This is a genomic window from Metabacillus idriensis, assembly GCF_050483325.1.
In the GTDB taxonomy this organism is placed as follows: domain Bacteria; phylum Bacillota; class Bacilli; order Bacillales; family Bacillaceae; genus Bacillus_P; species Bacillus_P idriensis_A.
Genome location: NZ_JBCMYF010000029.1, coordinates 1 through 57,671 on the forward strand (window position 1 = coordinate 1; position 57,671 = coordinate 57,671).

53 protein-coding genes and 4 pseudogenes (1 of these 57 running past the window's edge) are annotated in these 57,671 nt (G+C 37.7%); 41 read left to right on the forward strand and 16 right to left on the reverse strand.

Translation table 11 applies throughout. The features are described from left to right. Positions 1 to 523 precede the first annotated feature (523 nt). A complete protein-coding gene (locus ABEQ24_RS16035) occupies positions 524 to 715 on the forward strand; it encodes a hypothetical protein (protein WP_430007723.1) in 192 nt (63 codons plus the stop codon). A gap of 77 nt (positions 716 to 792) precedes the next feature. On the opposite strand, the gene ABEQ24_RS16040 is transcribed toward ABEQ24_RS16035, so the two are convergent. After that, positions 793 to 1,188, reverse strand: coding sequence for an SET domain-containing protein (locus ABEQ24_RS16040; protein WP_430007724.1), 396 nt, complete (start codon positions 1,186 to 1,188; stop codon positions 793 to 795). 196 nt (positions 1,189 to 1,384) lie between these two features. On the opposite strand from ABEQ24_RS16040, the gene ABEQ24_RS16045 reads away from it, so the two are divergent. Then, on the forward strand, positions 1,385 to 1,963 hold the full coding sequence (locus tag ABEQ24_RS16045) for a hypothetical protein (RefSeq protein WP_430007725.1): 579 nt from the start codon (positions 1,385 to 1,387) through the stop codon (positions 1,961 to 1,963). Between the two features lie 19 nt (positions 1,964 to 1,982). Here the strand turns inward: ABEQ24_RS16045 and ppc are convergent, their stop codons facing one another. Next, positions 1,983 to 4,748, reverse strand: a complete 2,766-nt coding sequence (gene ppc / locus ABEQ24_RS16050) for a phosphoenolpyruvate carboxylase (RefSeq protein ID WP_430007726.1) — start codon at positions 4,746 to 4,748, stop codon at positions 1,983 to 1,985. Between the two features lie 210 nt (positions 4,749 to 4,958). Between ppc and ABEQ24_RS16055 the strand changes: the two genes are divergently transcribed. The 7 genes from ABEQ24_RS16055 (at position 4,959) to ABEQ24_RS16085 (ending at position 11,354) form a co-directional block, all read left to right on the forward strand. Then, complete coding sequence (locus ABEQ24_RS16055; RefSeq protein ID WP_430007727.1) at positions 4,959 to 5,390, forward strand: NUDIX hydrolase; 432 nt, start codon at positions 4,959 to 4,961, stop codon at positions 5,388 to 5,390. Between the two features lie 138 nt (positions 5,391 to 5,528). Continuing rightward, complete coding sequence (locus tag ABEQ24_RS16060; protein WP_430007728.1) at positions 5,529 to 6,095, forward strand: sigma-70 family RNA polymerase sigma factor; 567 nt, start codon at positions 5,529 to 5,531, stop codon at positions 6,093 to 6,095. Further along, positions 6,092 to 7,177, forward strand: a complete 1,086-nt coding sequence (locus tag ABEQ24_RS16065) for a DUF4179 domain-containing protein (RefSeq protein WP_430007729.1) — start codon at positions 6,092 to 6,094, stop codon at positions 7,175 to 7,177. The genes ABEQ24_RS16060 and ABEQ24_RS16065 overlap by 4 nt, the downstream gene beginning before the upstream one ends. A 150-nt stretch (positions 7,178 to 7,327) precedes the next feature. After that, positions 7,328 to 7,996 (forward strand): hypothetical protein, encoded by a 669-nt coding sequence (locus tag ABEQ24_RS16070; protein ID WP_430007730.1) that lies wholly within the window; start codon positions 7,328 to 7,330, stop codon positions 7,994 to 7,996. 8 nt (positions 7,997 to 8,004) lie between these two features. After that, entirely contained in the window at positions 8,005 to 9,261 is a 1,257-nt protein-coding gene (locus tag ABEQ24_RS16075; RefSeq protein WP_430007731.1) for an efflux RND transporter periplasmic adaptor subunit, read from the forward strand. A 162-nt stretch (positions 9,262 to 9,423) separates the two neighbouring features. Further along, on the forward strand, positions 9,424 to 10,500 hold the full coding sequence (locus ABEQ24_RS16080) for a glycerophosphodiester phosphodiesterase (RefSeq protein WP_430007732.1): 1,077 nt from the start codon (positions 9,424 to 9,426) through the stop codon (positions 10,498 to 10,500). 311 nt (positions 10,501 to 10,811) lie between these two features. Further along, positions 10,812 to 11,354 carry a GNAT family N-acetyltransferase gene (locus ABEQ24_RS16085; RefSeq protein ID WP_430007733.1) on the forward strand — a complete coding sequence of 181 codons (543 nt, stop codon included), beginning with the start codon at positions 10,812 to 10,814 and terminating at the stop codon, positions 11,352 to 11,354. Between the two features lie 70 nt (positions 11,355 to 11,424). On the opposite strand, the gene ABEQ24_RS16090 is transcribed toward ABEQ24_RS16085, so the two are convergent. Then, positions 11,425 to 13,167 (reverse strand): ABC transporter ATP-binding protein, encoded by a 1,743-nt coding sequence (locus ABEQ24_RS16090; protein ID WP_430007734.1) that lies wholly within the window; start codon positions 13,165 to 13,167, stop codon positions 11,425 to 11,427. Between the two features lie 875 nt (positions 13,168 to 14,042). On the opposite strand from ABEQ24_RS16090, the gene ABEQ24_RS16095 reads away from it, so the two are divergent. From ABEQ24_RS16095 to ABEQ24_RS16135, 9 genes are all read left to right on the forward strand, one after another. After that, a complete protein-coding gene (locus ABEQ24_RS16095; RefSeq protein ID WP_430007735.1) occupies positions 14,043 to 14,588 on the forward strand; it encodes a DinB family protein in 546 nt (181 codons plus the stop codon). Positions 14,589 to 14,711: 123 nt separating this feature from the next. Further along, a complete protein-coding gene (locus ABEQ24_RS16100; RefSeq protein WP_430007736.1) occupies positions 14,712 to 15,065 on the forward strand; it encodes a VOC family protein in 354 nt (117 codons plus the stop codon). A gap of 272 nt (positions 15,066 to 15,337) precedes the next feature. Further along, positions 15,338 to 15,712, forward strand: a complete 375-nt coding sequence (locus ABEQ24_RS16105; RefSeq protein WP_430007737.1) for a DUF2089 domain-containing protein — start codon at positions 15,338 to 15,340, stop codon at positions 15,710 to 15,712. Beyond that, on the forward strand, positions 15,709 to 16,098 hold the full coding sequence (locus ABEQ24_RS16110; RefSeq protein WP_430007738.1) for a hypothetical protein: 390 nt from the start codon (positions 15,709 to 15,711) through the stop codon (positions 16,096 to 16,098). The genes ABEQ24_RS16105 and ABEQ24_RS16110 overlap by 4 nt, the downstream gene beginning before the upstream one ends. 4 nt (positions 16,099 to 16,102) lie before the next feature. Continuing rightward, positions 16,103 to 16,372 carry a hypothetical protein gene (locus ABEQ24_RS16115; RefSeq protein WP_430007739.1) on the forward strand — a complete coding sequence of 90 codons (270 nt, stop codon included), beginning with the start codon at positions 16,103 to 16,105 and terminating at the stop codon, positions 16,370 to 16,372. Between the two features lie 1,403 nt (positions 16,373 to 17,775). Further along, positions 17,776 to 19,398 carry a spore germination protein gene (locus tag ABEQ24_RS16120; protein WP_430007740.1) on the forward strand — a complete coding sequence of 541 codons (1,623 nt, stop codon included), beginning with the start codon at positions 17,776 to 17,778 and terminating at the stop codon, positions 19,396 to 19,398. Continuing rightward, positions 19,395 to 20,606: a Ger(x)C family spore germination protein gene (locus ABEQ24_RS16125; RefSeq protein WP_430007741.1), complete on the forward strand. Its 1,212-nt coding sequence runs from the start codon at positions 19,395 to 19,397 to the stop codon at positions 20,604 to 20,606. The genes ABEQ24_RS16120 and ABEQ24_RS16125 overlap by 4 nt, the downstream gene beginning before the upstream one ends. A gap of 22 nt (positions 20,607 to 20,628) precedes the next feature. Continuing rightward, the gene (locus tag ABEQ24_RS16130; RefSeq protein WP_430007742.1) at positions 20,629 to 21,729 is read left to right on the forward strand and encodes a GerAB/ArcD/ProY family transporter; all 1,101 of its coding nucleotides are present in this window, start codon (positions 20,629 to 20,631) and stop codon (positions 21,727 to 21,729) included. Between the two features lie 88 nt (positions 21,730 to 21,817). Continuing rightward, a complete protein-coding gene (locus ABEQ24_RS16135; protein ID WP_430007743.1) occupies positions 21,818 to 22,138 on the forward strand; it encodes a hypothetical protein in 321 nt (106 codons plus the stop codon). A 189-nt stretch (positions 22,139 to 22,327) separates the two neighbouring features. Here ABEQ24_RS16135 and ABEQ24_RS16140 read toward each other — a convergent pair whose 3' ends face one another. After that, positions 22,328 to 22,876 carry a GNAT family N-acetyltransferase gene (locus ABEQ24_RS16140; protein WP_430007744.1) on the reverse strand — a complete coding sequence of 183 codons (549 nt, stop codon included), beginning with the start codon at positions 22,874 to 22,876 and terminating at the stop codon, positions 22,328 to 22,330. 277 nt (positions 22,877 to 23,153) lie between these two features. Here ABEQ24_RS16140 and ABEQ24_RS16145 point away from each other — a divergent pair, with 277 nt between their 5' ends. Further along, positions 23,154 to 24,626 (forward strand): protein adenylyltransferase SelO, encoded by a 1,473-nt coding sequence (locus ABEQ24_RS16145; protein WP_430007745.1) that lies wholly within the window; start codon positions 23,154 to 23,156, stop codon positions 24,624 to 24,626. A 127-nt stretch (positions 24,627 to 24,753) separates the two neighbouring features. Here ABEQ24_RS16145 and ABEQ24_RS16150 read toward each other — a convergent pair whose 3' ends face one another. After that, the gene (locus ABEQ24_RS16150) at positions 24,754 to 25,110 is read right to left on the reverse strand and encodes a hypothetical protein (protein ID WP_430007746.1); all 357 of its coding nucleotides are present in this window, start codon (positions 25,108 to 25,110) and stop codon (positions 24,754 to 24,756) included. Between the two features lie 110 nt (positions 25,111 to 25,220). On the opposite strand from ABEQ24_RS16150, the gene ABEQ24_RS16155 reads away from it, so the two are divergent. Both ABEQ24_RS16155 and ABEQ24_RS16160 read left to right on the forward strand, forming a co-directional pair. Then, positions 25,221 to 25,757, forward strand: coding sequence for a topology modulation protein (locus ABEQ24_RS16155; RefSeq protein WP_430007747.1), 537 nt, complete (start codon positions 25,221 to 25,223; stop codon positions 25,755 to 25,757). Next, a complete protein-coding gene (locus tag ABEQ24_RS16160) occupies positions 25,757 to 26,311 on the forward strand; it encodes a GNAT family N-acetyltransferase (RefSeq protein ID WP_430007748.1) in 555 nt (184 codons plus the stop codon). The genes ABEQ24_RS16155 and ABEQ24_RS16160 overlap by 1 nt, the downstream gene beginning before the upstream one ends. 168 nt (positions 26,312 to 26,479) lie before the next feature. Here ABEQ24_RS16160 and ABEQ24_RS16165 read toward each other — a convergent pair whose 3' ends face one another. Beyond that, entirely contained in the window at positions 26,480 to 27,400 is a 921-nt protein-coding gene (locus ABEQ24_RS16165; protein ID WP_430007749.1) for an NAD(P)-dependent alcohol dehydrogenase, read from the reverse strand. 877 nt (positions 27,401 to 28,277) lie between these two features. Here ABEQ24_RS16165 and ABEQ24_RS16170 point away from each other — a divergent pair. Further along, entirely contained in the window at positions 28,278 to 28,454 is a 177-nt protein-coding gene (locus tag ABEQ24_RS16170; protein ID WP_430007750.1) for a hypothetical protein, read from the forward strand. A gap of 271 nt (positions 28,455 to 28,725) precedes the next feature. On the opposite strand, the gene ABEQ24_RS16175 is transcribed toward ABEQ24_RS16170, so the two are convergent. Then, positions 28,726 to 28,863 (reverse strand): hypothetical protein, encoded by a 138-nt coding sequence (locus ABEQ24_RS16175; RefSeq protein ID WP_430007751.1) that lies wholly within the window; start codon positions 28,861 to 28,863, stop codon positions 28,726 to 28,728. Between the two features lie 226 nt (positions 28,864 to 29,089). Then, on the reverse strand, positions 29,090 to 29,500 hold the full coding sequence (locus ABEQ24_RS16180; protein ID WP_430007752.1) for a MerR family transcriptional regulator: 411 nt from the start codon (positions 29,498 to 29,500) through the stop codon (positions 29,090 to 29,092). Positions 29,501 to 29,801: 301 nt separating this feature from the next. On the opposite strand from ABEQ24_RS16180, the gene ABEQ24_RS16185 reads away from it, so the two are divergent. Further along, positions 29,802 to 31,022, forward strand: coding sequence for a multidrug effflux MFS transporter (locus ABEQ24_RS16185; protein ID WP_430007753.1), 1,221 nt, complete (start codon positions 29,802 to 29,804; stop codon positions 31,020 to 31,022). 109 nt (positions 31,023 to 31,131) lie between these two features. Here the strand turns inward: ABEQ24_RS16185 and ABEQ24_RS16190 are convergent, their stop codons facing one another. After that, a complete protein-coding gene (locus tag ABEQ24_RS16190) occupies positions 31,132 to 31,851 on the reverse strand; it encodes a FadR/GntR family transcriptional regulator (RefSeq protein ID WP_430007754.1) in 720 nt (239 codons plus the stop codon). A gap of 155 nt (positions 31,852 to 32,006) precedes the next feature. Between ABEQ24_RS16190 and ABEQ24_RS16195 the strand changes: the two are divergent. From ABEQ24_RS16195 to ABEQ24_RS16205, 3 genes and pseudogenes are all read left to right on the forward strand, one after another. Next, positions 32,007 to 33,397 (forward strand): annotated as a pseudogene (locus tag ABEQ24_RS16195) (FAD-binding oxidoreductase). Positions 33,398 to 33,401: 4 nt separating this feature from the next. After that, entirely contained in the window at positions 33,402 to 34,376 is a 975-nt protein-coding gene (locus ABEQ24_RS16200; protein WP_430007755.1) for a bile acid:sodium symporter family protein, read from the forward strand. Positions 34,377 to 34,533: 157 nt separating this feature from the next. Further along, a complete protein-coding gene (locus ABEQ24_RS16205) occupies positions 34,534 to 35,379 on the forward strand; it encodes an aldo/keto reductase (protein WP_430007756.1) in 846 nt (281 codons plus the stop codon). A 150-nt stretch (positions 35,380 to 35,529) separates the two neighbouring features. Here ABEQ24_RS16205 and ABEQ24_RS16210 read toward each other — a convergent pair whose 3' ends face one another. After that, positions 35,530 to 35,817: a substrate-binding domain-containing protein gene (locus ABEQ24_RS16210; protein WP_430007794.1), complete on the reverse strand. Its 288-nt coding sequence runs from the start codon at positions 35,815 to 35,817 to the stop codon at positions 35,530 to 35,532. Positions 35,818 to 35,856: 39 nt separating this feature from the next. On the opposite strand from ABEQ24_RS16210, the pseudogene ABEQ24_RS16215 reads away from it, so the two are divergent. Continuing rightward, positions 35,857 to 36,591, forward strand: a pseudogene (locus ABEQ24_RS16215) (IS110 family transposase); the annotation flags it as partial. Positions 36,592 to 36,955: 364 nt separating this feature from the next. Here the strand turns inward: ABEQ24_RS16215 and ABEQ24_RS16220 are convergent. Beyond that, on the reverse strand, positions 36,956 to 37,807 hold the full coding sequence (locus tag ABEQ24_RS16220) for a LysR family transcriptional regulator (RefSeq protein ID WP_430007757.1): 852 nt from the start codon (positions 37,805 to 37,807) through the stop codon (positions 36,956 to 36,958). Between the two features lie 151 nt (positions 37,808 to 37,958). Here ABEQ24_RS16220 and ABEQ24_RS16225 point away from each other — a divergent pair, with 151 nt between their 5' ends. Both ABEQ24_RS16225 and ABEQ24_RS16230 read left to right on the forward strand, forming a co-directional pair. Then, positions 37,959 to 38,603, forward strand: a complete 645-nt coding sequence (locus ABEQ24_RS16225; RefSeq protein WP_430007758.1) for a DsbA family oxidoreductase — start codon at positions 37,959 to 37,961, stop codon at positions 38,601 to 38,603. 42 nt (positions 38,604 to 38,645) lie between these two features. Continuing rightward, positions 38,646 to 39,764, forward strand: a complete 1,119-nt coding sequence (locus tag ABEQ24_RS16230) for an NADH:flavin oxidoreductase (RefSeq protein WP_430007759.1) — start codon at positions 38,646 to 38,648, stop codon at positions 39,762 to 39,764. A gap of 359 nt (positions 39,765 to 40,123) precedes the next feature. On the opposite strand, the gene ABEQ24_RS16235 is transcribed toward ABEQ24_RS16230, so the two are convergent. Beyond that, positions 40,124 to 40,450, reverse strand: coding sequence for a GlpM family protein (locus ABEQ24_RS16235; protein WP_430007760.1), 327 nt, complete (start codon positions 40,448 to 40,450; stop codon positions 40,124 to 40,126). A gap of 148 nt (positions 40,451 to 40,598) precedes the next feature. Between ABEQ24_RS16235 and ABEQ24_RS16240 the strand changes: the two genes are divergently transcribed. Beyond that, positions 40,599 to 41,474, forward strand: a complete 876-nt coding sequence (locus ABEQ24_RS16240) for a LysR family transcriptional regulator (protein WP_430007761.1) — start codon at positions 40,599 to 40,601, stop codon at positions 41,472 to 41,474. Positions 41,475 to 41,797: 323 nt separating this feature from the next. On the opposite strand, the gene ABEQ24_RS16245 is transcribed toward ABEQ24_RS16240, so the two are convergent. Further along, positions 41,798 to 42,430, reverse strand: coding sequence for an FMN-binding negative transcriptional regulator (locus ABEQ24_RS16245; RefSeq protein ID WP_430007762.1), 633 nt, complete (start codon positions 42,428 to 42,430; stop codon positions 41,798 to 41,800). Between the two features lie 132 nt (positions 42,431 to 42,562). Here ABEQ24_RS16245 and ABEQ24_RS16250 point away from each other — a divergent pair. Then, positions 42,563 to 43,941, forward strand: a pseudogene (locus ABEQ24_RS16250) (PLP-dependent aminotransferase family protein). A gap of 263 nt (positions 43,942 to 44,204) precedes the next feature. Here the strand turns inward: ABEQ24_RS16250 and murI are convergent. Then, the gene (gene murI, locus ABEQ24_RS16255; protein ID WP_430007763.1) at positions 44,205 to 44,975 is read right to left on the reverse strand and encodes a glutamate racemase; all 771 of its coding nucleotides are present in this window, start codon (positions 44,973 to 44,975) and stop codon (positions 44,205 to 44,207) included. Between the two features lie 131 nt (positions 44,976 to 45,106). After that, positions 45,107 to 46,192, reverse strand: a complete 1,086-nt coding sequence (locus ABEQ24_RS16260) for an NAD(P)H-dependent flavin oxidoreductase (protein ID WP_430007764.1) — start codon at positions 46,190 to 46,192, stop codon at positions 45,107 to 45,109. A 221-nt stretch (positions 46,193 to 46,413) separates the two neighbouring features. On the opposite strand from ABEQ24_RS16260, the gene ABEQ24_RS16265 reads away from it, so the two are divergent. Together ABEQ24_RS16265 and ABEQ24_RS16270 are read left to right on the forward strand one after the other, a co-directional pair. Then, positions 46,414 to 47,292: a LysR family transcriptional regulator gene (locus ABEQ24_RS16265; RefSeq protein ID WP_430007765.1), complete on the forward strand. Its 879-nt coding sequence runs from the start codon at positions 46,414 to 46,416 to the stop codon at positions 47,290 to 47,292. A gap of 392 nt (positions 47,293 to 47,684) precedes the next feature. Beyond that, the gene (locus ABEQ24_RS16270; RefSeq protein WP_430007766.1) at positions 47,685 to 48,890 is read left to right on the forward strand and encodes a YbfB/YjiJ family MFS transporter; all 1,206 of its coding nucleotides are present in this window, start codon (positions 47,685 to 47,687) and stop codon (positions 48,888 to 48,890) included. A gap of 277 nt (positions 48,891 to 49,167) precedes the next feature. On the opposite strand, the gene ABEQ24_RS16275 is transcribed toward ABEQ24_RS16270, so the two are convergent. Continuing rightward, on the reverse strand, positions 49,168 to 50,037 hold the full coding sequence (locus ABEQ24_RS16275) for a LysR family transcriptional regulator (protein WP_430007767.1): 870 nt from the start codon (positions 50,035 to 50,037) through the stop codon (positions 49,168 to 49,170). 230 nt (positions 50,038 to 50,267) lie between these two features. Here ABEQ24_RS16275 and ABEQ24_RS16280 point away from each other — a divergent pair, with 230 nt between their 5' ends. The 8 genes and pseudogenes from ABEQ24_RS16280 to ABEQ24_RS16315 all read left to right on the forward strand — a co-directional run. Continuing rightward, positions 50,268 to 51,122: an alpha/beta fold hydrolase gene (locus tag ABEQ24_RS16280; protein ID WP_430007768.1), complete on the forward strand. Its 855-nt coding sequence runs from the start codon at positions 50,268 to 50,270 to the stop codon at positions 51,120 to 51,122. A 283-nt stretch (positions 51,123 to 51,405) separates the two neighbouring features. Then, entirely contained in the window at positions 51,406 to 51,795 is a 390-nt protein-coding gene (locus ABEQ24_RS16285; protein ID WP_430007769.1) for a tautomerase family protein, read from the forward strand. A gap of 262 nt (positions 51,796 to 52,057) precedes the next feature. Continuing rightward, positions 52,058 to 53,278 (forward strand): NO-inducible flavohemoprotein, encoded by a 1,221-nt coding sequence (gene hmpA / locus ABEQ24_RS16290; protein ID WP_430007770.1) that lies wholly within the window; start codon positions 52,058 to 52,060, stop codon positions 53,276 to 53,278. Positions 53,279 to 53,557: 279 nt separating this feature from the next. Continuing rightward, complete coding sequence (locus ABEQ24_RS16295) at positions 53,558 to 53,935, forward strand: RidA family protein (protein WP_430007771.1); 378 nt, start codon at positions 53,558 to 53,560, stop codon at positions 53,933 to 53,935. Between the two features lie 107 nt (positions 53,936 to 54,042). Continuing rightward, positions 54,043 to 54,675 (forward strand): MOSC domain-containing protein, encoded by a 633-nt coding sequence (locus ABEQ24_RS16300; protein WP_430007772.1) that lies wholly within the window; start codon positions 54,043 to 54,045, stop codon positions 54,673 to 54,675. A 182-nt stretch (positions 54,676 to 54,857) separates the two neighbouring features. Continuing rightward, a pseudogene (locus ABEQ24_RS16305) lies at positions 54,858 to 55,253 on the forward strand (DMT family transporter); the annotation flags it as partial. Positions 55,254 to 55,298: 45 nt separating this feature from the next. Then, a complete protein-coding gene (locus tag ABEQ24_RS16310) occupies positions 55,299 to 55,751 on the forward strand; it encodes a DMT family transporter (RefSeq protein WP_430007795.1) in 453 nt (150 codons plus the stop codon). A 1,031-nt stretch (positions 55,752 to 56,782) separates the two neighbouring features. Further along, on the forward strand, positions 56,783 to 57,671 hold the 5' portion of the coding sequence (locus tag ABEQ24_RS16315) for an NAD(P)-dependent alcohol dehydrogenase (protein ID WP_430007773.1). 152 nt of this gene lie beyond the right edge of the window; only the first 889 of its 1,041 coding nucleotides appear in the window; it begins with the start codon at positions 56,783 to 56,785; its stop codon lies beyond the right edge, outside the window.

Here is a 57,671-nt window from a genome sequence, read left to right on the forward strand (position 1 = left end):
GCGTGAAAGGTGGAATCAAACGGGTGCTATGATTCCACAATGGATGGAATGAGCGTGAAAGGTGGAATCAAAGGGGTGCCATGATTCCACAGTTGATTGAATGAGGCTGAAAAGTGGAATTAAAAGGGTGCAATGATTCCACAATCGATGGAATGAGGAAGCACAGTGGAATCAAAAGGTTCTATGATTCCACAGTTGATTGAATGAGGCTGAAAAGTGGAATCAAAGGTCCTATGATTCCACAATGGATGGAATGAGCGTGAAAGGTGGAATCAAAGGGTTCTATGATTCCACTGTTGATTAAATGAGGCTGAAAAGTGGGATCAAAAGGGTGCAATGATTCCACAATCGATGGAATGAGGAAGCAGTGTGGAATCAAAAGGTGCTAGGTTTCCACAGTTGATTGAATGAGGCTGGAAAGTGGAATCAAACGGTTCTATGATTCCACAATCGATGGAATGAGGAAGCATAGTGGAGTCAAAAGGGTTCTATGATTCAACTGTTGATGGAATGAGGCTGGAAAGTGGAATCAAAAGGATGCAATGATTCCACAATCGATGGAATGAGGAAGCACAGTGGAATCAAAAGGTGCTATGATTCCACAGTGGATGGAATGAGGCTGAAAAGTGGAATCAAACGGTCCTATGATTCCACAATGGATGGAATGAGCGTGAAAGGTGGAATCAAAGGGTTCTATGATTCCACAGTTGATTGAATGAGGCTGAAAAGTGGAATCTAATTATTGAAATACAATCCAACAAAAAAACTGACCCACCACGAGTCAGTTTTCCATTACTTATTTTCTTCTTCATCTTCCCGGTCAAACCAAAGGAGCTCCTGATCTTCTTCGTCGCCGTTGTAGTTGATGAGAATTTCTTCTCCAGCTTTAATGTCTTTATATGCGCTGAAGATGAAGGTATGGTTTTCGAAGCTGATTTCATAAGTTGCATTTGGCGTGTAGGAATGGTTGAAGAGCATGCCGTAGCCGAGCAGAATGGCTGTGTGGTTCTGGCCATATTCAAATGCGTAATCAGCAAGTGTTGTTTTTTCGATATGTTCGTGTTCGGCATTTGGATAAGGAATTACGGGAGCTTCGTGGATAATTTCGCCTTTTGCGATGTCGCGAGTAGCGAACACGCCTCTATTAAATTCCCCGTCGCTGAGGGAAGATGTTTTAATTTCAATCATTTCGTCACCTGTATGTTCTTTCCTGTTAAAGTTTTTTACTTACTTAAGCTTGACAGGTCGCTCTGAGAAAAGCAACTGTTTTCACGGATTGTTCTCATTTTTTAGTTGGAAATCCTTAAGTTAAAAACAATTAAAGTACTGCTGCAAAGCATAGAATGGTACATTAAATGAAAAACAACGAACTTGGGGGATGAAAATGAACAGATTCAAAAGCTTTTCGGAATGGCTTTATTCACGGGCGGGATGGAAGACACTATTAGCTTCAATCGTCCTTTTTTTCCTGTTCATGCTGGTTGTGCTGCCGAACGTCGCTGAAACGTCGAAAGAAATGACTGGCACAATTGAATCCCCGGATGGATCTTATCTGTATTCTTCTGCAGAATTGTATAAAATAGCTGATGAGTATGGGGAGAAGGGCAGAGCGTATTACATTCAGTCAAGATTTACGTTTGATGTAATCTGGCCGCTTGTGTATTTGTCTTTTCTGGCCGCGGCTTTGACTGTGCTATATCGTGTAATGCCATCAGCAAATCCATTCAGGGCAGTTCATCTCATCCCGTTCGGCGGTGCGTTTTTTGACTATCTGGAGAATGCAGCATCTTCCGCTGTGATGGCCAGATACCCGGAGAAAACTCCTGTTATAGCAGAACTGACTCCCATTTTTTCGTTTGTAAAGTGGAGTCTGATCTATGCAAGTTTTGGCTTGCTGTTTCTTGGAATTTTGATAAACATTGTCGTCTATATAAAAAAACACACAAAAAAATCGGACACTTAACATGTCCGATTTTTTTACATCAGCCTGTATTACGAAGCCCTGCAGCAATTCCATTAATCGTCAGAAGCACTTCACTTAAGAGCTCCTCATTAGGGAGGTCATTTCCGGCTTCACGAAGTTTGGAAATCACTTCAACTTGGAAAAAGCTTAATGGATCCACATACGGGTTGCGGAGCCTTACAGATTCCTGGATGTTTGGAATGTGATCCATTAACTCTGTCTGTCCGGTAATATGGAGCAGGATTTCTTTCGTTCTGTTGTATTCTGCCGTGATATCATTAAAGATCCGTTCAGCGGCCTGCTGATCGTCAACCATAGCGAGGTATTCTTTTGCGGCCATTAAATCGGCCTTTAGTAACGCCATTTGCAGGTTGTCGATGGTTGAACGGAAAAACGGCCAGCTTTTGTACATCTGCTGAAGGCGTTCAAGATTTGCTGTATCCTTTGTCCCGCTTTGTAATCCAGTTCCTGCTGCATACCAAGCAGGGAGGAGCTGACGGCTCTGGGTCCATGCGAACACCCAAGGGATGGCGCGCAAATCTTCAAACCGCTCGCTTCCTTTTCGGCTCATCGGACGCGATCCTATATTTAGCGCCCCAAGTTCAGGCAGGGGAGTTGCTTGTTTAAAATAATTCAAGAAGTCCGCATCTTTAAAGACCAGCTCCTGATATTTTTTTAGAGAGACAGCTGATATTTGATCCATCGTATCTTCCCAGTCATTCGTGCGGATATCTGACTGTTCCGCTTCGTTTGAAACATGTGCGGCAGCTGTAAGAAGTGTAGATGCTGCCTGTTCTAAACTGCGGTAAGCAATGTCATATAAACCATAGCGGGAGGAAAGAACCTCGCCCTGCTCGGTAATTTTCACTCCGTCTCCAAGTGTTTCAGCCGGCTGAGAAAGAAGGCTGCGGTTTAGAGGACCGCCGCCGCGTCCAAGTGAACCGCCGCGTCCATGGAAAAATTTCAGGCGAATGCTGTATTGCTTGGCCATATCATGAATTTCCTGCTGAGCTTTGTAGAGCTTCCAGTTCGCTGTAAGCGTACCGCCGTCCTTGCTTCCATCCGAATAGCCAAGCATGATTTCCTGCAGGTTATTTTGCTCCTCCAGATGCTTGCGGTAGAAATTCAATTGGAACAGCTGCTCCATAATTTTTGGGCCTGCAATCAAATCATCGATCGTCTCAAGGAGGGGAGCGACATTCAGCTTGCTTTCAACCCGCCCATCAGGATGCAGACGGTAAAGACCTGCTTCCTTGGCAAGAACCATCACTTCAAGTAAATCACTTGCTGATTGCGTCATGCTAATCAAGTACACTTCAATTGACCGCTCGCCAAATTCGTTGTGTGCATTGCGGATCATTTGGAACACATCTAAAACATTCTGTGTTTCCTTTGAGTAATCTTCTTTAAAGGAAACAAGAGGTCTTGGATCTTGCAGAACATCACCAAGAAGCTTCATTTTTTCTTCCTCTGGCAGGCTGGAATAGTTCTCAGCAAGCTTTACGGAATGGAAAATCTCATTAATTGCAGCCTCATGCTCGCCGCTGTGATTGCGGATATCCAGGGTTGCAAGATGAAAGCCGAACAGGTCAACCTGGCGGATCAGCTTCTGCAGGCTTTTCAGCTCATGGCCTTCAGGATGATGAAGTTTGACGCTTTGCTGAATCAGCTTCAAATCATCTGAAAATTGCTGTGAGGAAGTATAGCCAAACGGACTCTGCGGATCAAGCTTTTTAAGCATAATTGTTAATTTGCAGCGATACACTTCATGCTCAACTTGCCATCTTTCTTTTTTACTTAAAAGAGACACTTCTTCGCGGACTGAATCAAGCAGTTCATCACTGACAGTCACTCTTTTTGTAGACTGGCTCAGACGTTTGCGCAAGTATTTTAGAGACTCTTTATATTTGCGGACAACAAGCGTTCTGTGTTTATTCAGTGTTTTCCAAGTGATATCTGCCGTTACATTTGGATTGCCATCGCGGTCTCCGCCGATCCACGATCCGAAGCGGAGGAAATTCGGTACCTGCCATTTGCTTTCCGGATAGTTAGACTGCAGACAATCTTCTAATTCCTGATGAATTTGAGGGAGCACTTCAAATAGCGTTTCATCAAAATAATACAATCCATTTGCGACTTCATCCATAACGGTAGGCTTACGGTCACGCAGCTCATCTGTCTGCCACAAAATCACGACTTCATTGAACAGACGATCCTCTAATTCGGCACGTTCACGCTTTGTATGAATCGGCTGATCCAGACTATTTAGGAGCGTGGCAATCCGCTTATGGATTTCAAGCACACTTCGTCTTGTCGCTTCAGTTGGATGGGCGGTAATAATCAGCTCAAGTGAAAGCGTTTTGAGAAGATTCTGGATAACATCCGCATCAATGCCATTCTCTTTTAAAGAGGCAACGGCATTTTCTAAAGAACCCGGCTGCTTCACAGATTCTTCCTGAAATTGATAATCGCGTCTGCGTCTGATGCGATGATTTTGCTCTGCAATATTAACTAGATGAAAATATACCGCAAATGCTCTGATAACCTGCTTTCTCAGCGGAGGTTCAAGGGTGTTTATTTCGCTTTTTAACTCGGCATATATAGATTCATCCGCATTGCTGCGAAGCGATTTTGTCATCTCCCTGATTTTCTCAACCTTGTCTAAGAGGGGGTGGCCGCCCTGATGGACTAACACATCTCCAAGCATGTTTCCAAGGAACTTTACATCACGGCGCAGTGCCGCGTTATGATCACGATCTTGTATGGTTTCTGTTTTTACCGTCATTTTACGCACCTCTTTTACTGGAATGGATTCCATCTTTTTAATATGTGTTTTTTGAAAATTAAAATAATGATAAGTTTACCATGAATCGTATAAAAATGCATAGTATTCGCTTTTTTTATTGTTCTAATTTTTAGAATGTTCATGTTAAAATTGTGTCATACTGCCCACATTTATATGGACGGGATTACTGGTTTAAGGTGATGAAACGTAATGAAAAGAGTAAATGTAGTTTACGTTCTTTTATATGATGATACAACTAATAAGATTTTAATGGTTAAAAATATAGGCAAACGTTCTTCCTCTTATTATACATTGCCGGGCGGCGCAGTGGAGGATGGTAAAACACTTGATCACGCTGCCATTCGAGAGGTTAAAGAAGAAACGGGGTTAGAGGTTTCTGTTCAAGGATTGATTCATATCAGTGAAGCCTTCCTTGAAGAAAGGGGACATCATGCTATTTTCTTTACTTTTCGCGGCAGTATAACCGGCGGAAAACAGGAAATCGTCATGCCCGGAGAAATAGAAGAAATCACTTGGATGGATGCTGAACAGGCGTCAAAATATTTACATTTCGCAGCAGAACAGGGTGTACTCACAAATCAGAGTCCTGCCATACCATATACGTTCATAAGAAATCTGTAGAGGAAGCCTCATTTCAAAGATGAGCCTTCCTTTCTTTTATGCAGCTTTTACATTTTTTTAAAAATGTGAGAAAAAAAGAAAGATAGCTTCGTTGTATAGAGTGTAAAAGCTTTTACAAAAAGTTAGGAGTTAAACGAAATGAAATCTACCGATCAAAATTTCATTAAAAGGCTGCAACGAAAAAAAGAAGATGCGCTGGAATACGTGGTGGACGAGTATTTGCCGCTGGTAAAAGGAATTACTTATAAAGTTCTTTCACCATTAGAAAACCAAGGTTTAATGGAAGAATGCATGAATGATGTTTTTTTGGCAATTTGGGATCACGCGAATCAGTTCGAGGGGGATCAGACTGATTTCCGTAAGTGGCTGTGCGCGGTGGCGAAATTTAAAGCAATTGATGTGTATCGGAAAGCGGTTAAACGCAATGAAACGGCTGCATATAACCTGGCAGAATGCAGCGGGAAATCAGCTGAAGATGAATGGCTTGCTTCAGAAAATAAAAATGAACTGCTGAACTTGATGAGTGATTTTGAAGCGCTGGACCGTGACATTTTTGTTATGAAATTTTTCCTGGATATGAAGAATGAAGAAATTGCAGGGAATTTGGGGCTTACGAAAGCAGCAGTTGATAACCGGATATACCGCGGCAAGAAAAAATTGCAGCAGAGCCGAATGAAATTGAATATGGGAGGCAGTTTTGCATGAAGGATTTGTACAGCCATTTTAATTCACTCGATCTGGTGGAAGAAGAAATGGAAGTGAGCGAGATTGAAAAAGTAAGGGTAAAAGAAAGACTTAAGAATTCGCTCAAAAAGAGAAAACCGATGCGCTGGTATAAACATACTGCAGCAGCGGTACTAATTGGAGCTGCAACTGTTGTACTGGGGTTTTCTTTTCCAACTGCTGCAAGTCAAATACCGCTGGTAGGCGACATATTCCAGTACTTGGACAAGAATCAGAGCGGCTTCTATAATCAATACAAAGAATATTCCACAGAATTAAATCTATTTGAAGAAAGCAGCGGCATCAAAGTCATGATCAATGATGCTGTCTTTGACGGCGAAACCGTATCCGTCACATTCTCTGTTGAAAGTGAAAAAGATCTGGGAGATGATCCGATTATTTTCAACCATCTCGATATTAAAGGTAGCACAGCGATGTCAGGCAGCTCTGAAATCAGAAAAACCGGCGATGGCCAGTATGTTGGACTCATGACAGCCAGCGCACTTGAAGGTATAAACGAAGACTCCGTTATGGTGAAGTGGGATATAGACAGCATAACCGTTTTACATGGAGAAAAAGAAGAAGAAATCGAAGGAGACTGGAAGTTCGGATTTTCTCTTAAAGCAACAGAAAATAAGTCCCGCCTTGTGAATCAATCAACTAGTGACAAAGGCATTCAAGTAAAGATAGACAGAGTAGCCTATACTCCTTTATCTTTTATTGTTTATTATGAACAAAGTGCTACAAAGAGTGTTCAGGAAAAGTGGGAAGATGCTTACGTTGATTTGGAAGTAAAAGATGATTTTGGGAACGTTTATACAGGTATAGGCAACGGCGGTTCCGGTTCAGATCAATATCATATGAATTGGAGCAAGACATTTGAAAAGCTTGATCCGAGAGCTTCAAAATTGATTGTAACCCCAAAAGTCATGCTCTCCAGTTCAGACAACATGTCAGGAATAGAATACACAAAGGAAGGTTCTAAGGAAATTGTGCTGCCAGAAAAGTCAGGTAAGGGAAGAGAAGAGTTTGAGCTTGATGATGTTGTCATTCAAGTTCGATAATCAGCTGAATGTTCAATTGAAAATATGCATAAAAAAGGCCCCGTGTTAAGGGGTCTTATTTATATTAATTTGTAAAAATGCCTGTTTTACATACGGGAAATATGTTATAAATTTCTAGTAACGTTTTTTATTTTTGACAGGAGGACGATCATGCACCAGGTTCGAATACTTGAAGGCTTGCTGAACCCTTTTACCTATTTTGAAAAGCTTCATGAATCAGAAAAAGTAAAAGGTCTTTCGCTTAGAATAGCTGCACTTATAGGATTAAGTCTGCTGCTTGCTGCAGGCAGCGCTTATTTAGGCATACATACGGAAGAAATCATGAAAATGATGGATACAGCCGGCAGAGAAAAGCTGGAATCGGCTAAACTTCTTTTCGGGATTGGCGGGCTTATATCCGGGTTAATGTCTCCATTATTTACGATTCTATTTTTCACATTCGTTTTTAGAGTGTTTTTTTATGAGATAGGGTGGAGCAAGCTTTTTACGGTAGGGCTGTTTCCTGCCATTCTACTATTTTTCCAAAAAGCGCTGAACTTCCCGCTCTTTTATTTTCTGGGCATCAGTTCTGAATCCTCGCCTTTCGGTTTTGGAGTTCTGATTCAGTTAATGACAGGCCAGGCTTTTCTTGTGAATACACTAAGTCAAGTTACGATTTTTATAATATGGAGTGCATGGATCCAAATGGCAGCTTTGAAAAAGATGTCGGATAAAACGATGAAATCGATCATCAGCATTGTGATATTTGCTCATTTCATCTTTATTTTGGTCACTGCTGCATTCGTTTTATTGACGCAAAACTTGGGAATTTTGCTGTAGGGGGACATATGAAAAAGCAAACGCTGATCGGAATTATTACTGCTATTAGTCTAGTATTCGTCATCATTAATTTAAGTATCATATTGAGCTCAGATCGCATAGAGCGTTCTAAAGCGCTGCATTCCTACTCCAATGTTAAAAACGGGGATTTAAAGAAACTGCTTTCTACTAAAGGAGTCGTGATCCCATCTTCAACTTACTCCATTCAATATAATCAATCGTTAGGTCCGATTAATGAAGTCTTGGTTTCTGAGGGAGATGCAGTTTTGGCAGACGATATCCTCTTTGATTATCAAACCGGACACATCGATGCTGAAATTGAGGAACTAGAACAGCAGATCACCAGATTGACTGCGCGTATAAGTTCTGCTGAATCTGAATTGTCCTCGCTTGAGCAGCCGCTGAGCGATGCAGAATTTGACTCTACAGCTGATTCATTTGATAACGACCCAACTGATGCAGAAGCGGCTGCTCAAAACGATAACAGCGAAGAAATAATAAGCAATCAAATTGGCGACAAACAGGATCAAATTGAGGATCTCAACTTGCAGGAGGACGGACTGAATCAGAAAATCGCAAAGCTGCAGGGAGAGAAAGCGAAATATACGGTTACCAGCAAGATGGATGGAACGGTCACTGAAATCAATCCATATGCACAAACTGAAAATGACTCAGTAGTCTCCATTCATTCGAATCAGCCTTTCCTGATTGAAGGAAAGCTTTCAGAAAAACAAGCGGTTAAAGTAAAAGAAGGTCAAAAAATAGTAGCAGCTGCAGAAGTATTACCTGAAACGAAAAAAGAAGGCTCGGTAAAAGAACTGATAATGGAGCCAATCGGTGTTCCATCAGTTGATGAGAAAGAGAGTTTCTATCCATTTAAAGCTGAATTGATTGAAGCTGCAGAGACATGGCATCATGGATACCATGTCAATTTAGATATCGTCCTTGATGAGCGGAATGGAGTTGTCGTCCTACCAGATTCTGCTATTCAAAAAAAAGCAGGTAAACACTATGTTTACGTGATTAAGAATGGAAGACTGGAAAAACGCACTATAAATCTCGGATTGGAAGTTAACACCCGCAACGAGGTTCTGCAAGGATTAGCACAGGGCGAGAGAATCGTCAGTTTTCCATCTGGTGATTTAAAAGATAAGATGGAGATATTCATGCCAATTCATCATCAGTATGTTGAAGAGAAAACGCTGAAAACATTTTCTGGTGAACAGATCATCCGGCTGATTTTAAGAGGGATCGTTCATAAATAAGAAAAATAAGAGACGGAATTGGCATTGAGGGCAAAATGTTCATTCCGTCTCTTTTCTTATGGCAAATCTTCATAATTTCTTATTATTCCGTTTAACTTGAATTAACAAACTTTCTTTATCCTTTTTTTGTAGAAGCAGAAAAAGGACAAAGAAGATGGGCAGATGAAAAGGAAGAAAATGTTATGTGCAGCAATGGCAGCCTTAATGATGGGAAGTGCCGTTTCAGCTGGAAATGGACAAATCGTTTCAGCGGCTGGGCATGTCAAAGGATCAAATGAATTTGATCTTCAGGCACACCGCGGCGGAATGGGACTTACTGTGGAATCTACGATTGCATCATTCTCTAAAGCTCTTGAACTTGGAGTGAGCACTCTTGAGCTGGATGTGCAGATTACGGAAGATCATCAGGCTGTTGTGACACATGACCGCCAGATTTCTTTGGGGAACTGTCAGGATACCGCTCCTGCATTCGCTGATGATCCTGAGTATCCATACGTTGGGAAATACATAAAAAACCTTTCGCTTGAGCAAATCCGCACACTTGACTGCGGTTCAAAAACGAAGCCCCAGTATCCGGGACAAGAGACCAGTCCAGGTGCTAAGATGCCGCTGCTTACCGAAGTTTTCGATTTGGTTAAACGCTATAATGCTAAGAAAGTTCAAATGAATATTGAAACAAAGGTAGAAGCGGGTGCCCCTCATGAAACCGCTTCTCGTGAGGAATTTGTCCAAATAGTTGCAAAAGAGGTCCGCGAGGCAGGGATGCTCGATCGAGTTACGATTCAAAGCTTTGATTGGGGTTCACTGATGCGCATGCGTGAAATTGAACCAAGTCTTCCACTCGTAGCGCTAACGAATGGTCCGCAATTTTTGCAGCCAGGCCAGCCTGGAGCATCCCCATGGCTTGGAGGAATTGACATTGATGATTTTGACGGGGACTTAGTGGCAGCAGCCAAGTCATTTGGTGCAGACGCGATCTCGCCAGTACACGGATTTCCTCAGAACGGCAAAATCACCGATGAAAACTACGAACCGTATGTAACAAAACAAATGGTTGATGATGCACACGCAGCAGGAATGAAAGTGATTCCCTGGACAGTGGATGACATCCCGACTATGAACAAGCTGGCAGAAGATGGTGTTGACGGAATGATCACTGATTATCCCGACCGTTTGAGGGAAGTCATGGCACAGCAAGGGTTTAAGATGCCTAAAGGATATAAAGCACCAAAAAAATAACTGGAATTTGCAATCCCAATAAGAGGGGTTGCTTTTTTTTGCTGGATTCGCTTAAAAGATCAGAAAATATCAGCTTTTTTTATAGACTGTATGGTATGGTTGAGAAGGAAATAAAAGGATTTTCTAGTATATTAGTAATGTAAAAAACTAGTGTTAGGAGATTTTGCGCATGAACACGATTAAGAGGATCTTAAAGTACTTAAAGGGATCAGGAAAAGGGCGATAAAGGTTTTCAAAGCAACCGATGAAAAATAATTGTTTTTAGAAAATTTCTCAAAACAAATTTAACATCATGAAGTGAGGTCTGAAAAATGAATAATTGCTGGGAAGGGAAATTAGTTCGGCTGAGGCCCGTGCAGCTGTCTGATTGGGAGAAATTTCATCATGATGGACTAGATTCAGAAACAGCAAGGTTAAATGATGCAATATATGGGCCGAGATCAAAAGAGGGAACTAGAAAATGGACAGAGGAAGAGACAAGTAAAGGCTGGGATGGACATCGTGTCAGGCTTGCTATTGAAAACTTCGATGGGGATTTAGTCGGCTGTTTAAATACTGACAAATGCGACCCGCGAAATGGGACGTTTAGTTATGGTATCAGTCTTTTCCGTGAGCATTGGAAAAAAGGATACGCAAGCGATGCCATAAAGGTTTTATTGCGCTATTTTTTTAATGAACTCCGTTATGAAAAAGTAAATGCCTATGTTTACAGCTTTAATGAAGCATCAATTCGGCTTCATAACCGTCTTGGATTTATGGAGGAAGGGCGTTTGCGTCATATGGTTTATACAAACGGAAAGCACTGGGATATGATGGTTTTTGGTTTGACAAAACAAGAATTTATTTCTTTGTAAAATAAAAGCACTTTTATCTGATTTTAAGCTGAACGGCTGCCTTCCATCAAGGAGGGCAGCCGTTCGTTGTCTAAATAGATAGATCAAATTGTTTTGCATAAAGGTGTGAATAAGCTCCGTTAAGTGCCAGCAATGATTCATGAGTCCCTTGTTCTGCGATGCCATTTTCATTTAAGACAACAATTCGATTCGCATGGCGGATCGTTGAAAGACGATGGGCAATCACAATCGTTGTACGTCCTTTTGCTAACCGCTCAAGTGACCCCTTTATGATGCTTTCACTTTCGTTATCAAGCGCACTAGTAGCTTCATCTAAAATGAGAATAGGAGGATTTTTCAGAAATACACGAGCGATGCTCAGCCGCTGCTTTTGGCCTCCTGACAGTTTGACACCCCGTTGTCCGATTTCGGAGCGGTAGCCATTTGGCAATGCCGTGATAAAGCCATGTGCATTGGCAAGCTTTGCTGCTTCTATAATTTCATTGTCACTCGCTTCCGGATCTCCATAGCGAATGTTATCCATCACTGTTCCTGAAAAAAGGTAAACATCCTGCTGTACAATCCCAATGTTCTTTCTTAATGACTGCAGATCAAGATCGCGGACATCGACTCCATCTATAAAAATGCTCCCGCCTGTTACATCATAAAAGCGGGGGATGAGTGAGCAGAAAGTCGTTTTCCCGGCGCCAGACGGACCAACTAGCGCAATGTATTCTCCAGGAATTATTTGAAGAGACAGGTTTTCTATGACATTGTTCAAATTTTCCTCGTAACTAAACGAAACTTGATTGAATGTAATTTCACCAGAAACGTCTGACAAGGTCACAGGATCCGGTTTGTTTTCAATGTCAGGCTTCAGATTCATGATTTCCATAAAGCGCTGAAAGCCAGTGATTCCTTCCTGAAGCTGAGTGCTCATATGAGTCAATCGCTGAATTGGCTCAATCATAAAGCTGATATACAGTAAAAAAGTAATTAAATCTGCTAAATCTAATGTTTTGTTCACGATACTGGCACTGCCGAAAATAATGACTGTGATAGTAATCAGCTGGATAATGGTTTCAAAACTATTGTATAACAGTGCCTCAGCTTTATAAGTATTCTTTCGGCTGTTAAGAAATCGATTATTTTCCCGGTCAAACTTTTCAATCTCTATTTGCTCATTGGCAAAAGATTTAACAGTACGAATTCCAGATAAACTATCTTCTGTCTGTGCGTTTACGTCTGCGATTCTTTCTTTATTGTCGCGTAAAGCCTTGTTCAGCATTTTATTAAAATACAAAGCAAATACACCTAAAAATGGAAGAAAGCAGAAGACAGCAATCGTCAATGGCGCGTTAATAAAAAACAAAATGACAAATGCTCCGATAAAACGGACAACGTATTTGACGTAGTCCTCAGGTCCATGATGGTAAAGCTCGGAAAGGAGCAGCAGGTCATTCGTTATTCGGGACATCAGCTGTCCTGTCTTTTCTTTATCATAAAAGCTAAACGAAAGCTTCTGCATGTGGGCAAACAGCTCACTGCGCATATCACTCTCCATCCGCGCACCTATTTCATGACCTTTAAAGTCTACAAAATAGTTTCCGAGATTCTGAATGGCGGTTAACAAAAGCATGAGCCCGCCGATCCAATACACTTTATTCAGTGCAATCGACAAGTTGCCTTCTAGAACATCCTTCGTAATATACCTGACAAGCAGCGGAAACACCAAAGTCACAGCTGATACAATAAAAGCGCACGCCAATACTGAAAGAAACAGTCTTAAATAAGGTTTATAATAAGAGAAAAATTTTTTGACTGGAAAACGCATGATTTACCCCTTTTTGTGTTATTTAATTACACATATAAGGGGAGGGAACACCGTTTACATTAAGAAAGTGTTTCACCCTCATATGCTGGTGCTGTTTGATTTGTCATGTTTTTCATTTAAATGGCCTCCTTGTATGTTAGTACTATTATTGTAAGCGATTTTATAAAGAAATGAACGTAAAAATTATTTTATTGGTTCATAAGTCAAGACTTTAGGCCATTCACCCATTCCGTTTTTATAGAATACATTGCAGCATGTGAATACTTTATAAATTCTAAGGAAGCAGGTTGAATGTATTTTCATTACCCACCAAATCCGTACAATGAACTTGACTTCTTCTGGAGAGTAGGGGGACTTGGTTGATTCCACTTTTCAGTTCAAAAACCTATATTGTGGAATCATAACATGCGGTTGATTCCACTCTTCCGTGCAAAAACTTAAATGGCGGAATCATATCGTGTGGTTAATTCCACTCTTCCGTGCAAAAACTTAAAAGGTGGAATCATAACATGCGGCTGATTCCACTCTTCCGTGCAAAAACCTAAATTGTGGAGTCATAACATGCGGTTGATTCCACTTTTCAGTTCAACAACCTAAAATGTGGAATAATAGCGTGCATTTGATTCTACTTTTCTGCACAATAACCCTATTTATAGGGTATACAAAAACAAATATCTATACGAAAACAGTCTTCTTTTAAAACCACCATTTGGGGACTTGATGGTGGTTTTTGTGTTTTATTTACATAATATAATTGCAGATTTATATGATTACTATAATAATAGAAGGATTATTGATCGGTAAAAGAGAAATGTTCATATTTAAACCTGCAAAAACGACAATTTTTTGAATCAGATTTTATCGGAAGTGTTCTGATGAAAATAGCAAATAAGATCGAAAATGCAAAAGAGGTGTTGATGTTGAATGGCAATCAAACAATTAAAATCTACAAAGACCACCTGCGGGATTTTTCGGAGGCTCAATTAAGACATATTTCTGCAGAAGGGACTTGGTCTATCGGACAAATGTATCTTCACTTGATTGAGGTTGCGTTTGAGTATCTTGATAATATTGAAGCTTGTGCAGCAGCAAATGAAGAGCAAAAACTTGGGAAGACCGAAGCCGGTGAGAATTTATACAGACGAGGCGGTTTTCCAGCCATTAAAATCAAATTGTCCGATGATCCCGGAAACACACCAAGCAATAGCAAAAGGAAAGAGGAGCTTATGCAGGGGCTCATTCAAGTAGAAGAGAAAATGGAAGAGTGGGAAGGGAAGGCAGATGCGATAAACCCAAATTTCAAAGTAAAACATGGGGGATTCGGGTGGCTCAATGCAAGGGAATGGTTTGATCTAGTCGACATGCATTTTCGTCATCATTTAAGACAGAAGAAAGAATTGGAAGAAAAGCTTGAGAACTGAATGGACTAGAAAAATGGTCTATTAACAGCCTGGAATATTTACATGAAATTACTGGACAGTCACCATTCTTAATCTTATTTCAAATATGAATGTAATACATAAATAATCCTGGAGGTGTTTTTTTTGAACAGACCTATATTAAATCAAATCGGAACAGTCTTTATTCCAGTCAGCAATATCGTGCAATCACGGGATTGGTATTGTGATATTTTAGGTGCAGAAGCTGATGGAGAAATACAGTTTGGGCATATTTATGTTTTACCCATGAAAGGTACAGGTATTGTTTTAGACAGCAAGATTTATACAAAACAGAATATAATCAAAACTCCCTTATTCCACTTCAATACAGAAAATATTGAGGAAGCTTATACCTATATGAAGAAAAAGAAAGTTGATGTGATAACGGAAATTGAACATCATCATTATTTTAATTTCAGAGATCCAGATGGAAATCATTTGATGATATGTAAGTGTTAAATGATATTAAAAATCGGCCCTTTAAACTGAAGAACCAGCTTTTCGAAGAACTCTTTTAAGTGTCAAATAGGCTCTTATCCCTTTCTCTACAATCAGACAGACTCTCCAATGAGTCTTTTTTTTTTACTTAATTGAACAATAAATTAATTTATTTAATTTGAAAGTTAATTTATTGAATTAAAATATAAATTTTACTAAATAATTTTAAGTGTTTATTTGAAAAATGAAAGATGTGGTGTAAGATGTGGTTAAACGAAAGAAAGGAGAACAGTATGTCGTATCCTTTACTCACTAATTGTCCTGTTTGCAGGAAGGCGCTTAAAATTACTAAGCTGCAGTGTAACCATTGTCAGACAACGGTAGAAAATGAATTTGAAGTTTCAAGGCTGGCGGCTCTCGGTCAGGAACAGCTGCATTTTATTGAGATTTTTCTTAAATGCCGTGGAAATATTAAAGAGGTCGAGAAGGAGCTCGGAATTTCTTATCCGACTGTCAGAGGAAAATTAGATGAAATTATCTCTGCTTTGGGGTATTCCTCTCATAAGAAACAGGAAGTTGATAAGAAAAAAATTGTATCGTTATTGGAAAAAGGCGAAATTACGGCAGATAAAGCCATTCAGTTATTAAAAGAGGGGGAAGAATCATGAAGGACGAAATTTCTAGAGTCTTAACGCTGATGGAGGAAGGTAAGATTGATAAGGAAAAAGCAAGTGAATTAATTACTATTTTAAAAGGTAAAGACCAGCCGGAACTAGTGACAATAAAAAAAGAAGTCCCGTATGGAAATAAAATGTTAAAGGTTCGTGTGACCTCAGATGAAGGTGACAATGTAAATGTGAATTTACCAATTAATCTTGTAAAGGCTGTTTTAAAAGTAGGTACAAATATTGCTGAAAAAATACCTGAAGCAGAAAAATATGTAAAAGATATTAACGTGGACCTGCTCATCGAAGCAATTGAAAACGAATTGGACGGAAAGATTGTTGACATCACATCGGCTAACGGTGATAAAGTTCTTGTGGTCATTGAGTAGTTTTATGTTAAAAGTCAAGGTGAAAGTAAAGGATAAACGATTCTCCATCCCCGTTCCTTATGCGATTTTAAATTTGGTTAGTTTGATTATTACATCAAAAAGGATTATTCGCCTAATAAATAAAGCAATTGAAAAGGATGGCAGCAAATTCATCTTCCCGGAAATTGAAAGAAAAGATTTGAAGCCTCTGCTGCAGGGATTTTCAAAGCACAGTGGAGTTATCCTTTTTGAAACGAAATTGAAGGATGGAACAGAAGTAGAAGTAAAGCTTTAACTAAAACTTCTACATCGCATTTTTTAATGGAATCAGCTTCGTCTTTTTGTGCCTAATCTATAGAAATAGCATTCAGCTAATATTAGAAACTAACAGTGTTTTTCTGATTTTCTGATCAGCACCAATGCTGACTATAGCACCCATTTTCCACTAAAAGTCGTTTTTCTTCGATAAACAAGATAGATGATATTCATCAAGTGGAGGCGTTAGTCCAAGAAGGGAGTGACGCTCTTTTTATTGAATTCTATTTTATCCTCTTAATAATGGATGTAATTTGTTGAGGTGATATAAGTGGTGAAGTTGCGAAAAAATGTCTCCCGCAGAAAGTGAATATGAAGGAGACGTTAGTATGACAATCACACAACTAGAAGTTCAAGCGGTCAAAGGATTGGATGATGATGTAAAATGGTCAGACTATATTGATAGTTAGTTTTATTTGATTTACTATTTACAGAATTAACTTTATAGTTTTTTAAGAATCAAACGGCTACATCTCCATCCTGCAAAAAAAACTGCCTTTCCTGCAGGAGAAGAGGATCGAGAGTCGCCCGGTCAAGGGGCACAAAAGTTTTTAAAGACGCGCCTGCAGCTTTATAAAGTTTTGGTGTTAAAGCGCAATTGACCAATTCTCTGAGACTTTTCGATATCCTTGCAAAAGTGGAAAAATTCTCTGCAATTTTTCAGATACTAATCTAATATAGATGTAAAATAATGGAGGAGTAAAAGGCTGGTTTTCCAAAAATGTCTGTAACTGTCTATCCGCTTAACATCGGAAGCACAAGAAGCATATGATCAAACCACAAATATTCTTTTAGAAACAGGGGTCCTTCCGCCACATGAAGTAGATCGAAATCAATTGACAAAAAGATGAGAATGATAATGGGCAAACAGATGCCTATTTTGATTTTATATGAAAGAGACAGAGGCATCCTGCGGGGATGTTTTTTTGTCATTCTATTTAAGCGGTTAACGATTTTACTTATATTTGCTTTTGAACATCCCATGGTGAAATTCAGGATTGTGGTTTCTGGCTGGCAAAATTCGTTTTATTCTTTCTTTTTTTGTAATAGACGAAAAAGCCATCCAGAACAAATAAAAACAGAAAAAAAATGAAAACAGCTAATTCTGGAGTTTCCATGACAAGAAAGGGATTGACAGCATTAAGCAGTGATGTCTTTAATTCAAAACCTTGAAGCATGTCTATCCCAAATGAAATCCCGGTTAACATTATGAACATAATTAGTGGAACACCAAACATTTTCATTATTTATCACTCTCCACTGCCTATTTTTTTTAATCAAATTCCCATAACATTAGGAAAAAAATACTAAATACTGCATAACATATACGTTCGTTGAAAATCATAAAGGAAGAAAAGAAAGAAAAGAAAGGTCTTATATAATATGCCCTCATTTTTTAAAAAAACGAAACCTAAAAAAATGAATGAAAAGCTAATTAATTCTAATAAAGATCAAGAGCTTCCAGAGTTCCTGGATATGGATCTGGAAAAAAATATTACAGCAATTAAACAAAAAACAGGAAACAGCTCAGATGTTGTTATCAGGATGGTGAAAATCAGCCAGGATCCTGAAATTAGAGCTGCAATTGTTTATATTGAGGGTATTGTAGATAACAAATCCATTAACGATTTTTTAATGGATTCAATTATGAATCATATAGATTTAAAAGAACGAATCGATTACTATGAAAAAATCGCAGACATCATGGCGGATAAGATCATTCCTATAGGCAATGTAAAACAGCTTAGGAAGTGGGATGAACTGTTATTATCCCTAATGTCTGGCGATACCATTATTTTAATAAACGGTACGAATACAGGATTAAGTGCAAGTACAAAAGGCGGGGAAAGACGCTCAATCCTGGAGCCTGGAACACAGATTGCGGTGCGTGGTTCCAGAGAAAGTTTTACTGAATCAATCGGTACAAATACAGCGATGGTAAGAAGAATTATTAAAAATCCAAACTTATGGGTAGAACCTATGAAAATGGGTACCGTTACAAACACTGATGTTGTAATGATGTATATCAATGGTATTGCTAAGGAAGAGATTATTGATGAAGTTCGAAAACGGCTGGAAAAGATAAACATCGACAGCATTCTGGAGTCTGGCTATATTGAACAGCTGATTGAAGATCAGACATTTACTACGTTTCCGACACTCTACCATTCTGAAAGACCAGATATGGTAGCAGGAAATCTCCTGGAAGGAAGAGTCGCGATATTTGTAGATGGCACGCCATTCGTACTGTTAGCACCAGCATTATTTATTCAGTTTTTTCAGTCAGCAGAAGATTATTATGTTCGGTTTGATATTGCATCTGCTTTACGGCTCTTGCGTATATTGATTTTTTTTATATCTTTGATAGCTCCTGCTGCCTACGTTGGGGCTACCACATTTCATCAAGAAATGATTCCTACACCTCTCTTAATCGCAGTTGCCGCTCAGCGTGAAGCCGTACCTTTCCCGTCTCTTGTTGAAGCAATCATCATGGAAGTGACATTTGAAATCTTACGGGAAGCCGGCATACGAATGCCAAAAGCAATTGGATCGGCAATCTCAATAGTCGGAGCCCTTGTCATTGGGCAGGCAGCTGTACAGGCAGGTATCGTATCACCAGCCATGGTAATTATAGTAGCCATCACTGCGATAGCAAGTTTTGCTACACCTTCATACGCAATAGCCATTTCTGCTCGATTGATACGTTTTATCATTATGCTGAGTGCTGCTACTTTCGGTTTTTATGGAATTATCCTGTCATTTATCATGTTGATTGTTCATCTATGCGGTTTACGGTCTTTTGGTGTGCCTTACATGGCACCGTTTGCACCCTTTATTCCGACGAATACAGGTGATACCATTGTCCGTTTGCCATGGTGGTTTTTAAAAGACAGACCAAAATTAATCTCTAAAGATATTGACAGAATTGGGAAAGTCCAGAAGCCGGCCCCCCCTAAAAAACGAGGAATGGTGAATATTAAGTTCAAAGAAGGACGATCCGAATGAATCTAAAAGCAATATTTCTTCTCTTGATCATAATACCGATTCTCTCAGGATGCTGGAGCACAAAAGAATTAAATGATTTGGCATTAATTTCAGCTCTGGGTATTGATAAAAATGATGAAGATGAGTATGTCGGCACATTCCAGATTATTAATCCAGCAAATGTGACAGGAGGTGTTCAAGGCGGAGGAGGCGGACAGGGGCCTTCCGTTTCAGTCTTTACCGCTACAGGAGATAATTTAGTTGAAATGAGCAGACGTGCATCAACCAAAATTTCGCGAAGACTATATTATTCACATACGAACTTGTTGGTCTTTAATGAGGAACTTGCAAAAGAAGAAGGGATAAATAAATTGTTTGACGCTTTTATAAGGGACCCTGAATTTAGATCTACCGCGACTGTTGTCATTGCCCATGATACTGATGCTTCTGATATTGTAAAGACATTAACAGCCGTGGATAAAATTCCGGCAAATAAAGTAATTAAAACCTTAAAATTTACTGAAAGCCGGTGGGGTGAGCATTTGAATGTCAATATTCAAGATGCTTTAAAAAAACTTCTATCTTCAGGAAATGAACCTGTGATTAGCGGTTTTCGCCTAGTGGGCAATAAAGAACAAGGAAGAAAGATGGAAAATATTCAACAAACTGCTCTGGATGCAATTCTTCAAGCCGATGGCCTAGCAATATTTAAGGAGGGCAAGCTGGTTAATTGGTATCAAGGGAAACCTGCAAGAGGAATTTTATGGATACATGATAAAATCAAAGCGACAGATATAAATGTCAGTTGGAAGAAACAAAAAAATGCAATCGCATATCAGGTAGTCCGTCAAAAAACCGAAATTTCTGCTGTCTTTAAAAATAACCGGCCGCAAATTTCCATTAAAGTGCGGGCAGAAGGAGATATCGGAGAGGCATCTGAACCTGTCAATCTTAATGATCCTGCTGTTTTATTCAAAATAGAAAAAGTGATAGAAAAAGAAATTATGAAAGAAATCAAAGAGGCTGTCCAATTAGCAAAAGAAGACCAAACAGATATCTTTGGATTCGGTGAAGCAGTATACCGCTCAAATCCGGCAGAATGGAAAAAGTTGAAAAATGATTGGAACGATGTACACTTTACAGAAATAAAGGTAGATGTACAAGTTGATGCTTTTATTCGAAGAACAGGCATGATAAAAAAGCCCCACATATCTGAAATGGATAAATAATCAAAAGGGAAGTGACAATCCGGTGGAGAAAGCGAAAATTAGCTCTTATCAGCTGTTTGTCCTTGTCTTGCTGTTCGAACTGGGTAGTGTTCTATTGTTTCCGCTTGCAACTGATGCCAAACAGGATGCCTGGTTAGCCGTTTTGATTGGAATGGCGGGAGGTATAGCTCTATTTTTAGTCTATCACGGTCTATTTCATTTTTATCCTGATGTCCTTCCAACAGAATATGTTCAAAAAATACTTGGAAAAGTTCTCGGCCGGACCCTGGCCTTCCTGTATATTTTATATTTTGCTTATCTCGCTGCAAGGGTATTGCGGGACTTTGGAGAGTTATTATTAACGTTTGCTTATCCAGAAACACCCTTATTCATCATTAACGCATTATTGACTCTGGTTGTTGTCTATACTGTTCGAAAAGGAATTGAGGTATTGGCAAGAACAGGGGAATTGCTGTTTGTTTTAATGTACTTGCTCGCAATTTCAGGTTTTATCCTTGTTTTAGCCTCAGGGTTAATCGAGATAAATAACTTAAAGCCAGTACTTGCAGAGGGTATTTTTCCGGTTATAAAAGCCGCGTATACCCAAACCATATATGTGCCTTTTGGAGAAGTGATCGTATTTAGCATGATTTTGCCTTATTTAAATAAATCGAAAATGGCGAGAATTACCGTTATATCAGCTATGGGATTAAGTGGGATAAACTTAGCCATTGTAATGGCATTTAATATTAGTGTTCTTGGTGTAGACTATACGTCGATTTCCACATTCCCTCTTCTTACTACGATTCAAACGATTCAGGTAGCAGATTTTTTGGAACGGCTTGATGTTTATTTTATGGTTGCCCTCATTATCGGAGGTTTTATTAAAATCAGCGTCTTCTGTTATGCAGCTGTTACAGGAACTTCAAACTTGTTTAACATCAGGGAACCTTCCCGCATGGTTTATCCAATAGGTCTCGTCATTTTGATTATGTCAATCACAATGGCAAGCAATTTTTCCGGCCACCTGCAAGAAGGTTTCAAGATTGTTACACTATATTTGCATATTCCTTTTCAGGTGATCATTCCAGTATTCCTTCTAGGCATTGCCTTAATTAAAAACAAACTTAAAAACAGAAAGTAACGGTTAAAGGATCGCCACTTTAGATTGAAGTAAGAGGCAGGTTTTTCGAAAAATGTAATTACTTAACAAAATACTAGGGGGGATATTATTGGAAACTAATATTCAATCGTCTCGTAATGTTGAATTAGTAACCAAAAAAGAAATGAGGTTAAGAAAGTTAATAAATTTAATAGGTGCATTCATTTTTGGAGGTTCAGTTTTAACAAGCATTACAAATCCAATTCCTTCGAATGAATATAAAGGTTTTTTATTGTTTATTTTTGGAATTGCTATTATTCATTATTTTTTAGTGAATATATATTTCCTAGGGCGATTTTGGAGAAAAGTGTTTTATTTAAGTCTAATCTTTCTAAGTGGTTTTAGTATATTTATGATTTTTTATCTTGCAACTCATGCAACGGCACATTAACTAGAGACCTTATACTTTGCACTGCTAAATATGTAGCATGACAGTTTTAAAGACTTAAATCAACAAAAAAACGGATACAAATTGCTGTGCAATTTAGTATCCAATTCTGCTGCATTTTGTTGGTTTCTCCCTTAATGGAACCCGTTAAAAGGCTATATAGTTAGCTGCGAGGTACGCCTTTATAAGGTTTTAGTTGGTTTTTTCAACCTGTTTTTTACTGCGTAAAACCGTAATAAAACCATCCAGTATATCATGGCTGACAGAAAATCCTTTGCGTTTGTAGAATTCCAGGGCGTTGTCATTGCCATTTGAAACAAAGATAAAATAATCTTCGATATCCTCAAATTGCTTCAGCCATCCCATCGACATATTGAAAAGTTTAGATCCAACCCCATACTGCCGGTACTTCTCTTTAATATAAAATTGAGACAGACATCCTACATGTTTTTGGCTGACAGAAGTAAGATCAAAAAAAGTGGCGAATTCATTTGAATATGTTTCTTTTGGGGAGATGTTTGAATAAACATAACCGACTGTTTTTTCTTCATCTTTTACTAACACAATATAATTACATATAGCTTTTTTTATTGAGGGGACCAGCCTTGTCTCAAAATTCATGCTGTCAAACAATTCCGGTGTTATGTATGATTTCGACTTTTGAAAGGCCATAAGTTCGTTGCATATCTCTCTGCAGTGTTCAATTTCATCTTCAGTGATGATTTCATAATGCAAGTTCATTTTTTCACTCCTTTTATTGGAATTTTTCTTACTGGATAAGGGCTCAAACACATTAACTTTAATTCTATTCTAATACAAAAGGGAAAGTGAATCAGAATATTTTCCCTTTTATTACTGAAAATCAGTCCATTGGAGAATGAACATTATAGTTAAAACAAATCACGATGAGTGAAAATAATGACTGAATAGGATACTATGGAGTGAAATAGAGGTTACTAAATCGTGATTATTCACTTTTAAACGTACTGGAAAGACAAATTGAAGAGAAGGAGATACGATGACAAATAAAAAAGAAATAAAAACAGGCTGGAACTTCGACAACAGTTACGCCAATCTGCCCAGCTCTTTTTTTGCCAGTGTTAATCCTAACCCTGTTAGTTCACCTGATCTGATCATTCTTAATGCCCCGCTTGCAGCTGAACTTGGATTGAATATTCAGGCCCTTCAAAGTGAAGAAGGAGCAGCGGCGCTTGCCGGAAATCAGGTTCCTGAAGGTGCTGTGCCTCTTGCTCAAGCCTATGCCGGGCATCAATTCGGCCACTTTACTATGCTTGGGGACGGACGTGCGATGCTGCTTGGTGAGCAGATTACTCCCGAAGGTAAGCGGGTTGATATTCAGTTTAAGGGTTCAGGCAGAACACCGTATTCCCGCGGGGGAGATGGCCGGGCGGCACTTGGACCGATGCTGCGCGAATACATCATCAGTGAAGCCATGCATGCTCTTGGGATTCCTACAACCCGCAGCTTGGCTGTAGTGTCAACAGGTGAGCAAGTCATCCGTGAAACGGCCTTGCCTGGTGCGATTCTTACGCGTGTGGCAGCAAGTCACCTGCGATTCGGGACGTTTCAATACGCTGCAAAATGGGCCACCGCCGAAGAACTTCGGTCCTTGGCAGACTATGCATTAATGCGTCATTATCCAGATGTTGAAGAGGATGAGAACCGATATCTTTCCCTTCTTAAGGAAGTGATCAAACGTCATGCGATGCTGATGGCTAAATGGCAGCTGGCTGGCTTTATTCACGGGGTGATGAACACGGATAACATGACCATTAGCGGGGAAACCATTGATTATGGTCCTTGCGCCTTCATGGATGCCTATGATCCGGAAACGGTATTTAGTTCCATTGATGTTCAAGGCCGTTACGCATTTGGCAATCAGCCGTATATTGCCGGCTGGAACCTTGCGAGATTTGCTGAAACGCTGCTTCCGCTGCTGCATGACGAAGATGAACAGGCAATCAAGCTTGCACAAGATGCCATTTCAGAATTTATAGAACTGTATAGCACAAATTGGCTCGCGGGAATGAGAGCCAAACTGGGATTATATAATGAAGAGCAGCAGGATGAAACTCTTATTGAAACCCTGCTGAGTATGATGAAAGAGCATCGTGCTGATTATACCAATACGTTCCGTGCTTTAACTTGTGATAACCTTAATGAACATGTACTGTTTAAGACTGAAGAATTTGCCCAATGGAATGAGCTGTGGCAGGCCAGACTTGGCAGACAGGATGAAGATGAAGCAGCTTCCAGACAATTGATGAAAGCGAGCAATCCTGCGGTGATCCCGCGTAACCATCGAGTAGAAGAGGCATTAGAAGCTGCCGTCGAACGTAGCGACTACACCGTGATGGAACGGCTGCTGGGTGTACTGTCAAATCCATATGCGCACTCTCCCCAACAGGAGGAATACTGTACACTGCCGCCGGAATCATCGGGTCCTTACAGAACTTTTTGCGGGACGTAATAAAACTTTTTTCAACGTATGCCCACTTTTCATAAAAGTGGGTTTTTAATTATGACACAGGCGGTACCAAATTTTTTGAGCAGTTTTTTTGAAGAAAATACGTTTAAAATTTGAAAAAAGCGTGAAATCACGCTTTTTTACTGTCGTTTTTTACTTGTAAATTTCCTTTGTTAAACATAATCAGCCCATTTATCCGTTCATAAACGGCATATAAAGGATACATCAGACCCAAAAATACGATGATAGAAGGAATCTTTTCAATAACAGGCAGGAAACCAGACAGCAATGTGGTTAATTTTTCAGTTAAGAAAATAAATAAAGGAATGACTGCCAAAATCCCTAATAATAAATAGGGGGTCACTTTGGTTTCTTTTAATTTCGTTCTGCAAGACGGACACTTCATCGTAAAGGGGGAAGAAAAATCTTCAAAGTCATCAAGTGTTATCGCTTTTTGACAATTTGGGCAAGGCACAGACGTTTTCATAGAATCTCCTATTTAACTAATTTCCTTTAGTATAATTGTCAAATACATATACAGTAAATCATAGATTTAAAGAAATTTTGCTTTTAAAAAGGAAGGAGATGGATTAATCAATGAACAGGATTATGGTGATGGGAGTCTCCGCAGGAGCAGGGAAGTCCACGTTTGCAAGAAAATTAGGCGAACTGTTAAATATAAACGTTCATCATCTTGATGTTTTATACTGGAAACCAAATTGGGTAGAAGCTACGCTAGAAGAATTTGCAGCTGATCAGCAGAAAATTGCTGCCCAAAATCAATGGATTATAGAAGGCAATTATCAAAATACCTATGACATCAGGGTTCAGAATGCAGATACGATCATTTATCTGGAACTTCCATTAATGATCTGTTTATATCGTGTTTTTAAGCGCTGGATCCTAAATGTTGGTAGGACCAGGCCTGATATGGGGAAGGATTGCAAGGAAAAGTTAGACTGGGCTTTTATTAAGTTCATCTTTACGACTTATTATCCACGAAAGAAAAAAATGAAAGAAAGATTACAAGCATTCAAAGGAACGGGTTCTGAAAAAAAGGTCATTGTTTTAAACAATAAGAAAGAGATCCGCTCTTATCTTGAAACTTTATCTCTAAGAGGGAGGGAAAGTTGATGGAGAAGGAATTTCCAGCAATCGAAACCAAAAGATTAACTTTAAGAAAAGTAACCGCAAATGACGCTCAAGATATGTTCTCATATTTATCCGATCAGGATGTCGTCAAACATATGGGGCTCGAACCTTGCCGGACAGTCAATGATGCAATGGATGAGATTAAGTGGTATCAATCCATTTACAAAGGTGGTACTGGAATTAGATGGGGAATTACACTAAAAGATGTTGATAAGGTGATAGGCAGCTGTGGTTTTTTAAATATGTCAGCTAAACATTACCGGGCTGAAATCGGCTTTGAACTAAGCAAGGATTACTGGGGAAAAGGAATAGCCGGTGAAGCACTGGAAGCTGTCGTGAAGTATGGCTATGATCACCTTCAATTAGAAAGAATTGAAGCTCTAATTGAACCTGCTAATTTTCCATCACAAAAAGTAGTAGAAAAACAAGGCTTTAGAAGAGAAGGTTTACTGAGGCATTATGAATTTACTTGCGGCAAATTTGATGATTTATATATGTATTCATTGATAAAAGGAGATATTAAGCTTAATTATTAGGGCTGGAAAAACATCCCTCTTTTAATAAGGTTGAGAAAATAAAAAAAGGAACTGACATGTATGTTTATCTCTCCCAGTCAGTCCCTTTTCTAGAGATTCATATACGAATTCATAATAATCTTTTTGCTGAGGCTTTTTAGGGATTAGAACTTGGAACGTTGCTCAGAATTACCTGGTATGGTTTAAAGTAATTACAACATTGCCCTTCTTATGGCCATTTTCTACATATCTGTGAGCTTCAGGGACTTGTTCCAGAGGGTAATGCCGGTCAATGACGGGCTGTATTTTCCCTGACTCAATAAGCTCTTTGAGGAAAAGTAAATCCTCAATACGTTCCTTTGCTATCCCTTGCCCTAATACAGAGACGTATATTCCATTCGGTGTGAGTGCTTTTTTGCAATTTGCTTTAGAATTTTTTCCGACTGCATCAAAGATCAGATCATATAGCTCTTCTCGCTCTGTAAAATCCTCTTTAGTGTAATCAATTACCTTATCGGCTCCCAGTGATTTCACCAGTTCTAAATTTGAGGTACTGCATACTCCGGTTACGATTGCACCAAAGGACTTGGCCAGTTGAACTGCGGAAGTTCCTACTGCGCCAGACGCTCCAAAGATCAGTACGTTGTGGCCGGCTTGAATCTTTCCTTTTCTAAGAAAATGCAAGGCGGAAGTTCCTCCAAAAAGAACGGCAGCCGCTTCCTCAAAGCTCAAATTTGCAGGCTTTATTGCCACCGGCCCATCTTCGGGCAGACATGCATATTCCGCATAACCGCCGAAGTTCATCCCAGTCATGGCAAAAACCTGGTCACCTTCTTTAAATCTTTTAACATGTCTTCCTATTGAAACAATTTCTCCCGCTAATTCTACCCCTAAAATAGGTTTTCTTGGTTTTCTGATGCCTAAATATAATCGCATGGGCACCCAGTACAAAATAGGGCTTTCGAATTTTCGCACTCTGCAGTCTCCCGACGTTACAGTTGTAGCATGAACCTTTACTAATATCTCGTTGTCCTTGGGGGTAGGTTTTGTAACATCTTGAAGCTGAAGAACCTCGGGTGATCCGTATTGTGTGCATACAATTGCTCTCATAGGTTTCCTCCATCAATTCCTTGATCTGTCCATTTTAAGCTTATGAAATACGGAACATAAACATGTCTCGTACTTGTAAACATCTAGTGTTAAAATTCCAGGATTATTCACCCCCACACTAGTAACTTCGGTCGTGAGCTGTGCAAACGTATAGGTATAATAAAATTAAAGAATTGGTCTTGGACAATTATTAAGTAGAAACTGGAAATTTGAACCAAGCTTTTGAACAATCAATGAATGAAATTGGTGTTTTTTTTCATAAGGCAGAATATCGGATGTTAAAATGGAAATAACAGTTATTCTGTTAAAAGGCATGATAGAAGAATAAGGGTTAATATCGAAGTGCAGTGAAATAGTAAATCTCGAGGGGGAAAACGTTACTTTCGCGAAGATTAGAGCAGCTGGAGATCCATATAGCTTAGATTTTAGAATTGAGATTGGTGTGACTTAAGCATACCCACCCAGATTTTTTGGAATAGGAAATAGTAAACTCAAGTAAAGCAGAAAACACATAATTGCCCACAATACAAAACGAGGACAAAAAAAAGATGAAAATGAATAAAAGCAGCCGTAAGAAGAACTCCTTTAGAAATATATGCAGGGAGTTTAGAGATGAAATTTTATTTGAATTAGTATGGAGCATCTTATCGTTTATTCCAAGAATGATGTTTCGCATAATAAAAAGCATTTTTAGTCACTTTTAAACAATTGATGGCTTTGCCTGCTAAGGGCAGGATAGTTTAGAGAGTGGAGATTAAATATAAATCAATTTTATTTTTCTTTAAAAAAAGCGGGTCTGATATTTAAGGGGCATGCAGAACAAGGAGAGGTTGATTTTATTCATCTTGAAACGGATGAGAATGGAATCACACATTCAGTGGATGTGAATACATTTGAAACGCTCTTCGGGGATGTAGAAGGAAATCAAAGCTATGAAACCTTGTCGGGATCTCATACTTTTATATTGGGAGATATGGAGTACACTATGACAGCAGAGAAAATGGGTTATCAAAAGTATTTCGATAAATGGAAAGAGCAAGGATTGATTAACTAATATGTGCTGAGCCATTTTAAGGCGGAGGCGATATTGTGGCGTCAGCAGAATAACCATCTTTATTATTGGCTCGGAGTATAAACTCTGAGCCCTTTTTAGGATTTGATTTATGATCAATCTGCAAGGCAATATACACAATAATTTGCAGCTTCATTATGAATCTACGTGCGGCAAATCTTAATTATTCTAATGTGGGCTAAAAGGCTTGTGAAAATGATAAGGGGACTGGCATGGAAGTGTATTACCTTCTAGTCAGCCCTTGTTTTAGTGATTAATATTCAATTTCATCGTAATCTTTTGGCTGAGGTACTGGCTGCCCATTTTCGATTTTGGTGATATCATTCACTGTTTCAAGTTCTTCCTGAGGCTCTTCAGTATGCTGCTTATCTTGTTTATTTTCTTTTTTCATGATGGTTTACTCCTTTCATATAGAATCAACAATCTTTATTTAAGCTTTCCATGCCTTTAAAGAAAATACATCCAATTAGAAACAGGTTTGGTTATGAGGTGCAAAACATTAAAACTGCATATTAAATCACGCATTGTTTAACACACTAAATAGCAGCATATTGGTATGATCAAAAATAGAGCCGCCTACCCTTGCAAATCTTATTTGCAGGTTAGGCGGCTCTATTTTAATTAAACTGGCCAATTGCGTTGTTTTTATGAATATCTTCCGTTCCGGCCTCTAAGGCAGTCTTATAATAATTGCATTTGTGATTTATGATCTCCATAGTCTTGTTCAATTCTTCCAATTGTGCTTCTACAGCAGCTTTACGTTCTAAAAACATGTCATATCTTTGTTGCAGGCTGGAATCCCCATCAGTACACCAATCAATAAAATGTTTAATTTCTTTAATAGGCATCCCGGTGGATTTAAGGCATTCAATAATTTTTAGAGCTCCGATATCGGATTCTTTAAACAGTCTAGTTCCGTTAGGTGTACGCTCTACAAAAGGCAAAAGTCCCTCCTTGTCGTAGTAACGTAAGGTATATGTGGTAAGGTTTAATTCTTTTGCCGCTTCACTAATAGAATATTTGTTCATTGTGTCACTCCTATTCTTAGCAATTATAGACTTAGAGTTAACTCTATGACGCGAATGAATTTTATCATGGTTATTGCTGAGTGTCAAAATCACCTTAATAAAAGGAGATATAGCTATATAAATGTACTGCGATCTTATATGACTAGTTCATTTATCACCTGAACGAATGAGAAAAAAATACAAATAAACCACTTGACTTAGAGTTAACTATAAGGATTAACATTGCTTTGCAAGAAGAAAGATGCCTTTAGCAGCGGTCCCCGTGTCAAACAAAATAGAATGCCAAAGGAGCTGTAAGTAAATGGAATATAAAACCAATAACCATTCTTTTAGAACTGCCCTGCTGTTAGCAGCATTTTCAGCTCTTGGGCCATTTACCGTTGATATGTATCTTTCATCGCTGCCACAAATGATGAATGATTTTAATACAACAGCATCTTTAATACAAGCGAGCCTGACTGCAAGCTTGTTAGGGTTAGGTCTTGGTCAGCTCGTTGCAGGTCCTTTAAGCGATGTACATGGCAGACGTAAGCCTTTGCTGATTTCGATGCTGCTCTATTTTCTCATATCTATAGCATGTGCGTTTTCGCCAAACATCGGTATGTTTGTTGCTTTGCGCTTCATTCAAGGATTTGTCGCTTCTGCAGGGCTTGTTATTTCACGTGCGATTGTTCGTGATCGCTTCAGTGGAGTAGAAATGGTCAAATTTATGGCCCTGCTGACGATGATTAGTAATGTCGCTCCATTGATTTCCCCTACGGCTGGAAGTGCAGTGACTACGTTCACTACATGGAATGGCGTGTTTGTTTTTCTCGGTTTTTTAGGGCTTATTTTAACAGGCATAACCACATGGGGAATAAAAGAAAGCCTGCCTGCTGAGAAGCGAGTTCCCGGGAATTTCGGGGAAGTAGTAAGAAACTATGGTTCCCTGCTTCGAGATCGGAGCTTTATGGGGTATGCGCTTGTCAATGGAATATTGTTCTCTGGTGTGTTCGCCTATGTTGCCGGCACTCCATTTATTTATCAAAATATGTATGGAATATCGCCTCAACTATTTTCGGTTCTTTTTGCATTAAATGGTCTTGGAATTATCCTGGGATCACAGCTTGTCAAACGACTAGCCGGGCGAATGGACGAACACAGTATTTTTCGGATCGGACTAATTTTAGCTTTTATCACTACCGCTGCCATCTTAATTGTCGTGCTCGTTCACGGACCTTTCGCTGCTTTGTTCCTTGCAATTTTCTTATTCGCAGCAGCCATTGGAATGATCGGACCAGTTTCATTTACACTTGCTATGGAATCACAAGGGCATATTGCCGGGAGTGCGGCTGCCGTATTGGGCACTCTTCAATTTGCATTAGGGGCCGTCACTTCTCCTTTAGTAGGCATCGCAGGAGAAAATTCTGCTGTTCCATTTGGAATAACAATTTTTATGACAAGTGTACTTGCTGTTGTCTCATACTTAACCTTGCTTAGAAGGTCATCAATAGCTTCACAATACGATGAAAAGGTTATTTAACAAAAAAATAGGAGGATCTAATATGAAGACAGCTACACTAAACAATTGTGTTTTAGCAAAATGAAGAAAACCAGCACCCGCCACCATAATAAATCCCACATGTTTTACGTCATATCGACTCACCTAAATCAGCTATAAATGTCTCACTCAATTCACTTCTGATCCGTGTAATGTGCTCTTCGACAAGGATTCTGGCCTGAGCCGCATTTCCGGAAGCGATGGCAAGATAGATTTCTTTATGCTCATCAAGTGTATCTTGAGCGCGGGCTGGATCAGCGAGTCGGTGGCGCCGGGTTGTGCGGATGGTATCTTCCATGTGCTCAGTCATGGAGTGAATCAGTTTAATAAATAAAGTATTGTGTGTAGCATTTACAATAGCCAGGTGAAAGTGAAGGTCTGATTCCAGTCCTGATTCTACATCATTTTTTGAAGCCGCCATTTGTTCGAGCGCTTTACGCATTTTTTCTAAGTCTGATGATGTCGATCTTTGCGCAGCCAAAAAAGCAGATTCTGCTTCGAGTGCCCGGCGAAGCTCGAGCATTTCATAGACCAGATGATTTTCAGCTTTAGTGATGACAGAAGATAATTCCTCTGTCGAAAGGGAAAATTCTGTTGATTTGATATAGCTTCCGCCGCCTCTGCGAATGTCGATTGCTCCCCGCAGCTCAAGCATGCGCAAAGCTTCTCTGATCGATGTCCGGCTTACGTTGAACCTGCTTGCCAGTTCACGCTCAGACGGCAGCTTATCACCTGGATTTAAATCACCGTTCAAAAAATATTCTCTGAGCTGATCTACAATCATTTCGTAAGTTCGTTTAATTGGTTTCAATGAACCTTCACTCCTTAAAGAGTTGTTGTATTTTTCAGATAATTAAGTATAATGGAAAGTGGTTAGACCAATTCGATATTGGTAGTACCTATTTCATCATTATAAACGATTTATTGCAACCGATTACATATTTAATTTTTGAGGGAGAGAGCGAAATGAATGTAGAGATGGCAAATCTGGCAGAAGCCTTAAAACAAATCCTTCCTGAAAGTCAGGTCTCGATTAATCCGACAGTGAGGGAGCAGCACAGCAAAGATGAATCGTATCACACACCAAGTCTCCCTGATCTGGTAGTTTTTCCTGAAACGACTGAGCAGGTAAGCGAGATTATTAAACTAGCGAATACCTATCAAGTGCCCGTTGTGCCGTTTGGACTTGGCTCAAGTTTGGAAGGGCATGTGATTCCGTATGATTTGGGGATTACGATCGATTTTTCTCTTATGAATAAAATTCTTGAAGTAAGAGAGCAAGATTTCCTTGTTAGAGTCCAGCCTGGCGTTCGCGCTCACAATTAAATAAGGAACTGAAAAAATATGGCCTGTTTTTCTCCGTTGATCCGGGTGCTGATGCAACTCTTGGAGGGATGGCTGCGACGAATGCGAGCGGGACAACTTCAGTCCGCTATGGTGTCATGCGGGATCAAGTGAGAGATCTGGAAACGGTTCTTGCTGACGGAACGATCATTCACACAGGAAACTTGGCTGAAAAATCTTCTTCAGGCTATCATTTGAATGGGATATTCGTAGGGTCAGAGGGAACGCTTGGCTGTTTTACGGAGCTTACCCTTAAGGTTTACGGCATTCCTGAGCACGTTATGGCGGCAAGAGCCTCTTTTCCAACAGTCAATGATGCTGTTCAGGCGGTGGTCTCTATCTTGCAGGCCGGAATCCCGATCGCAAGAGTAGAGCTGGTTGATGAGCCATCCATGAAGCAGGCTAATCTGTACAGTGAAACAGACTATCTGGAAAAACCGACTCTCTTCCTGGAATTCCATGGTAATGAAGCTGGACTTAGACAGGACGTTGAGTTCACGAAAGACCTTGTAGCCGATCTGCATTGTGAACTCATTGAATTTGAAACGGATAATGCAGCGAGAAATAAGCTGTGGGAAGCAAGACACCATCTGGCCTATGCGTATGTTCATGGATTTCCCGGGAAAAAGCTGATGGTGACAGATGTCTGTCTGCCTATTTCTGAGCTTGCTGGGGCGATCCGAACTGCAAGGAAAACCATTGATGAGCTCGGCCTTGACGGGGGGATTGTCGGACACGTCGGCGATGGGAACTTTCATGTTCTTTTAATGCTTGATACAACTGATCCCCTTGAAGTAAGCAAAGCGGATCAACTAAATGAAACCATTGTGCTTTATGCGCTTGAACGCGGAGGAACATGTACGGGCGAGCATGGAGTCGGAATAGGGAAAATGAAATATCAGGAAAAAGAGCATGGGGAAGCGCTGCGTGTCATGGAAAAGATCAAGCAGGCTCTAGATCCTCAAAATATCCTGAACCCAAATAAAATTGTCCGCATAAAAGGGGAGGGCTGATCCTATGAAGATACTCGAAGCCATCAGCACCATAGCCGGAAAGTATTTTGCCGTTTGGGTCATTTGCGTCGCGTTTATCGCCTTTTTGATACCTGATCCTTTCCTATGGCTGGGAGGGTACATTACGATTTTACTCGGAATTGTCATGTTTGGAATGGGATTAACACTAAAAGCAGTAGATTTTAAAGTAGTCGCAACAAAGCCGATTCCAGTCATCATTGGGGTTTGCGCTCAATTTGTGATTATGCCGTCAGTCGCATTTTTGCTTGCCTATGCGTTAAACCTGCCGCCAGAATTAGCAGCTGGATTAGTTCTATTAGGTTCTGTTCCTGGAGGTACGGCATCTAACGTGATGGTTTATTTAGCAAAAGGAAATCTTCCATTATCCATTGCGATGACGTCATTATCAACGTTACTTGCACCTATTGCAACACCATTGATTTTACTGATGCTTGCAGGACAATGGATGCCGGTTAATCCGATGTCCATGTTCTTGTCGATCATTCAAGTCATTATCATCCCGATTATTTTAGGGATAACGATCCGCAAGCTTTTCCCGGCAGCTGTTGATAAAAGCATTTCCGTGATTCCGCTGATTTCTGTGCTTGCGATTATTATTATTGTTTCCGCAGTCGTTTCTGCGAATGCTGACAGCATTATCACATCAGGACTTCTTATTTTCACTGCTGTTATTCTTCATAACACATTTGGGTTATTGCTTGGATATCTGACCGCAAGATTACTTGGACTTGATGAAGGAACAAGAAGAGCGATATCAATTGAAGTCGGCATGCAGAATTCTGGACTCGGGGTTGCGCTCGCAACTGCACATCTTGGTCCGCTTGCTGCATTGCCAAGTGTACTTGGAGCCGTTTGGCATAACATTTCGGGCCCTATACTTGCAACCTATTGGTCAAAGAAACCGGTTGTAGAGGACATTAAAAAGTGGTCTGAACAGCCGGCTGATGTAAAAATGTAAAAAAAACACAAATAGCCATCTAATTTTTTTGAATTAGATGGCTTCTTTTTATTCATTACAACAGTTCATTTCGCGGCTGTCCAAAAAGTTCTTAAACGATGGAATCCACTCAGATTTATGCTAATCTTTAAATATTACTGAAAAGGAGTGATCGGCTGTGGGGACATCAGTTCCGGAACTAATACTTAACGATGGTTTCAATTTACCTGCTATTGGTTTAGGTACATATACGCTCAAGGGTGATCAAGGTGCATATGCTATACAAAAGGCTATTGATGATATAGGCTATCGGCTAATTGATTCTGCCTATAATTATGAAAACGAAGGTACTGTAGGTGAAGCAATTAGACGCAGTTCTGTTCCAAGAGAAGAATTAAGAATTACCTCAAAACTGCCGGGACGCTACCAAAAGTATAAAAAAGCTGTTTTAACCATTCAAGAATCTTTATATCGTGCAAATTTAGATTATTATGATTTATATCTTATTCATTGGCCTAACCCTAAACAAGATACCTACGTTGAAGCTTGGCAGGCATTAATCGATGGTAAAAAGCAGGGTCTAATTCGTTCTATAGGTGTATGTAATTTTTTGCCCGAGCATATTGAACGTTTAGAAAAAGAAACAGGCATTAAGCCAAGCATAAATCAAATCGAGCTACATCCATTTTTTAATCAAGAAATACAAAGAAAATGGCATGAAGAGAATAATATTAAGACACAATCATGGAGTCCATTGGCCCGTTCAAATAAGTTGTTACAAAATCATACAATTCAAAAGATAGCCTATGATCATAAAAAGTCAGTTGCACAAGTTATTCTGCGTTGGCATTATCAACTGAATGCCATTGCCATTCCAAAATCTTCATCTCCTGTCAGGCAGCTTGAAAATATTTCGATTTTTGATTTTTCTCTGGATGAAAGAGAAATGAGCCTTATTTCAGGATTAACACGTTCCGAAGGCAGGATGAACAATCAAGATCCTGCTGTATATGAAGAATTTTAAACTAATAGAATGTCATTAACTATCAGCATTTCTGCAGGTCTCATGCTAATCTAAAAAAGCCGATCTCATTTGATCGGCTTTTTCTTTGTATTAGTATCAATGAGTTTAGAGGAGAAGGACCTGTAGTATACAGGAATGACAAAATTTAAGTTATACAGTATTTCTCTCAATCAACTTCACTGCCATTTCTTCGTGAAAGATTCTTTCTTTTTTGTGTGCCTGTAAAAAGAGTTTTTGTCCAATTTCAAACAGCGGTATTTCAAACGTCGTAAGATTCATTATTTCTGCAATCGGCTGGTTATCAAATCCGACAATAGCAAGATCATCAGGTACAGAGATATGAAGGAGGTTACATAGATTTAATATCCCGGCTGCTACTTGATCACTTGTGACGAGTAAAGCAGTAGGCGGTTTTTTCATTTTTGTGAAACGATCCATCACTCGTTTGGCATCTTCTAAGTATAGGCAGCCTTCAATATGAATTATAACCAAAATGAAAAGATTGCTCAAATTACTTCTGAAACACTGATTATAGGTGTAGATATCGCGAAGTATAAGCATGTAGCTCGTGCTCAAGACTTTAGAGGCCTAGAGTTTGGTGTACCTTGTCACTTTGAAAATACCAAATCACATTTTGATCTTTTTTTAGGCTGGATAAAACATTTGATGGAACAACACGGCATGCATAAGGTGATTATAGGAATGGAGCCGACAGGTCATTATTGACTCAACCTCGCTCATTTTCTTAAAGAAGAGGAGATTAAGTTTGTCGTGGTAAATCCTATGCATGTGAAGAAGTCTAAAGAATTAGATGATAATTCTCCTACCAAAAATGATGTAAAGGACGCAAAAGCCATTGCACAGCTAGTCAATGATGGAAGATATGCCGAACCTAATATTCCACAAGGAGTTTATGCAGAACTTCGAGTGGCAAGGAAAATACGCGATCTCTTATTTGTTGACTTACAAGCTGTGCAGGGGCAAATTCATAACTGGTTAGATCGATATTTTCCTGAATTCCTAACAGTGTTTAAGGATTGGGAAGGAAAAGCAGCACTACAATTATTAAAGTTAAACGTATTACCACATGAGTTAGAGATAGTCTCGGAACAAGAGATCCTCATTCACCTCAGAAAAGCTGTAAAACGTGCGGTTGGACTCAGTAAAATTGAAGAACTTAAACGAGTAGCCAAAGACTCTATCGGTATTCGGGCATGTCATGGTATTTAGACAACGTTTAGAAGAGATGCAGAGTTTCCTTAATTTTTTTAATACCAAACAAGTAACCGAAAAATTAAGTATAGGAGACATTGTTAAATTATTTTGATACCTTAATAACTATTGGCGAGGCTGTATTTGAAAATATTGGAGTGTGCATATAAAAGAAATGAGAAAGGCGAATTTTATAAGATTGAAAATTATGACTGAGAACGTTATTTAAACTGGTAATTGAAAAAGGAGCATATTAGCTCCTTTTTTTATTGCTATTACAATGTTAATTTTTTGTTGTTATTAATGCTTTAGATAATCCGTATTCATAAAGAATACAATTAAATGTTACTTGGCTAATAAAAGATTATTCCCATCCCTTAGCATGTTCTCTTATCAATTCAATCATTTTTACAATAGCTGGTGAGAGCCATTTATCTTTGTGATAAGCAAGGAAAGTAGAAATGGCAGGATGATCTGGCGATACTTCTTCACCCGACAATTTGTTTGCTATTAGCTCTTCTTTTACTGAGAAATAAGGAACGAGTGAAATACCAAGACCACTTCTAACACACTGCTTTATAGCCTCAATACTTTGAAAGTCGAGACTCTCCTTTACATCCATTTGCTTGTAATTTATATAGTGTTCAAAAACAGATTTATAACTGCATGATCGTTCGGTATATAGCACTGTACTAAAGTCTTCAACGTCGTTAGGGCGTATTAGAACCATTTTTTCTCTTTTCAGATTTTCTGTAAAAAGTTCTGGAAGGGATAAATCATCTTTCTCAAGTATCAATGCAAGATCAATATCTCCATTTTGTAAGTATGATGTTACATCATAATTATCGATTGATTTTAAAGAGAGATTAACCGTCGGATATAATCTCTTATATTCAAGTAGTATTGGGGGGATACGGCCTATTGTGAGTGATTCAGAAATACCTATAATAAGATTCCCTATCGGCTCATCATTGGTGTTTAAAGCCTGTGAATATAAATCAATGATTTTGGCCGCATACGGTAAAAAGTGGTGACCATATTGAGTCAGCACCACTTTTTTACCTAGTCGATCAAATAAGGGTTTTCCCAATTCTCTTTCTAGTTCTTTAATATGTGTGGTAACGGACGATTGAGCATAACCGAGATGATCAGCTGCTCGTTTAAAGCCATCTTTCTCTACAATCGTTTTAAATGTGACCAGATGTCTGAGCTCCATATTGTTTCTTCCTTCCTTAGTTCAATTTTAATGAACGTTACGTTCAAATATATCTATTTTACTAATTGTATATTGTCTATTATTATAAGGGCATAACAAGTTTGTTATCAATAGTAACAAATTAATAATGTTAAGAAAGGCGGTATTATAAATGACGGTAAAGATAAAGGTATATTCTGATTATGTTTGTCCTTTTTGTTTTCTAGCTGAACAGCCATTGGAGGAAGCAATTAAAGGAAAGGATGTAGAAGTAGAGTGGATGCCTTATGAATTGCGTCCTTTCCCGAATGAAACTCTAAAACCTGAAGGGCACTATCTACAGAATACTTGGAGACAATCTGTTTATCCTATGGCAGAAAGAATGGGAGTTAATATAGTACTGCCAAAAGTTTCTCCTCAACCTTATACTCATTTGGCATTTGAAGGCTATCAATATGCGAAGGAGAATGGGAAGGGAACTGAATATAACGAACGTATACTAAAAGCCTTTTTCCAAGAAGAACAAGATATCGGTAATATTAATGTACTTACCAAGCTAGCTGGTGATGTCAATTTAAATACCGTTGAGTATAGAGCAGCTCTAGAAACGAGAAAGTATCGGGAAGCACATCAACAAGCACTTCATCATGCATATGAAGAAGCAGATATCTCTGCAGTGCCCACTTTTATTATTGGTGATACAAAAGTGGCTGGCATTCGTTCTAAAGAATCTCTTGAAGAAATTATTGAAGAAGAAATTAGTAAAAAGCAGCCTGATTTTCCAGAGGGTATGGCGTGCGGAATTAATGGTTGCTAATTTAAAAATTGACAATATTAAATACAGAAGGAGTTTTATATTATGACAAACAACAATTTACTTTTCGAAACCGTGAAATTAGGTAGTATTACAATTGACAATCGTGTGGGTGTTGCTCCAATGACACGCACAAGTGCTACACCGGAAGGTGTAGCAACTGACGAAATGGTTAATTATTATGCGAAATTTGCTCGTGGGGGATTTAGTTTAATCATAACTGAGGGAACATATCCAGATGATACTTATAGTCAAGGATATTTCGATCAACCTGGTATCATTAATGACGAACAAATTAAGGGTTGGCAAAAGGCTACAGATGCTGTTCATCAAGAGGGTGGAAAAATATTTCTTCAATTAATGCATGCTGGTGCCTTATCTCAAGGAAATCGTTTTGTAAAGGACAAAATCGGACCATCAGTGGTTGAACCAAAAGGACAACAAATGAAGGTTTATGGTGGTAATGGTAAATTCCCAGTACCTAAAGAAGCAACAAAAGAAGATATTAAAGTGGTAATTAAAGGTTTTGCTGAGGCTGCAAAGAATGCTAAGAAGGCTGGTTTTGATGGAGTTGAAATCCACGGTGCAAATGGATATATCCTAGATCAGTTCTTAACAGATTATGCAAATAAACGAACTGATGAATATGGGGGCACTACTGAAAATCGTGTTCGTTTATTAGTAGAGGTTTCAGAAGCAGTGCGTGAAGCAGTTGGAAAAGACTATCCAGTTGGTATTAGAATTTCTCAAGGTAAAATAAATGACTATTATCATAAGTGGGCCGATAAAGAGAAAGACGCTGAAATTATTTTTGGTCAGTTAGGACAAGCAGGGCTAGACTTTATCCATGTAACAGAATTTGAAGCATGGCAGCCTGCATTCTCTGAAGACGAAGGAACAAATGCTGCGGGAACTGGAGCTACTCTTGCAGCATTAGCTAAAAAGTACAGCAAATTACCTGTTATCGCAAACGGAAGCCTTCATGACTCAGAAAAAGCAAAAGAAATTATCGAGAAAGGTGAAGCAGATGTTATCACTTTAGGTCGTGGAGCACTTGCTAACCATGACTGGGCAAACAAAGTAAAAAATGGAGAACAACCAGACGAATTTGTACCAGAAAAGACATTAAGCCCTGATGCTAAAATCAAAGGGTTTGAAGTGTGAATATTCTCTATACAACAAAGATTTATTAAAGAAATGCCATGTTTGTTGGGCGCCTTACCTCTGCTAAGAATAATTAAATTTTGGTCTTAACAAGGTTACTTTTTTCTAAGTAGATTCCATTACGATATTTATTTTCAAAGTTATATGTATATGAATCTATAAATTTGGCTAGACTAATAACGTATTTCCCCTGTTCGAATCAATTTGAGAATCCTTTGCAAATCTGCAAAGGATTCTTTTTTATTCAGTGCTATTTATTATAAATAAGATTATTTAATGCGAAATATAGGAAGCTAATAACCCCAGCAGAATGGTCAAATTATTAAGAAACAATGTTTTATGTACCCATTTGAGCTTTATTAAGAGAAAAAATACTTACATCCAACCATGTAAAGAGTATAAATAATAAATGCACTTATTACAGCATATAAAGGCTTAAACCAATTTGTCAGTATAAAAATAAGACTAATTAATATAACTGCACCAAAAGAGCCAAAAATAGCATTTTTTTGAGTCACTCTAAAATCTGTAATGTTCATATTTCTCATTTGTAATTGAATATTAACTAATGTCATGATGGGTAGTAATGTGATAATACCTGATAAAAACAAATATCTCGACTTACTTAAAAGCGAAGCACATACCATGATGGTTCCCCCCAAGAAAAACTGTAAAATATAAGCCACTATTTCCTCTCCTTATCATCTGTCAATTGAATATCAACTTTAATATGAAATGATCTCGGTTTTTATTTTATTTTCTGAGGATATATAAGTAAACTAAATATAAGTAATAGTAGATATAAGAAAACATTATGTCATAAGGAAGGGTTAAATGAGTCTAAAAAAATATAGTGTTTATATTAAAGTAGTCGAAGTCGGGAGTTTAACAAAAGCAGCCGAAATGTTGAACTACACACAACCAAACATTAGTCAGATGATTAGCAGCTTAGAAGAAGAATGTGGTTTTCCATTATTAATAAGGCAAAAAAATGGTGTTAAGCCTACGAAAAATGGTCTAGCAGTGCTGCATGCCATGCGAGAAATTCAAAGAGGATATGAAAAATTATCGGAAACAGTTAATCAAATTAATGGATTAGAAACAGGGAAAATTCGTATTGGAGCTTACACAAGCATAGCTACAAACTGGATTCCAAAAATATTAACTGAATTCAAAAATTTACATCCTTTTATAGAGATTCAAGTATATGAAGGAAACGTATCTGAATTAAATCACTGGCTAGAAGAAGATCAAATAGATTTTGGAATTGGTACATCCCATAATGATAAGTGGGACTTTCAACCTTTAGTTGAAGATCCCATTCTTGTCATTATGAGTCCGCATCATAAATTAGCTAAATTAAACTTAATAACCCTGGAAGCAATAGAATCTGCAGAATTTATTCTACCGTATTCAGATTCACATTTTGAAGTGCATAATGTATTTAAAAAAGAGCAGATATTACCTAAAATTGCATATCAAGTCAGAGGCGATGAAACGATTATTGCGATGGTAAAGAATAACTTAGGAATAAGCTTATTTCCAAACTTGTTATTAAGTAGATGTAATGAAGATATAGTAATTAAGCCTTTTGAGATTAATGTTTCTAGACAGATTGGAATACTAATGCATACAAAAAAACATGCACAAACACCATCCGTTAATAAAATGATCCACTATATCAATGAATGGGTAGAGAAAAATAACTAGACTATAAAAATAGTAAAAATTCATAAAAATTTTTTCATTCAGGTATGCATATTATATAAAAAACTAGGTTGTATATTTACTCCTTTAAGAACCAATCACAAAAAAGAACCCTTCTGAAAGTAAGGGTTCTAGCTATGTCAGGTTTCCGTCATCTGCAGTTTTTTATACAGAGTTCCTCTTAGAAAATATAGTATTTAAAGCAAGAACACAGAGAATAGCTCTAGAACAATATAAAAACAACCAGTTATGCGATTTTGTAACTTTGAACTTACCTTACTAAACAGGGGCCTTAATATAAACAAACCCAAAAAATATTAAACCAATCAATTAAATAACTCTTTACGTTGCTCGCGCATCCACTGTGCAACCTGAATTTCCTCTTGTTCATGTGATTTTTCAAGCTCTTTAACAATCAATTTATAATCGGTTTCATTGCGATTCTGACTCATTTTAGCCATACCTTGAATAGATGTAATTTCAATTTCAAGGCCAACTATCCCTTTCATTTCGCTCTTAAGCAACTCTGGGTCAAATGTATCCCAGGTCCGACCATTATCTCGGTGGGACTCATAGTGTTTATGCATAACATCCAAAGCCAATTTCAGCTCATCTCCATTGATGACACGCGCTATTCCATACGCATGTACAGCTAGATAGTCCCACGTAGGAACCTCTTCACATTGATACCAACTGGATGAAAAATAAGCGTGTGGCCCTTGGAAAATGAGTAATACATCGCTGTTATTGTCTAAATTTTTTTTCTGCATGTTTCCGTATGCAATGTGACCAGTCACATAGATTTTCCCTTCCTCTTCTCTAATTTCCAAAGGGATGTGCGTAGCCAAAGGGCGATATTTGTAAACAGTAATCAATAAAGCAAACGGATTGGACTTCATAATTTGAACTGCCTCATCATGATTCATACGATATTGCTTAGGAATGTACACAATGATCATCCTTTCAACTTGTATTGCAGTTTTTTTAAATGTAAGTATTAAAATAAATATCTGATAGAAAGATAATTTTATACAAACTGACATAAAAAAAGGTACAATAACAAACAAACATACATGACAGAGAGGCTGCAAATGAATAATACCATCTTTACTTTTAAAGATAACTCTCCAAAATACAAACAAATCCACGAAAAATTTAAATCTTTTATTGAACAAGGAGATATTCTGGCAAATGAGCAATTGCCCTCCGTTCGTCAACTTGCAGATTCCTTACAAGTAAGCCGTAATACAACTTTAATGGCATATGAACAGTTTGTTGCTGAAGGGTATATTCGTGGAGAGGGACGAAAAGGTTATTTTGCAAATGAGTTAGAACCCCTAATATTTCAGGAGATATAAATTCTCATAATAAAGAGCAAATGGAGTCGAAGAAACCTCCAGTGGTTAATTTCAGGGCAGATGCTGTGGATCAAACACATTTCCCACTGAAAATTTGGAGAAGAATTTCCAATCAAGTATTAACACTACAGGATAGCTTTCGATACGGAGAACCATTTGGGGAAAAATGCCTGCGTGAACAAATCTCCACATATCTATTTCAATCACGCGGAGTAAAAACAAATGCAGATGCAATTACTGTTGGAAGTAGTACCCAACAAATGCTTGTATATCTTGGACATGTAATGAAGGATGAATTCCAGAATATTATAGTTGAAGACCCTGGTTATGATGGTGCTAAGGAGGCTTTTCAATTTCATCGTTTTACATTTGAAACTTTGCCTGTTTATGAAACAGGTGCTGATCTTTCACAATTAGAACAAATGAAATCACGATTAATATATGTAACCCCCTCCCATCAAAGTCCAATTGGAGTAAGCATGTCTATTCAACAACGGCAAATGCTTATTCATTGGGCTAACGAGATCCGGGGATATATTATCGAAGATGATTACGATAGTGAGTTTCGCTACACACAAAGGCCATTCCCTGCTCTTGCGTCTATTGATTCTGCAAGAGTTATCTATCTAGGGAATTTTTCGAAGGCATTTCTCCCGGGAATCCGTTTAAGTTATATGGTGTTGCCCCAACCCATTTTAAATCATTATAAAGATAAATTTCTTCAATTTGAAAGTACTACTTCAATTCTTAGCCAACTCACAATGGCTAAATTTATGGAAGAGGGGGAATGGAATCGCCATATTAAACGCATGCGTCTGGTTTATAAACGAAAAATGAAGCACTTAGTATCAATATTGAAAAAAGAGTTTGATCGAAGTATCTCCATTATTGGTCAACAGTCTGGATTGTACTTATTAGTGAAAGTACATCTTAATCACTCAGAAGAATGGTTAATCAGGCAGGCTTCCTTTTATGGCGTTAAAGTTTATCCGATCTCACTTTACGTTATAAAAAACAATTCCGATAAACCAATTATTAAGCTTGGCTTTAACAATCTTTCTCAAGATGAAATTACGAGAGGTGTGAAACTCTTAAAAAAGGCTTGGTCATAAAAACCTTCTCATAGTCCTATTAGTAGCTTAATGCTGACAACATATTTCCTTTTAATAAAGTCTATTGTTAAATAAATGACAGGTTAATATGGAGGTCGTATTACAGTTCGAAACGATAATGTGTTAAGGAAAAAGGTTAAGTAATTATATAAAGTATAAAGAGAAAAAATAAACACGCCTAAATAAAACTGTTCTTATTCTAAAAGTCAATTATTATTCGCTTAATTCAGATATAGACACGCTTTATTTATTGTTTGGTTTACTTAATGCATTTTGAGTACTTTTAATGCATTCTTCATCTTTATTATATAGTTCTTATCCTGGTTAGAACATTGAAACGAAATACCATTGATTCCATTTTGGCTTAATAAATCTTTTTCTTTTAGAAGGTTAGAAAGTCTTTCTATGGTACCCTTATTACCATCAATAAGATGAATGTGAGGGGGCAGCAATTTCTTTAATATAGGCTTATAATAAGGGAAATGAGTGCAACCTAAAACAACCGTACCATATTGGTTTAAATCAAATTCTTCTAGCTTGGAACTAAAATACGGACTTAATTCATCCCAATTAAAGTTTAGCTCTTCACAGAATTCAACTAATTCTGGGAGAGGTAATGGGTCAACAATTGAATCTTTATCAATCCTGGTGATTAATTTTCTATATTTCAATTCTTTTAATGTTAAGTCTGTAGCACAAACAAGCACTCTTTTATCCATTGAACTACTTAATTTAATAGCAGGCTTTTCAGCAGGCTCCATTCCAATGATTGGAATATCGTAAGTAGACCTTAATTCGTTAATAGAGATGCTAGTAGCTGTATTACAAGCAATAACAAGGGCTTTAACCTCTTGCTTAAGGATATCTTCTACTGCAGTTTGGACATGTTTATTTACTTCTTCTTTTGTCTTGGTTCCATATGGGACGTTGCGTGTATCAGCATAATATAAAAAATCTTCGTTTGGAAAATGTTTTATTGCTTCATTTAATACTGATATTCCTCCAATGCCAGAGTCAAAAAAGCCAATTCTCATGTTGTTCACCTTACAATTCAAATATTTTTTCACATCATTTATTATACCTTTAGAGTAAATGATTGAATAGGAAAAGCCCAATTCTATAGATTCAAACGATAATTACTATAGAAAGAGGCTTATTTGTTGATTTAACTATAATTGAGTGTTTTTAGAATATTTTCTGCTTGTTGCATAGTAGCTTTCACTAGATCAGCTGCTGTTTTATCTCTTTTTAATAGCCTTGTACTTTGACCGCACCATAAAGACATATACTCTCTATTACCTAACTTAGCTGCAGCTTTTCGAATATCTCCCGTAATGGTATTTTGTGTAGGAAAACATAGAGGTTGAATCTTAGAAGTTTCAAACTCCTTAATAAAAGTATTGGCTATTCCTCGCGCGGGACGACCTGAGAAATGTTTAGTGAGAACCGTGCTTTCTTCATTACTTTCGTGAAGAGCCTCTTTATAACAAGGATGTGCTCCAGATTCTTGTGTCGCTAAAAAGGCCGTTCCCATTTGTACACCACTCGCTCCCAAAGATAAAGCCGCAATTAATCCTCGTCCATCCATAATTCCACCAGTGGCAATGACAGGAACATCCACTTGATCCACTATTTGAGGTACAAGTGAAAAGAGCCCAATATTAGCTCCGTAAGGATGCTCATTTACATCAAATGTTCCTCGATGACCACCTGCTTCACTTCCTTGAGCTATAATCACATCCGTCCCCTGTTCTTGTGCAGTTAGGGCTTCTTTGACTGTTGTAACCATTGTCATAACTTTTATGTTATTTTCTTTTGCTATTTTCATCGCATAAGGTGGAAGAACACCAAAAGCTGTGCTTACGATAGGTACTTGTTCTTCTACCAATACTTTAAACTGCTCTTTAAATAAATTTTTAGTTTTGACTTCCTGTTCAACACGCTTAATAGATAAAACGCCTCGCATCGTATCTAATAATTGCTGAACCTCTTCTAACCCACCCGTATTATCTGCCATTTCAGTAGCAAAAAGATTAACGGCAAAGGGCCTTTTGGTATATTTTCGAATCTCTGTCACAGCTTGTCGGATATCCTCTGGATGCATATAAGCAGCACCTAATGTTCCAAGCCCCCCTGCTTTACATACGTTTACAATGAGATTTACTGTTGTAATTTTATCTCCCGCCATACCAGCCTGTATAATGGGTACCTTAATATCTAAAATTTCACAAACACGATTATCTAAATTCATTTTTCTCCCCCAGGTTATGAAGTAGACTACACGAGTTGTATTAAGATTTAAATAAATGATGTGGTCTGGTAGTTAATTCATTTTTATTAAGAGCACATGTGAGACTCATAAAAGATGCTCCATATTTATCATATACGTTTTTATCTATATGGTATAATTCGAAATATAGATATTTGCCATCGTTTTAACAGATGGCAAAGAGAAATTAAGTGTGAAAAAACATGGATATTCAATCCTTGCGTATTTTTAAGTCTGTTGCTGAGTATGGGAGTATCTCAAAGGCTGCAAAAGAGCTAAATTATGCACAGTCTAATATTACGACTCGGATGAAACAGTTAGAAAACAGCCTACAAACGGTCTTATTTTATCGACATAACAAAGGGATTACACTAACAGCAAAAGGAGAAGTATTAATAACTTATGCTGATAATATTTTTCGTCTTTTAGATGAAACAAAAGAAGTAATGAGGGACCAAGAAGAGCCTCAAGGTCCCTTAGGTATCGGTTCAATGGAGACAACGGCTGCCGTTCATTTGCCTAGGTTTCTCTCTAAGTACCACTCTGCCTATCCTCAAGTAGATTTAAACTTAAAAACGGGGCCTACAAGTCAGCATATTGAAGCAGTGTTAAATTATAAATTAGACGGTGCATTTGTCTCTGGACCTCTATCTCATCCTGAGCTTATTACAAAGAAAGTTTTCAGTGAAGAATTAGTACTGGTAGGAAATTCGTTACTTTCTCAATCTTTAAAATCTAATAAAGTTGATGATTTGACACTGTTAGTTTTACACAAAGGTTGTTTTTATCGTGAGAAGTTAAAGCATTGGTTACATGAAGAAGGAGTGATACCTTCTAAAGTTATGGAGTTTGGTTCCTTGGATGCGCTTATGGGATGTATAGCAGCTGGACTGGGAGTTACTTTACTACCCCTGTCTATTGTACAAAGATATAGCTATCTAGAGGAGGTTACTCATTATCCTATTCCAGAAAAATTTTCGCTAGTCGACACGCTTTTTATCTATCGTACTAATGCCACTTTCTCTACGCCTCTTATTAAATTTGTAGAAATGTTTCAAGAGGAGAGGATTAGTCCTCTATAATATCCTAGAGGAGGAGAAGAGACTTTCATCCTCGTTATATGGATAAAGGTTTCCACACAACTATAGCGTGGGTTCATAATTAGAAAGTGTGTACATATATGGAATAAACCCCGCCATAGTAATTGAATTTATCACATTTTATTTAATAAAAAGCCCTTTGCTTTTAAGCAAAGGGCTCTTACGTATGTGTGAATATAGTAGTGCAGAATGATCTATAGACTTGAACTAAAAAATTATAAATGTGCTAGCAGATTCATTGAGAAGCCAGTGATGCAAATTTTAATGAATTTTGATATCTGTTTTAAAGATATCTGATATCTATTTTATGTATTTTATTATATATCAAAATAGAGATATGCTGAAATAGTAACATTTTTTAAGGAGATGAGATCTTGATTAAAATATTAGTTGGTGGAATATTATCGTTAGTTATTGCAATGGGCATTGCAAGGTTTTCCTATACGCCTATTCTGCCTCTTATGCAAAGCGACATGTCATTTTCAAATAAAGTAGCTGGTTATCTCGCTACAAGCAACTACGCAGGGTATCTAATTGGAGCCGTTTTAGTAGGGATCCTCCCTTTAAAACAGCGTAGAAGAGCATTTTTAAGATTAAGTCTAATCCTCAGTGTAATTACCACTGCAGGTATGGGGTTATTTCAAATGTATTCAGCATGGTATATTTTTCGCTTTGTATCTGGGTTTTCTAGTGCGTTTGTACTTGTGCTAGCTTCAAGTATTGTATTAGATAAACTTGCTGAAAAGGAAAAAACAAACTGGTCTGGACTTTTCTATGGAGGAGTTGGAGTTGGGATTTTTCTTACTGGAATCGTTATTCCTAGTTTGAATCATTATTTTAAATGGGAAGGAGCATGGATTGGGCTCTCTATTCTAAGTATTATATTAACTTTCCTAGTATGGGTTTGGTTAAAAGATGAGACCTCTAGTTCTACTCAGAATAAGAAGAAGGAGATGCCTGCTCATGCCCCTCCAACAAAATGGATTCCTTGGTTGATTATAGCCTACGGGCTAGAGGGTCTCGGGTATATTGTAACGGGTACCTTTATTATATCTATTGCAGGACAAATACCAAATTTTAATGGCGATGCAACTTTTATATGGATGATAGTCGGTTTAGCTGCCATTCCATCTTGTATTATTTGGTCTTCACTTTCCAAAAAAATGGGGGTTGTGAAATGCTTAGTTGTTGCTATGCTATTACAAGCATTTGGCATTGTAATTCCTGTATTATTAATGACTAAAATAGGTTTAATTGTAAGCGCACTATTGTTTGGAGCAACATTTATGGGAATCACAACACTTGCTACAACATTAGCAAGCCGAATTACTCCAAAGAATAGTAGTCGTATCATTGGTTACCTCACAGCTATTTATGCTGCTGGTCAAATGATAGGCCCAATGCTTGCTGGACACCTTGCTTCTGCTAATAATAATTATAATTCGGCTTTAATTTGGGCCGCAATTGTTGTATTAATTGGATCTCTCTTTTTATTAACAGGGATTCGATTTGATAACAAACCGGTTAAAATTGTAATTACAGAGAGTTCGGCAGAGAATGTATCTAATGAGGACAAATAACTTTTAGGTGTCTAATAAGTACTAATAGGACATAGTGAAGAAGGAAGTAGTAGAAGCGAAAGAACAATTTAAAGTATTTCTTTGTTTGTATGCCTTTGTTTGAGTCATTTTGATAACTACAGGTTGAATAAATAAAAGATATTCATACCAGTCTTATAAGACAAAATCCTTGATATGATAGCTTTTTGAACATAAAGAGAATCACTCTAAAAGATTTTAGAGTGATTCTCTTTCATTTAGAAAATAAGCTGTAGTGATTTTACAGAAAAGATTTACTTTACCCTAATTCTGATTTCATTTTCTCTAGAAATGTTGATAAAGCAGGAGTAACTAACGTATCTTTTCGTCGAATAAACAATGTTTTTACCAGTGTCTGTTTGTCTGGAAGAGAATGAATCCGAACACGACCTTGCTCTTCGTATAGTTTTGCAATAGAACGGGGGAAAAAGGAAACTCCTAATCCAGCACTAACACAGCCAATTATAGCTTCCATGACCCCAAATTCCATTAATTTTGTTGGAATTATTCCCTCTTCCTGAAGAATAGAGTTAAATTTGGATCGATAAGAACACCCTTCTCGAAATACAAGCATTGTATACATACTAATATCTTGAATAGAAACGATAGAAGAGTGTGAAGGAGCTGTTACAAGTACAAGTTCTTCTTCTATTATTTCGTCCTGAACTAATTCAGGGTGATCAATCGGTCCTGAGATGAATGCCCCGTCTAACTCATAGTGTAGAACTGCTTGTATATGTTGCTCTGTAGGTCCCGTTACTAACGATAAGTCCACATCTGGATAATCAGCATGGTAATCAGCGAGAACTTTAGGTAACCAAATAGCTGCTGTGGTTTCCATAGAACCAATGCGAAGAGGGCCAGAGGGGACAGAGGATTCGTTTAATACTACTCTAGCCTCTTTAATCGTATTTAAAATCTTTTCTGTATAAGAGACAAAAACTTGACCAGAAGGTGTAAGAGTAATCCCTCGATTATGACGGTAAAATAACTGGGTGTTTAAATCCTTTTCTAACTGCTGTATTTTATTTGTCACATTAGATTGAGCATAATTTAATTTTTGAGCTGCCTGGGAAATGCTTCCTTCTTGAGCAGTTGTCAAAAAAACGCGAAGTAATTGAATATCCATGTTGCCTCCTAACTTAACCTGATATCTCATTTAGAGATACCCCCTATCTCAGTATTGAATTATACATGATGGGTAAACCTATTATAAACTATAGGTGTTGATTTAAAAACTTATTGAACAGAAACTGCAATAGGAAAGTCTAACTGAAAATGAAGTCCTTATTGATAATAGCTAAATCAAAGGGATTTGATAACTTTAATGTTTATAACAATTAGGATAGGAGAGTGTATATGGCAACATATCATACTTTAGAAGTGCAAGGTTTAAATATATTTTATCGCAAGGCAGGGAATCCAGATAAACCAACAATTTTATTGTTGCATGGTTTTCCATCTGCAAGCCATATGTTCCGAGAGCTTATTCCGGTTCTAGAAAAAGATTATTATGTAATTGCCCCGGATTATCCTGGTTTTGGAAACACAACATCGCCTGATCGAGAGGAATTCGACTATACATTTGATCATATTACCGAGGTAATTGAAGCTTTTGTTAATAAATTAGAACTTGATAAGTATGCTCTATACGTTTTTGATTATGGTGGGCCTATTGGTTTTCGTTTAGCTATGCATAACCCAGAACGTGTAACAGCAATTATTAGTCAAAACGGAAACATTTATAGAGAAGGTTTGGGATCGAAATGGGCGACTAGAGAAGAATACTGGGAAAATCCGACACCTGAAAAAAGACAAAGTTATCGATCGGCTTTCGCACCAGAAACCATTAAGCATCAGTATATTGATGGGACGCAGGAAAATAAAGTTTCTCCAGACGGTTATACTCTTGATATTGCTTATATGGAACGACCAGATAATGATGAAAAACAGTTAGATCTAATATTTGATTATCAAACCAATGTAAAGATGTACCCTGAATTTCAACAATATCTTCGCAAGCATCAACCACCCTTATTAGCAGTGTGGGGTAAAAATGATGTTTCCTTCATTCCAGAGGGAGCCAAAGCTTTCAAAAAGGATTTACCTAACGCAGAAATTCACTTAGTAGACAGTGGCCACTTTGCCCTAGAAACACATACAAATGAAATTGGTGAATTAATGTTAGATTTCTTGAAAAATAATGGGATCTAATGCGTCAATAAGTTTAAATATGTAATTGTCCAATTTTTTTGCACTAGAACTCGGAATTGGCTCACGTGGATCTTAGCTTGATATTTAAAACATGATTTAGTTAACGTTTTAATTCCAGGAACAAAGGAAGCAAACTAAATACTAAGCAATTTAAAAATATGAGATGTTCATTTAATAGGTGAAGAGATTAAAGAAATTGACCGAATTTTTTGATAAAAACAAGTTAATTCTAATTACGATATAAATTAACGCGACTAAATACTGACTTTGGAGGTTATTTAATATGCCATTAATTAGATTCGATGTAATAGAAGGGCGAGACGATAAATCGTTAAGAAACCTATTAGACGCTTCTCATCGGGCAATGGTTAAAGCTTTTGGTGTTCCTGTAAGGGATCGTTATCAAATCATTCACCAACATCCTGCTCATGAGTTAATTATAGAAGATACTGGATTAGGTTTTGAGAGAAGTAAAAACCTAGTAGTAATAAGCTTAACTAGTAAGCAAAGAACCGATGAACAAAAGAAGAACTTATATAAACTTTTGGTTCAAGAGCTTGGAGAAAGTTGTGGAATAGAGCCGAATGATATTATGGTTTCTATTGTTACTAACGGGGATGCTGATTGGAGCTTTGGACTAGGTGAGGCTCAGTTTTTAAACGGTAAATTATAAATGGAAATTCCTTTGTAAATAAAATTTTATTTACAAAGGAAACCCATAGATTAGAAGGTCTACGGATTGCTTAGTAGTTTAAATAGGGTTAGTTCTATCCTATACAGTTTAAAAACAGTATAGATTGAAAAATGAAACTCCAATGTGAAAATTACCTATAGACTTACAAGAACAGTATAGAATTGGATAAATTCAGGTGCAGTAAATAGAGTATTCAGTGCCAGTACATATTACAAACTTCTTAAAAGGTGGATGGTGTAACATGCTTGATTCTAAAACAATTGAGATCGTTCAATCAACAGTACCTGTTTTGAAAGAGCATAGTATACAAATAGGGAAAAGGTTTTATGAGTTGTTATTTGAAAAGGCGCCAGATTTGTATAATATGTTTAATCAAACCAATCAAAAAAGAGGGATTCAACAGGAGGCATTAGGTTATGTCGTATATGCTGCAGGAGAACATATTACAAACTTAGAAGCCATTAAACCCGTCATTGAAAGAATTTCACAAAAACACCGCGCGATAGGTGTGAAAGCCAAACAATATCCGATTGTTGGTGAAACCTTACTTCAAGCAGTAAAGGATGTTTTAGGAGATGCAACTTCAGACGATATTATTGAGGCCTGGGGAAAAGCATACGGATATATTGCCAATGCTTTCATTGAGCTAGAAGAAGATCTCTACAAAGAGACAGAGAGCCAACCTGGAGGTTGGGAAGGATACCAAAGTTTTTATATTGATAAAAAGGTACAAGAAAGTGATAACGTGACGTCTTTTTATTTAAAACCTAAAAATGAGAAAGCAATTGCCTCTTATAAAGCAGGACAATACCTTACATTAGCAGCAGCCGTTCCTGGGGAGGAATACACACATATTCGTCATTATAGTCTTTCTGAAGCACCTGGAAAAGATTATTATCGAATCAGTGTAAAAAGAGAAGATGCACGTGATGGTGCCCCAGCAGGGATTGTCTTAAACTATTTACATCAACAAGTTCAAACAGGAGGTACGCTTAAGTTCTCAGCTCCAGCTGGAGATTTCGTGCTTGAGCATAGTGAGCAACCTGTTGTACTCATTAGTGGAGGAATAGGTATTACACCTTTGCTTAGTATGCTCAATACCATCGTAGAAAAACAGCCAACACGTCAGGTTGCCTTTATTCATGCAGCCATCAATGGGAAAACACACGCTTTTAAAGAACATGTAGCTCAATTAGATAATAATAACGAAAATGTAACATCCTTCATCTGCTATAGTTCGCCTAGCGAAGAGGATCGACTTGGTGATGATTTTGATAAAGAGGGAACTATCGATTTAGAATTGTTAAAAGTCATTGTTCCTTCAAAAGAATCTGTATTTTACCTCTGTGGATCTGTTCTATTTATGGAATCTATTCTAAACACATTGATAAACTGGGGAGTAGCTAAAGAACAAATTCATTATGAATCTTTTAGTCCTTTAGCACTTTTAGAAGAAGAGTGAATAATAAGAGTTGATATTTTTAAAAAGAGAAAAGAAGAGTTATAAATTCACCCGTTAACGTAATCGAAGTGTTCAATAACTAAATATAGAATAACCATTTAAAAAGTACTTTATTGAAAATACCTTAAAGTTACTTCTTTTAATGGCTATAAAAGACAAGGAAGTTATTAAAAGATATCAGAAGTTTAGGGTTTTAAACAGGGCTGAAAAGATGTTTAATACTATTATGAATCTTTACACTTTCTCTGGTAAAGCAATTATCTAAAGGAGGCGTTTTATATGACAAGAAAATGTGTTAATGCTAATGGAGCTGTTGCTGTTGGTCCATACTCTCATGCAGTTGAAGCAGGGGATTTGATATTTTTATCCGGGCAAACTCCTATAAATCCACAGACTCAAAAGCTCTCGGAGGGTAATATTGTAGAACAAACAAAACAATGTTTTCAAAACCTTTTTAATGTATTAGAAGCATCGGGTTTAACTTCTGAAAATGTTGAAAAGGTAAATGTTTTTTTAACCAATATGGATGATTTTGCAGCAATGAACGAAGTTTATGAAACACAGTTTTCTGCTCCATACCCTGCTCGTACAACTATAGGTGTAGCATCCTTACCTCTAGGCGCAAGAATTGAAATAGAAATGATAGCTAGAAGGTAATATTTAACGGTTAATATTATGTAAATAAATATCTCTCATAAGTGAAAGAGAACGGATGAGTTACAAACTAGGATACAAGTAAATAATGAAGGTGAGGTCATTACTAGTTGATTCCTAAGATTATTAGTTTAGCTATTGGAACGCCAAAGGAATATAATTGGAACCACAAAGCTAAGCTATCTGGAATAGGAAAGTCTTCTACCAAGGTGGTTGAGTTAAAAAAGTTAGGGTTTGTCGGAGATGATGTTGGAAATAAACAAAAGCATGGTGGTGTTGATAGGGCGGTATGTTTATATCCATTTGAACATTACTCTTACTGGGAAAAAATCTTTCAAAAGAAACTGGTTTTACCGGCCTTCGGAGAAAATATTACAGCAACGGGTATGACTGAAGAACAAGTTTGTATAGGTGATATATATCAAATCGGAGATGCAATCGTTCAAGTTACGCAGGGAAGGGTACCTTGTGACACAATATCGAAATATAATGAGGAAAAAAAACTTTTAAAAAAAGTTGTTGAAACATCTCTAACGGGTTACTTTTTTCGAGTATTAGAAGAAGGAGCTATTAAAAACGATTCAGAAATAAACGTTATTGATAGGCCCCCTAAAAGAATATCAGTGGCTTTTGCTACAAACATTCTTTTTCATCAACACCAAGATAAAGAATCAATTGAAAAAATATTGAAAGTTGATTCTTTATCAGAGGAATGGAGAAATAGATATCTAAAATTTTTATGACCCTTTTATTCTATATATAAATTTATAGAACTTCCATTCTATTAAGTAGAAAGAGGCATCTTTAAATAGGTCCGGAGTTCTTATATGTCTTAATGTGAGAAAGCTATGCTTTAGGTTGATTTTTTCTTACTAGAAATATTTTATATATCCATGTAAAAAACTCATCCAGAAAGGATCAAGATATGTCTTTAAAACAATTTACAGCCTTACTTCTGCTTGCTAGCCTTTTTGGGGCGTCATTTTTATTCATAAAGATTGCATCACCTTCTTTAGGACCTTTATTTCTTATTGAAAGCCGTGTAGTAATTGCAGCTATATCTCTTATTATTTTCGCACGATTACTAAAACAAAAAATAGAAATTAAACATAAATGGAAACAGTTAATAGTTTTAGGTGCTATTAATGCAGCTGTTCCATTTGTATTAATTTCTTACGCCGAATTAAACCTATCGGCGTCATAAGCAGCTATTATTAATTCTACAACCCCTTTGTTTGCGGTTATTATATCTATTTTATGGCTTAAAGAAGGTAAAAATATGCGTACTTTTTTTGGAATTATTATGGGTTGCATAGGAGTGGGTATTCTAGTTGGGTGGAGCCCTATTCAACTAAACGTGAAAAGCATGTTATCAATAGGAGCCATTTCTTTAGCTGCTTTTTTCTACGGATTAGGAATGGTATATAGTAAACAATCTTTTCAAGATATGAAATCTTTTGATTTAGCTATTGGGCAACAATTAGGAGCAAGTATTATATTATTACCTTTTGCACTTTTAGATATCCCTTACCAGATGCCGAGTATGGGCGTAATAATTTCCGTTTTTACATTAGCTATATTGTGTACAAGTGTTGTGTATCTTCTCTTTTTTTATTTAGTGAAAAATATCGGTTCAACTAAAACGGCCAGCGTTACCCTATTAGTGCCTATTTTCGGTATCATTTGGGGTGTTTTATTTTTAGATGAGCAAACGACATTAAGTACGTATATAGGTTTAATAGTTATACTAATGAGTATATTCTTAGTATCTAACACCAAGCAAAAAGTAGCTAACTCATCTAAACAAATAGTTAAATAAAAATCGGTTTACCAGAACGATTATTCTCAGTAATGTTCATAATTTATAATTAATTACTCACACACGTTTTCTATAACTAAGGTGTCCCTATATTCAGAGGGGCACCTCTTTTTGTAAACAGACAAAAAGAAAATAAAAGTTTCTAAGTCGCTGAAATTTACATCGAATGATTCGTTATATGTAAAACTAAAGTTAATTGGCCAGACGAATTTGTACCGGAAAAGACACTGAGTCCTGACGCTAAAATCAAAGGATTTGAAGTGTAAATATTCTCCGTGCAATAGTGATAGTACTTGAATAAGATAAAACACCAAATTTCGAAATTACCATAGTTATGTATAGTAAATAGAAGGATGAATTAGATAAAATTCAATCTTTCTATTTATTGAATCAGTCTTTTGCTAGAAGAAAGTTTTTGAACAAATACACTTAAACAAACGGGGGCTTTAATTGAATAAGCGCCATAAAAAAATTGTTTTTTTTGCTACAAATAACTCTTCCATTTTGTTTGTTTATTAGAAGTTTGTACTTCAAAACAGAATCCGTTAGTAAATGCAATCCTTTTTTCTAAGAAATCAGTATTAAATTACGAATGAAAAATGAAAATGATCAATGATTCATCTGAAGGGCTGCTTAAATGAAGTGGCCCTTCTGTTTGAAATAAATCAAACTGTGATGATAATGATATCAATTTTTTTTCCGTTTAATAAATGAATCGAACTAAGTAATATGAAAGACGTTGCCGATTCGCTGATTGGAAATTTCGTCCTCCTGGATCTCCTTTTTTAATAGCAGCGTTTGATCTCCTCATTTGCTGAAATGTCAAAGTCTCTTTAACAGGCAGGTGTTAGGAAGATTATTAAAAAAAAGAGTATACAATACTTGACCTAGAGTTAACTATAGGGTTTAACATTGTTTTTACAAGAGAAGGAGAAGGAGGCTGGATAATGAAGAGGGATTATATTCTGAGTTCTTTTTTTCCGGTACTTCCTTATTTTCTTGAATATCTTAAATTATTGGAGGTTTATTTTATGATAACCGCAAAAGCACGAGCTGTCGACGGTCCGGACAAACCCTTCCGAGCAGCTGAAATTAAACGGCGCGATCTTGATTTGCATGATGTTCTAATTGAAATTAAATATGCTGGAATCTGTCATTCTGATATCCATACTGCACACGGCGAATGGGGTGCCGTGAATTATCCACTCGTACCTGGACACGAGATTGCAGGAGTTGTCTCAGATGTAGGAGCCGAAGTCACAAAATACAAGGTCGGTGACAGAGTAGGGGTCGGATGTATGGTTGATTCCTGTGGGGATTGTGAAAACTGCCTAAAAGGAGAAGAGCAATACTGTCTAGAAGGCAATGTCCCTACTTATGCCGGTGTTGACAAGTACGGCGAGCCGACTCAAGGCGGCTATTCTACCCACATTGTCGTAACGGAGGACTTCGTTGTTGGAATCCCTGATAACATTGAGCTTGATGCCGCAGCACCATTACTTTGTGCAGGTATTACGACTTATTCTCCATTAAACCATTGGGGAGCTTCACCAGGAAAGAAGGTCGCGGTTGTTGGAATGGGCGGCCTTGGTCATATGGCTGTCAAAATTGCGCACGCAATGGGTGCAGAAGTTACGGTCCTGTCACAAACATTGAATAAAATGGAAGATGGCTTGAAATTCGGTGCAGAAAACTACTACGCTACAAGCAATCCTAAAACATTCGAGAAGCTTGCAGGTTCTTTTGACCTGATTATTAACACAGTAAGTGCAAAACTTGATATTAGTGCTTACCTCTCCCTGTTAACGCTCGATGGAACGCTAGTAAATGTTGGTGCGCCTGCAGAGCCATTATCATTAAATGTGTTCTCTCTCATCGGTCATCGCCGTTCTTTTGCCGGTTCATTGATTGGAGGTATCC

What these genes read in the sequence shown, in the direction of transcription:
- ABEQ24_RS16040 (WP_430007724.1), bottom strand. Translation starts at nt 1,188, where the DNA reads ATGATTGAAATTAAAACATCTTCCCTCAGCGACGGGGAATTTAATAGA.
- ABEQ24_RS16045 (WP_430007725.1), top strand. Translation starts at nt 1,385, where the DNA reads ATGAACAGATTCAAAAGCTTTTCGGAATGGCTTTATTCACGGGCGGGA.
- ppc (WP_430007726.1), bottom strand. Translation starts at nt 4,748, where the DNA reads ATGACGGTAAAAACAGAAACCATACAAGATCGTGATCATAACGCGGCA.
- ABEQ24_RS16055 (WP_430007727.1), top strand. Translation starts at nt 4,959, where the DNA reads ATGAAAAGAGTAAATGTAGTTTACGTTCTTTTATATGATGATACAACT.
- ABEQ24_RS16060 (WP_430007728.1), top strand. Translation starts at nt 5,529, where the DNA reads ATGAAATCTACCGATCAAAATTTCATTAAAAGGCTGCAACGAAAAAAA.
- ABEQ24_RS16065 (WP_430007729.1), top strand. Translation starts at nt 6,092, where the DNA reads ATGAAGGATTTGTACAGCCATTTTAATTCACTCGATCTGGTGGAAGAA.
- ABEQ24_RS16070 (WP_430007730.1), top strand. Translation starts at nt 7,328, where the DNA reads ATGCACCAGGTTCGAATACTTGAAGGCTTGCTGAACCCTTTTACCTAT.
- ABEQ24_RS16075 (WP_430007731.1), top strand. Translation starts at nt 8,005, where the DNA reads ATGAAAAAGCAAACGCTGATCGGAATTATTACTGCTATTAGTCTAGTA.
- ABEQ24_RS16080 (WP_430007732.1), top strand. Translation starts at nt 9,424, where the DNA reads ATGAAAAGGAAGAAAATGTTATGTGCAGCAATGGCAGCCTTAATGATG.
- ABEQ24_RS16085 (WP_430007733.1), top strand. Translation starts at nt 10,812, where the DNA reads ATGAATAATTGCTGGGAAGGGAAATTAGTTCGGCTGAGGCCCGTGCAG.
- ABEQ24_RS16090 (WP_430007734.1), bottom strand. Translation starts at nt 13,167, where the DNA reads ATGCGTTTTCCAGTCAAAAAATTTTTCTCTTATTATAAACCTTATTTA.
- ABEQ24_RS16095 (WP_430007735.1), top strand. Translation starts at nt 14,043, where the DNA reads ATGAAAATAGCAAATAAGATCGAAAATGCAAAAGAGGTGTTGATGTTG.
- ABEQ24_RS16105 (WP_430007737.1), top strand. Translation starts at nt 15,338, where the DNA reads ATGTCGTATCCTTTACTCACTAATTGTCCTGTTTGCAGGAAGGCGCTT.
- ABEQ24_RS16110 (WP_430007738.1), top strand. Translation starts at nt 15,709, where the DNA reads ATGAAGGACGAAATTTCTAGAGTCTTAACGCTGATGGAGGAAGGTAAG.
- ABEQ24_RS16115 (WP_430007739.1), top strand. Translation starts at nt 16,103, where the DNA reads ATGTTAAAAGTCAAGGTGAAAGTAAAGGATAAACGATTCTCCATCCCC.
- ABEQ24_RS16120 (WP_430007740.1), top strand. Translation starts at nt 17,776, where the DNA reads ATGCCCTCATTTTTTAAAAAAACGAAACCTAAAAAAATGAATGAAAAG.
- ABEQ24_RS16125 (WP_430007741.1), top strand. Translation starts at nt 19,395, where the DNA reads ATGAATCTAAAAGCAATATTTCTTCTCTTGATCATAATACCGATTCTC.
- ABEQ24_RS16140 (WP_430007744.1), bottom strand. Translation starts at nt 22,876, where the DNA reads ATGAACTTGCATTATGAAATCATCACTGAAGATGAAATTGAACACTGC.
- ABEQ24_RS16145 (WP_430007745.1), top strand. Translation starts at nt 23,154, where the DNA reads ATGACAAATAAAAAAGAAATAAAAACAGGCTGGAACTTCGACAACAGT.
- ABEQ24_RS16150 (WP_430007746.1), bottom strand. Translation starts at nt 25,110, where the DNA reads ATGAAAACGTCTGTGCCTTGCCCAAATTGTCAAAAAGCGATAACACTT.
- ABEQ24_RS16155 (WP_430007747.1), top strand. Translation starts at nt 25,221, where the DNA reads ATGAACAGGATTATGGTGATGGGAGTCTCCGCAGGAGCAGGGAAGTCC.
- ABEQ24_RS16160 (WP_430007748.1), top strand. Translation starts at nt 25,757, where the DNA reads ATGGAGAAGGAATTTCCAGCAATCGAAACCAAAAGATTAACTTTAAGA.
- ABEQ24_RS16165 (WP_430007749.1), bottom strand. Translation starts at nt 27,400, where the DNA reads ATGAGAGCAATTGTATGCACACAATACGGATCACCCGAGGTTCTTCAG.
- ABEQ24_RS16175 (WP_430007751.1), bottom strand. Translation starts at nt 28,863, where the DNA reads ATGAAAAAAGAAAATAAACAAGATAAGCAGCATACTGAAGAGCCTCAG.
- ABEQ24_RS16180 (WP_430007752.1), bottom strand. Translation starts at nt 29,500, where the DNA reads ATGAACAAATATTCTATTAGTGAAGCGGCAAAAGAATTAAACCTTACC.
- ABEQ24_RS16185 (WP_430007753.1), top strand. Translation starts at nt 29,802, where the DNA reads ATGGAATATAAAACCAATAACCATTCTTTTAGAACTGCCCTGCTGTTA.
- ABEQ24_RS16200 (WP_430007755.1), top strand. Translation starts at nt 33,402, where the DNA reads ATGAAGATACTCGAAGCCATCAGCACCATAGCCGGAAAGTATTTTGCC.
- ABEQ24_RS16210 (WP_430007794.1), bottom strand. Translation starts at nt 35,817, where the DNA reads ATGGATCGTTTCACAAAAATGAAAAAACCGCCTACTGCTTTACTCGTC.
- ABEQ24_RS16220 (WP_430007757.1), bottom strand. Translation starts at nt 37,807, where the DNA reads ATGGAGCTCAGACATCTGGTCACATTTAAAACGATTGTAGAGAAAGAT.
- ABEQ24_RS16225 (WP_430007758.1), top strand. Translation starts at nt 37,959, where the DNA reads ATGACGGTAAAGATAAAGGTATATTCTGATTATGTTTGTCCTTTTTGT.
- ABEQ24_RS16230 (WP_430007759.1), top strand. Translation starts at nt 38,646, where the DNA reads ATGACAAACAACAATTTACTTTTCGAAACCGTGAAATTAGGTAGTATT.
- ABEQ24_RS16240 (WP_430007761.1), top strand. Translation starts at nt 40,599, where the DNA reads ATGAGTCTAAAAAAATATAGTGTTTATATTAAAGTAGTCGAAGTCGGG.
- ABEQ24_RS16245 (WP_430007762.1), bottom strand. Translation starts at nt 42,430, where the DNA reads ATGATCATTGTGTACATTCCTAAGCAATATCGTATGAATCATGATGAG.
- murI (WP_430007763.1), bottom strand. Translation starts at nt 44,975, where the DNA reads ATGAGAATTGGCTTTTTTGACTCTGGCATTGGAGGAATATCAGTATTA.
- ABEQ24_RS16260 (WP_430007764.1), bottom strand. Translation starts at nt 46,192, where the DNA reads ATGAATTTAGATAATCGTGTTTGTGAAATTTTAGATATTAAGGTACCC.
- ABEQ24_RS16265 (WP_430007765.1), top strand. Translation starts at nt 46,414, where the DNA reads ATGGATATTCAATCCTTGCGTATTTTTAAGTCTGTTGCTGAGTATGGG.
- ABEQ24_RS16275 (WP_430007767.1), bottom strand. Translation starts at nt 50,037, where the DNA reads ATGGATATTCAATTACTTCGCGTTTTTTTGACAACTGCTCAAGAAGGA.
- ABEQ24_RS16280 (WP_430007768.1), top strand. Translation starts at nt 50,268, where the DNA reads ATGGCAACATATCATACTTTAGAAGTGCAAGGTTTAAATATATTTTAT.
- ABEQ24_RS16285 (WP_430007769.1), top strand. Translation starts at nt 51,406, where the DNA reads ATGCCATTAATTAGATTCGATGTAATAGAAGGGCGAGACGATAAATCG.
- hmpA (WP_430007770.1), top strand. Translation starts at nt 52,058, where the DNA reads ATGCTTGATTCTAAAACAATTGAGATCGTTCAATCAACAGTACCTGTT.
- ABEQ24_RS16295 (WP_430007771.1), top strand. Translation starts at nt 53,558, where the DNA reads ATGACAAGAAAATGTGTTAATGCTAATGGAGCTGTTGCTGTTGGTCCA.
- ABEQ24_RS16310 (WP_430007795.1), top strand. Translation starts at nt 55,299, where the DNA reads ATGTTATCAATAGGAGCCATTTCTTTAGCTGCTTTTTTCTACGGATTA.